At 69.5% G+C, this 57,671-nt stretch carries 46 protein-coding genes and 1 riboswitch (2 of these 47 cut by a window edge); of the genes, 24 read left to right on the top strand and 22 right to left on the bottom strand.

The genetic code is table 11. The annotated features are described in order from the left end of the window. On the bottom strand, nucleotides 1-25 hold the beginning of the coding sequence (locus tag OCU_RS49500) for a CGNR zinc finger domain-containing protein (protein WP_009954463.1). 521 nt of this gene lie to the left of the window's left edge; 25 of the gene's 546 nt are visible here — the first part of the coding sequence; the start codon lies at nucleotides 23-25; its stop codon lies off the left edge, out of view. A 148-nt stretch (nucleotides 26-173) separates the two neighbouring features. On the opposite strand from OCU_RS49500, the gene OCU_RS49495 reads away from it, so the two are divergent. Further along, complete coding sequence (locus tag OCU_RS49495; RefSeq protein ID WP_009954462.1) at nucleotides 174-869, top strand: SDR family oxidoreductase; 696 nt, start codon at nucleotides 174-176, stop codon at nucleotides 867-869. Between the two features lie 58 nt (nucleotides 870-927). Continuing rightward, on the top strand, nucleotides 928-1,380 hold the full coding sequence (locus OCU_RS49490) for an SRPBCC family protein (RefSeq protein ID WP_009954461.1): 453 nt from the start codon (nucleotides 928-930) through the stop codon (nucleotides 1,378-1,380). A 17-nt stretch (nucleotides 1,381-1,397) separates the two neighbouring features. Here the strand turns inward: OCU_RS49490 and OCU_RS49485 are convergent, their stop codons facing one another. The 3 genes from OCU_RS49485 to OCU_RS49475 form a co-directional block, all read right to left on the bottom strand. Further along, nucleotides 1,398-2,144 (bottom strand): methyltransferase domain-containing protein, encoded by a 747-nt coding sequence (locus OCU_RS49485; protein WP_008262302.1) that lies wholly within the window; start codon nucleotides 2,142-2,144, stop codon nucleotides 1,398-1,400. Nucleotides 2,145-2,241: 97 nt separating this feature from the next. After that, entirely contained in the window at nucleotides 2,242-3,627 is a 1,386-nt protein-coding gene (locus tag OCU_RS49480) for an adenylate/guanylate cyclase domain-containing protein (protein WP_009954459.1), read from the bottom strand. 40 nt (nucleotides 3,628-3,667) lie between these two features. After that, complete coding sequence (locus OCU_RS49475) at nucleotides 3,668-4,273, bottom strand: TetR/AcrR family transcriptional regulator (RefSeq protein ID WP_008262290.1); 606 nt, start codon at nucleotides 4,271-4,273, stop codon at nucleotides 3,668-3,670. 185 nt (nucleotides 4,274-4,458) lie between these two features. Here OCU_RS49475 and OCU_RS49470 point away from each other — a divergent pair, with 185 nt between their 5' ends. Both OCU_RS49470 and OCU_RS49465 read left to right on the top strand, forming a co-directional pair. Then, nucleotides 4,459-5,433, top strand: coding sequence for an oxygenase MpaB family protein (locus tag OCU_RS49470; RefSeq protein ID WP_044059251.1), 975 nt, complete (start codon nucleotides 4,459-4,461; stop codon nucleotides 5,431-5,433). 146 nt (nucleotides 5,434-5,579) lie between these two features. Continuing rightward, on the top strand, nucleotides 5,580-6,344 hold the full coding sequence (locus OCU_RS49465) for an SDR family oxidoreductase (protein ID WP_008262286.1): 765 nt from the start codon (nucleotides 5,580-5,582) through the stop codon (nucleotides 6,342-6,344). Between the two features lie 75 nt (nucleotides 6,345-6,419). Here OCU_RS49465 and OCU_RS49460 read toward each other — a convergent pair whose 3' ends face one another. Then, on the bottom strand, nucleotides 6,420-7,163 hold the full coding sequence (locus OCU_RS49460) for a cutinase family protein (protein WP_036429697.1): 744 nt from the start codon (nucleotides 7,161-7,163) through the stop codon (nucleotides 6,420-6,422). A 300-nt stretch (nucleotides 7,164-7,463) separates the two neighbouring features. On the opposite strand from OCU_RS49460, the gene OCU_RS49455 reads away from it, so the two are divergent. Both OCU_RS49455 and OCU_RS49450 read left to right on the top strand, forming a co-directional pair. Next, nucleotides 7,464-8,369 carry an SDR family NAD(P)-dependent oxidoreductase gene (locus OCU_RS49455; protein ID WP_009957299.1) on the top strand — a complete coding sequence of 302 codons (906 nt, stop codon included), beginning with the start codon at nucleotides 7,464-7,466 and terminating at the stop codon, nucleotides 8,367-8,369. Further along, on the top strand, nucleotides 8,359-9,930 hold the full coding sequence (locus OCU_RS49450; RefSeq protein ID WP_014381518.1) for an AMP-binding protein: 1,572 nt from the start codon (nucleotides 8,359-8,361) through the stop codon (nucleotides 9,928-9,930). The genes OCU_RS49455 and OCU_RS49450 overlap by 11 nt, the downstream gene beginning before the upstream one ends. Nucleotides 9,931-9,993: 63 nt before the next feature. Here the strand turns inward: OCU_RS49450 and OCU_RS49445 are convergent, their stop codons facing one another. Both OCU_RS49445 and OCU_RS49440 read right to left on the bottom strand, forming a co-directional pair. Further along, nucleotides 9,994-14,826 carry a cation-translocating P-type ATPase gene (locus OCU_RS49445; RefSeq protein ID WP_014381517.1) on the bottom strand — a complete coding sequence of 1,611 codons (4,833 nt, stop codon included), beginning with the start codon at nucleotides 14,824-14,826 and terminating at the stop codon, nucleotides 9,994-9,996. A 171-nt stretch (nucleotides 14,827-14,997) separates the two neighbouring features. After that, nucleotides 14,998-15,951: a sigma-70 family RNA polymerase sigma factor gene (locus tag OCU_RS49440; protein WP_009957141.1), complete on the bottom strand. Its 954-nt coding sequence runs from the start codon at nucleotides 15,949-15,951 to the stop codon at nucleotides 14,998-15,000. Between the two features lie 156 nt (nucleotides 15,952-16,107). Here OCU_RS49440 and OCU_RS49435 point away from each other — a divergent pair, with 156 nt between their 5' ends. Next, nucleotides 16,108-16,875, top strand: coding sequence for an SDR family oxidoreductase (locus OCU_RS49435; protein WP_014381516.1), 768 nt, complete (start codon nucleotides 16,108-16,110; stop codon nucleotides 16,873-16,875). Between the two features lie 29 nt (nucleotides 16,876-16,904). After that, a complete protein-coding gene (locus OCU_RS49430; RefSeq protein ID WP_014381515.1) occupies nucleotides 16,905-17,639 on the top strand; it encodes a DUF899 domain-containing protein in 735 nt (244 codons plus the stop codon). A 93-nt stretch (nucleotides 17,640-17,732) separates the two neighbouring features. Here OCU_RS49430 and OCU_RS49425 read toward each other — a convergent pair whose 3' ends face one another. Beyond that, complete coding sequence (locus OCU_RS49425; protein WP_009957137.1) at nucleotides 17,733-17,954, bottom strand: hypothetical protein; 222 nt, start codon at nucleotides 17,952-17,954, stop codon at nucleotides 17,733-17,735. Between the two features lie 43 nt (nucleotides 17,955-17,997). After that, nucleotides 17,998-18,378: a nuclear transport factor 2 family protein gene (locus tag OCU_RS49420; RefSeq protein WP_009957136.1), complete on the bottom strand. Its 381-nt coding sequence runs from the start codon at nucleotides 18,376-18,378 to the stop codon at nucleotides 17,998-18,000. A gap of 74 nt (nucleotides 18,379-18,452) precedes the next feature. Here OCU_RS49420 and OCU_RS49415 point away from each other — a divergent pair, with 74 nt between their 5' ends. Next, entirely contained in the window at nucleotides 18,453-18,950 is a 498-nt protein-coding gene (locus tag OCU_RS49415) for an SRPBCC family protein (RefSeq protein ID WP_014381513.1), read from the top strand. Here the strand turns inward: OCU_RS49415 and OCU_RS49410 are convergent. From OCU_RS49410 to OCU_RS49385, 6 genes are read right to left on the bottom strand one after another with little or no spacing between them, the layout of a single operon-like run. Next, a complete protein-coding gene (locus OCU_RS49410; protein ID WP_014381512.1) occupies nucleotides 18,928-20,070 on the bottom strand; it encodes an NDMA-dependent alcohol dehydrogenase in 1,143 nt (380 codons plus the stop codon). The two genes, OCU_RS49415 and OCU_RS49410, sit on opposite strands and share 23 nt — an antisense overlap. Nucleotides 20,071-20,084: 14 nt before the next feature. Then, a complete protein-coding gene (locus OCU_RS49405) occupies nucleotides 20,085-21,614 on the bottom strand; it encodes an AMP-binding protein (RefSeq protein WP_014381511.1) in 1,530 nt (509 codons plus the stop codon). Continuing rightward, entirely contained in the window at nucleotides 21,599-22,381 is a 783-nt protein-coding gene (locus tag OCU_RS49400; protein ID WP_009957131.1) for an SDR family NAD(P)-dependent oxidoreductase, read from the bottom strand. The genes OCU_RS49405 and OCU_RS49400 overlap by 16 nt, the downstream gene beginning before the upstream one ends. Next, nucleotides 22,374-23,996, bottom strand: a complete 1,623-nt coding sequence (locus OCU_RS49395; RefSeq protein WP_014381510.1) for an AMP-binding protein — start codon at nucleotides 23,994-23,996, stop codon at nucleotides 22,374-22,376. The genes OCU_RS49400 and OCU_RS49395 overlap by 8 nt, the downstream gene beginning before the upstream one ends. A gap of 1 nt (nucleotide 23,997) precedes the next feature. Then, nucleotides 23,998-24,747 (bottom strand): GntR family transcriptional regulator, encoded by a 750-nt coding sequence (locus OCU_RS49390; RefSeq protein ID WP_009957129.1) that lies wholly within the window; start codon nucleotides 24,745-24,747, stop codon nucleotides 23,998-24,000. Further along, nucleotides 24,747-26,363: an SMP-30/gluconolactonase/LRE family protein gene (locus OCU_RS49385; protein WP_036459932.1), complete on the bottom strand. Its 1,617-nt coding sequence runs from the start codon at nucleotides 26,361-26,363 to the stop codon at nucleotides 24,747-24,749. Before OCU_RS49385 ends, OCU_RS49390 begins: the two co-directional genes overlap by 1 nt. A gap of 220 nt (nucleotides 26,364-26,583) precedes the next feature. Between OCU_RS49385 and OCU_RS49380 the strand changes: the two genes are divergently transcribed. The 8 genes from OCU_RS49380 to OCU_RS49345 all read left to right on the top strand — a co-directional run bounded on the left by OCU_RS49380 (nucleotide 26,584) and on the right by OCU_RS49345 (nucleotide 38,256). Further along, nucleotides 26,584-27,438, top strand: coding sequence for an SDR family NAD(P)-dependent oxidoreductase (locus OCU_RS49380; RefSeq protein ID WP_026071111.1), 855 nt, complete (start codon nucleotides 26,584-26,586; stop codon nucleotides 27,436-27,438). Then, complete coding sequence (locus tag OCU_RS49375; protein ID WP_026071112.1) at nucleotides 27,438-28,838, top strand: aromatic ring-hydroxylating oxygenase subunit alpha; 1,401 nt, start codon at nucleotides 27,438-27,440, stop codon at nucleotides 28,836-28,838. Before OCU_RS49380 ends, OCU_RS49375 begins: the two co-directional genes overlap by 1 nt. Beyond that, nucleotides 28,835-30,682: a flavin-containing monooxygenase gene (locus OCU_RS49370; RefSeq protein WP_014381506.1), complete on the top strand. Its 1,848-nt coding sequence runs from the start codon at nucleotides 28,835-28,837 to the stop codon at nucleotides 30,680-30,682. Before OCU_RS49375 ends, OCU_RS49370 begins: the two co-directional genes overlap by 4 nt. Next, on the top strand, nucleotides 30,679-31,647 hold the full coding sequence (locus tag OCU_RS49365) for an SDR family NAD(P)-dependent oxidoreductase (RefSeq protein ID WP_014381505.1): 969 nt from the start codon (nucleotides 30,679-30,681) through the stop codon (nucleotides 31,645-31,647). Before OCU_RS49370 ends, OCU_RS49365 begins: the two co-directional genes overlap by 4 nt. A 13-nt stretch (nucleotides 31,648-31,660) precedes the next feature. Beyond that, the gene (locus tag OCU_RS49360) at nucleotides 31,661-32,860 is read left to right on the top strand and encodes a CaiB/BaiF CoA transferase family protein (RefSeq protein WP_009957121.1); all 1,200 of its coding nucleotides are present in this window, start codon (nucleotides 31,661-31,663) and stop codon (nucleotides 32,858-32,860) included. Continuing rightward, entirely contained in the window at nucleotides 32,857-34,569 is a 1,713-nt protein-coding gene (locus OCU_RS49355; protein ID WP_009957120.1) for a thiamine pyrophosphate-binding protein, read from the top strand. The genes OCU_RS49360 and OCU_RS49355 overlap by 4 nt, the downstream gene beginning before the upstream one ends. A gap of 28 nt (nucleotides 34,570-34,597) precedes the next feature. Further along, nucleotides 34,598-36,028 (top strand): aldehyde dehydrogenase family protein, encoded by a 1,431-nt coding sequence (locus tag OCU_RS49350; protein ID WP_009957119.1) that lies wholly within the window; start codon nucleotides 34,598-34,600, stop codon nucleotides 36,026-36,028. 233 nt (nucleotides 36,029-36,261) lie between these two features. Beyond that, nucleotides 36,262-38,256: an acyltransferase family protein gene (locus tag OCU_RS49345; RefSeq protein WP_009957116.1), complete on the top strand. Its 1,995-nt coding sequence runs from the start codon at nucleotides 36,262-36,264 to the stop codon at nucleotides 38,254-38,256. A gap of 3 nt (nucleotides 38,257-38,259) precedes the next feature. Here OCU_RS49345 and OCU_RS49340 read toward each other — a convergent pair whose 3' ends face one another. Further along, nucleotides 38,260-38,919, bottom strand: coding sequence for an O-methyltransferase (locus OCU_RS49340; protein WP_009957115.1), 660 nt, complete (start codon nucleotides 38,917-38,919; stop codon nucleotides 38,260-38,262). Nucleotides 38,920-39,144: 225 nt separating this feature from the next. Beyond that, nucleotides 39,145-39,317, top strand: a riboswitch (M-box (ykoK) riboswitch). A 249-nt stretch (nucleotides 39,318-39,566) separates the two neighbouring features. On the opposite strand from OCU_RS49340, the gene OCU_RS51245 reads away from it, so the two are divergent. Further along, nucleotides 39,567-39,782, top strand: a complete 216-nt coding sequence (locus OCU_RS51245) for a hypothetical protein (protein WP_131810750.1) — start codon at nucleotides 39,567-39,569, stop codon at nucleotides 39,780-39,782. 71 nt (nucleotides 39,783-39,853) lie between these two features. Then, nucleotides 39,854-41,647, top strand: a complete 1,794-nt coding sequence (locus OCU_RS49335) for an NRAMP family divalent metal transporter (protein WP_225331958.1) — start codon at nucleotides 39,854-39,856, stop codon at nucleotides 41,645-41,647. Here the strand turns inward: OCU_RS49335 and OCU_RS49330 are convergent. Further along, complete coding sequence (locus tag OCU_RS49330; protein ID WP_008262161.1) at nucleotides 41,639-42,583, bottom strand: NADP-dependent oxidoreductase; 945 nt, start codon at nucleotides 42,581-42,583, stop codon at nucleotides 41,639-41,641. The genes OCU_RS49335 and OCU_RS49330 overlap by 9 nt on opposite strands. Before the next feature lie 129 nt (nucleotides 42,584-42,712). Between OCU_RS49330 and OCU_RS49325 the strand changes: the two genes are divergently transcribed. Next, the gene (locus OCU_RS49325; RefSeq protein WP_008262159.1) at nucleotides 42,713-43,345 is read left to right on the top strand and encodes a hypothetical protein; all 633 of its coding nucleotides are present in this window, start codon (nucleotides 42,713-42,715) and stop codon (nucleotides 43,343-43,345) included. A gap of 12 nt (nucleotides 43,346-43,357) precedes the next feature. Here the strand turns inward: OCU_RS49325 and car are convergent, their stop codons facing one another. Beyond that, a complete protein-coding gene (car, locus tag OCU_RS49320; RefSeq protein ID WP_020188392.1) occupies nucleotides 43,358-46,924 on the bottom strand; it encodes a carboxylic acid reductase in 3,567 nt (1,188 codons plus the stop codon). Between the two features lie 110 nt (nucleotides 46,925-47,034). Next, entirely contained in the window at nucleotides 47,035-47,790 is a 756-nt protein-coding gene (locus OCU_RS49315; protein ID WP_009957109.1) for a L,D-transpeptidase, read from the bottom strand. Nucleotides 47,791-48,118: 328 nt separating this feature from the next. On the opposite strand from OCU_RS49315, the gene OCU_RS49310 reads away from it, so the two are divergent. Further along, entirely contained in the window at nucleotides 48,119-49,048 is a 930-nt protein-coding gene (locus OCU_RS49310) for a LysR family transcriptional regulator (RefSeq protein ID WP_009957108.1), read from the top strand. Here OCU_RS49310 and oxc read toward each other — a convergent pair. Then, entirely contained in the window at nucleotides 49,032-50,768 is a 1,737-nt protein-coding gene (gene oxc, locus OCU_RS49305; protein WP_009957107.1) for an oxalyl-CoA decarboxylase, read from the bottom strand. The two genes, OCU_RS49310 and oxc, sit on opposite strands and share 17 nt — an antisense overlap. Before the next feature lie 251 nt (nucleotides 50,769-51,019). Here oxc and OCU_RS49300 point away from each other — a divergent pair, with 251 nt between their 5' ends. Further along, entirely contained in the window at nucleotides 51,020-52,612 is a 1,593-nt protein-coding gene (locus OCU_RS49300) for a FadD7 family fatty acid--CoA ligase (protein ID WP_014381499.1), read from the top strand. A 4-nt stretch (nucleotides 52,613-52,616) separates the two neighbouring features. Here OCU_RS49300 and OCU_RS49295 read toward each other — a convergent pair whose 3' ends face one another. Beyond that, nucleotides 52,617-54,776, bottom strand: a complete 2,160-nt coding sequence (locus OCU_RS49295; RefSeq protein ID WP_009956683.1) for an elongation factor G-like protein EF-G2 — start codon at nucleotides 54,774-54,776, stop codon at nucleotides 52,617-52,619. Nucleotides 54,777-54,894: 118 nt separating this feature from the next. Beyond that, entirely contained in the window at nucleotides 54,895-55,317 is a 423-nt protein-coding gene (locus tag OCU_RS49290; RefSeq protein ID WP_008262148.1) for a TIGR03668 family PPOX class F420-dependent oxidoreductase, read from the bottom strand. Between the two features lie 163 nt (nucleotides 55,318-55,480). Here OCU_RS49290 and OCU_RS49285 point away from each other — a divergent pair, with 163 nt between their 5' ends. After that, nucleotides 55,481-56,527 carry a S1C family serine protease gene (locus tag OCU_RS49285; protein WP_009956681.1) on the top strand — a complete coding sequence of 349 codons (1,047 nt, stop codon included), beginning with the start codon at nucleotides 55,481-55,483 and terminating at the stop codon, nucleotides 56,525-56,527. A 121-nt stretch (nucleotides 56,528-56,648) separates the two neighbouring features. Beyond that, a protein-coding gene (gene treS / locus OCU_RS49280) for a maltose alpha-D-glucosyltransferase (RefSeq protein ID WP_008262145.1) crosses the window boundary here: on the top strand, nucleotides 56,649-57,671 show its 5' portion. It continues 750 nt past the right edge of the window; 1,023 of the gene's 1,773 nt are visible here — the first part of the coding sequence; it begins with the start codon at nucleotides 56,649-56,651; its stop codon lies off the right edge, out of view.

Here is a 57,671-nt window from a genome sequence, read left to right as displayed (position 1 = left end):
TCGTGTTGAGGAAGTCCTGGACCAAGCCCAGGCCTCCAGGCGCCGCGGCGCAGCCGTATCGCTGTGACGCAATCCACGATGAAGACATAGGCAAATACTACTTGACTGCGTCGCTAGCGACAACTAGCTTGACGTAAGCAAAGCAATTTTGCCTCAGTCAAAGGAGCAGGATCATGGTCAACGTCAACGGAGCGGCCGTGGTGGTCACCGGCGGGCAGCGCGGTCTCGGCAAGGCCATCGTGGCCGAGTTGTTGGACAGGGGCGCGGCGAAGATCTACGCGACGGCGCGGGTGCCGAAGCCCAGTGAGGACCCCCGCGTGATCGCCGTCGAATTGGACGTCACCCGGCCGGACTCGGTGGCCGCGCTGGCGACGACGGCGGCCGACGCGGACATCGTCATCAACAATGCCGGCGTTCTCGGCGCCCGGACCCTGCTCGACAGCGACATCGAACAGGTGCGAGCGGTCTTCGAGACGAACTACTTCGGCGCGCTGCGCGTCGCCAAGGCATTCGCACCCGTCCTGGCCGACAACGGCGGTGGTGCCCTCGTCGACATCGCCTCGATCCTGTCCTGGATGCCCGGATCCGGTGGGTACGGCGACTCCAAGGCCGCCCTGTGGTCGATGACGAATTCCCTGCGTGCCGAACTGGAGAAGCAGGGCACCCTGGTCATTGCCGCGCATCTCAGCTTCACCGACACCGACATGACCTCCGGCTTCGACGCGCCCAAGAACGACCCGCGCCAGGTGGCACGCGCGATCGTCGACGGCATCGAGGCGGACGACAAGGAGGTGCTGGCCGACGACGACACCCGCTACGTGAAGGCGGCGCTGGCCGGACCGGTCGAGGCGCTGCCCCGGATGCCGTGAACCGCCCGGCTCGACGTGGCCCGGCGCGGCGGGCGGCGCTCCGTGTTTGGATAGCGGTATGTCCGATACCGAACGCATCGTGACCGCCACCCGGGTCATGTCGGCCAACGTCGCGCGGATCTTCGAACTGATCGCCGACCCGTCGCGCCAGCCGAGCTGGGACGGCAACGGCAATCTGGCGTCATCGGCGCCCGGTCAGCGCGTGCGCGCAGTGGGTGACGTGTTCAAGACCACGCTGACCAACGGCGCGGTGCGGGAGAACCATGTCACCGAGTTCGTCGAGGGCAGCAAAATCGCTTGGCGCCCAGCCGAACCCGGCAAGCAGCCGCCCGGTCACCTGTGGCGCTGGGAGCTCAGCCCGGTCAACGCCGAGCTGACCACGGTGACCCACACGTACGACTGGACGGAGCTGACCGACGCCACCCGCCTCGAGCGCGCCCGCGCGACGACGACGGACATGCTGCGCGAGTCGATGGATCGGCTCGCCGCGCTGGCGCAGAGCGCCGAATAACAAGCCGCCCCGAAAAGTCAGCCCAGCTTGGCGCGCACCCACTGGAAGGTGCCGACGTTCTTGACCCGAACGCTGCTAAATCCGTTGTCTTCCAAGGTGTCGCCGATCTCGTCGTCGTCGAACGCGTGCGCCCCGACGTTGGGCAGCAGCTGCCAATAGCGGGCCAGCCGCCCGGCCGTCGGGACCATGATCGCCACCCTGCCCCCGGGCCGCAGCACCCGCGCGATCTCGGCGAGCGCGGCCTTCGGGTCCGGAACCAGTTGCAGCACGGCGGTCGACACCGCCGCGTCGAAGGTGTTGTCGCGCAGCGGAAGTCGCTGCGCATCGGCCTTGATGAAGCCGACCTGGGGCCCCGCCTCATTGCGGACGGCGCGGGCGAGCATCGGCTCGGAGATGTCGACGCCGAGGGCCAGCCCGTCGGGTCCGGCGGCCCGCGCCAGCGACGCGGTGACGTTGCCCGGTCCCGAGCCGACGTCCAGCGCGATACCGCCGGGCGGGATTTGCAACCACTCGAGCGGCAGCTGCCAGGCGCTGATCCACTGGCGAGCGAAGGCCTGGGCGTTGTCGTAGAGCATCGACCCGACTCGTGACGCCCACGCGGCCTGGATCGGGCCGGTGTTCTTCCCCACGCCGTCGTCGCCGGCCGAACCGGAGCCGAGCAGGTCGAGATAGCCGTGACTGACGTCGGGATCGGCCGGCGGATCGATGAGCAGGTCCAGCGCCCGCCGCAGCGCGGGAGGCAGCGTGATGTCCACGTCGGTCATGCGTAACTCCTTCGGGCGGCAGCCCCGAGCTGGACGCCAAATCGCACAGTGGGCTGGCGAAGATTCCCCCGTTGGGCAGCCTACGCCGCGCGCGGGGTTACCGGCGGACGGCGGCGTGCTCGCGGACGAGGGCGTAGAGGCGCCAGTAGCCCGGCACGCCCTTGAGGGCGGACTCGCCCCGGTCGCCGAAGCGGTGCCGCGATCCGGTGACGATGTCGCGCAGCGTCGAGGACACCAAGACCTCGCTCGGCCCGGCGAGGGCCGCCACCCGCGCGCCGATGTGCACGGCCATGCCGGCGATATCGTCCTTGCCGGCGCCGCGCACCTCGACTTCGCCGGCGTGGATGCCGACCCGCACCTCGATGCCCAGCACTTGCACCGCGTCCACGAGAGCGTCGGCGCAGGCGAGCGCGGCGCTCGGGCTGCTGAACGTCGCGACGAATCCGTCCCCGGCGGTGTTGACCTCGCGGCCGCCGAAGCGCTGCAGTTCGTGCCGCACGATCCTGTCGTGGTTGTCCAGCAGGTCGCGCCAGCGGTAATCGCCGAGCTCGGCGGCGCGCTCGGTCGACCCGACGATGTCGGTGAACACGATGGTCGTGAGCAGCCGCTCGGCGTCAGAGGCGCCGCGGATCCCGGTGATGAACTCCTCGATCTCGTCCAGCATCGGCCCGGTGTCGCCCACCCAGTACAGGACGTCTTCGCCGGGGAGCTCGACCAGGCGCGACCCGGGGATGCGCTCGGCGAGGTAGCGCGCGTGCCCGACGGGGCTGAACCGCGGGTTGTCCCGGTGCAGGATCAGCGTCGGCACGCCGACCCGGTCCAGCCGGTCGCGCACGTCGCCCTCGCGGATCTTGCCGATGAACGCGCGCGCCATGCTGGGCGACGCCGCCCGGTTGCCGGCCATGTCCCACCACGACCGGAACGCGTCGTCGTGCGCGACGCTGGGGGCGATGATGCCGAGGATGTCGAAGCCCCGCTCGACGGCGTCCGGCTCGATGGCGACGGTGGTGTAGGGGTCGGCCTCGGCGAGATCGGAGCCGAACGGGTAGTCGGGGGCGCGCAGCGTGCGCGCCTGGCCGTTCACGATCACCAGGCTGTTCACCCGCTCGGGGAAATCGGCGGCGAGAACCACCCCGGCCAGCGACGTGAAGCTCGGAGCCAAGATCGTCGCGCGCTCGCATCCGACCGCGTTCATGACCGCGATCGCGTCGTTGGCCCAGGATTCCGCGCCGATCATGTCCAGCGACGGGACCCGGGAGGACAGCCCGATCCCGCGTTGGTCGAAGCGGATCACCCGGCAGAAGGACGCCAGGCGCCGATGAAAGCGGTACATCGACGGCTCGCTGTCGACGCAGTCGATGGGGATGAACGGGCCCGGCAGCACGAGCAGGTCGATCGGGCCATCGCCGAAGACCTGATAGGCGATGTCGATCTCGCCGCAACTGGCATACCGGGTCCGTGGAGCCGCAGAACTCCCAGCCACGGGTCGAGCGTAGTTCAGGGCACCGACACCGCAACGGCCTTCAGGGGCCGATGATCGGAACCAGATAGCGGGCGGCGTACTCGCGCACCGCCGCCGGGTCCGAGGTGTCGAGCCGATCGGTGGGAAAGACGATTATGCCGAGCGCGACGCGCAGCAGGATGTCGGCGACGTTGTCCAGGTCGGTCCCGGACATCTCGGCGCCGCACCGCCGCAGGGTATGGGCGATCCCGTCGGCGAACTGGCGGATCGGGAACACGTGCGACCGGGAGAACATCCCGAACAGCTCCGGCTCGCTTTCGGCGATCCGCGAATACAGCGGCGAGTCCTGCACCAGGCGCACCCCGAGCGCGAACGCCTCGACCACGGCCTCCCGCGGATCACACCCCGCCGTGGCCTGATCGAGCGTGCTGAAGAACAGCTCGGCCTCGCGCCGCACCACCTGCCCGAACAGCTTCTCCTTGGTCGGAAAGCGGCGATAGATGGTGCTGCGGCTGACACCGGCCCGGGTGGCGACGTCGTCGATGTTGGCCCGACGCACGCCGTAGGTCTCGAACACGCCGCGCGCGGTGTCCAGGATGGTGCGATCGAGATCGGTCAGCGCCTCGGCGGAAGCGGAGTGAGAGGCCGAGCCCGGTTCGGACTGCATGATTGGCGGCATCGTATCAACTCCCCGGCACGGTTCACCGGCGCTTTTCGGCGCGAGGAAGCGGCGCGGCCCAGCGGCGATGTGCGGGGCCGCGGGACGGCTGCTAGGCTCTGAAACAAAGATACGACTTTGTGTCACTGGTTCACAACGCGTGGCCGGCTCAGCGCGTGCATGAGGAGGTGGGCATGACCGCCCAGAACGACGAACTCGCCGCCCCGAGCGCGGGATCGCGTTTCGACAGCGGCGTGCGCGAGGCCGTGCCCATGCCCACCGACGGCCCCGACTGGTCGGCCACCGACGACACGTCACCGCGCCTGGGACCCGATTCGTTGATCTGGAAGTTCTACGGAGACAACCGAACCCAGCTGTTCGGATTCCAGCGCACCGCCGGGGTCGAGAACTGCATCGAGCAGCTCGCGCAGGGCGTGCTGGACCACTCCGTGATCTTCAGCGACACGCTGGGCCGGGCCAAGCGGACCGCGCCTCCGCTGATGAACACGGTCTACTCCGAGGATCCCCGCGAGTGGGGGCGAAAGGTGCGGGACTTCCACAAGACCATCAAGGGCACGATCAGCGACGGCTCGCGGTATCACGCGTTGAACCCGGAGCTGTTCTACTGGGCCCACGCCAGCTTCGTCGACCAGGTCATCTACAACACCGACACCTTCATCCGGCGGCTGTCGCGCGCCGAGAAGGAGCAGATCTTCAACGAGGGCAAGATCTGGTACAGCCTCTACGGCGTCAGCGACCGCGGCCAGCCGCAGACCTACGACGACTTCGTGGCCTACTGGGACGAGATGCTGGACCGGTTCGTCCCGCACAAGACCGTGCTGTACGGCACCGGCTACATCCGCAAGGGCATCCCGGGCCCGCGCTGGATGCCCAAGCCGATCTGGAACGTGGTGTCGGCTCCGCTGAACGCCTATACCCGGCTGGTCGTCGTCGGAACGCTGCCGCCGCAGATGCGCGAGGTGTGCCAGCTGCACTGGGATGCCAAGAAGGAGAAGCGATTCCAGCGCTTCGCCGCGGTCATCCGGGCGCTCAACCCGCTGATCAACCGGCTCCCCGTCAAGGCGCTCTACACCCCTTGGGCGGCCCGGGCGTGGGCCCGCGCCGGCGTCGACCCGCGGAAGTTGCACAACCGGGCCGCCGCGGCATAATCCCGCCTCCGGCGGCCCGCCCTCCCAGGGTGCCGACCGTGACATCGCGCGGGTGGATAGGGCATCGTGGTTAGCCGGCTTCACAACGGGGCATTCCGCTGCGTCGGTCGGGTATGCCGGTCGAGCGAATCCGAAGGAGAACCGCGATGCAAATGACGGGCAATACGGTTCTGGTCACCGGCGGTGGTAGCGGAATCGGCCGCGGTCTGGCCGAATCTTTTCACCGGCTGGGCAACCAGGTGATCATCGCCGCCCGACGCAGCGACCAGCTACGGGCCGTCGCAGAGGCCAACCCGGGCATCCAAACCCTGTCGCTCGATCAGGGCGACGCCGCCGACATCCGGCGGTTCGCCACCGAGGTGACCGACCACTACCCGGACCTCAATGTGCTGATCAACAACGCCGGCATCCAGCGGGTCGAGGACCTCACCAGCGGCAATGTCGGCCTGGCCGAGCAGTCCGTCGCCATCAATCTGCTGGGCCCCATGCGGCTGACCGCGTCGTTGCTACCGGCGCTGCTGCGCAAGTCGCACGCCACCATCCTCAACGTCACGTCGGGCCTGGCGTTCATGCCCAGCGCGCTCACCCCCACCTACTGCGCCTCCAAGGCCGCGCTGCACTCCTACACCGAATCGCTGCGCTTCCAGCTGCGCGACACCTCGGTCCAGGTGATCGAGATCATCCCCCCGCACGTGCGCACCGCCCTGCAGGGCGAGCGGGGATTCGATCCCCGGGCGATGCCGCTCGACGAGTACATCACCGAGACGATGACGCTGCTGCAGACGCAGCCACAGGCCAACGAGATCGTGGTGGAGCGCGTCAAGATGTTCCGCTACGCCGAGCGTGACGGCACCTACGACGACATCTATCCGCGGTTCAACGAGACGATCACCGCCATGTTCGGCAGCTAGCGCCGCCGCCCGCGGGGCGCGGGCCGAGATCCCGTGTGACACAGGGCGATAAAACCCCGCCAGCGGGTTAGCCGCTCACTCTCCAAAACCGCCGTGCGGCGACGCGACCGACATCGCGCCGGGGCTACCCATGCCGAGGTGGCTGGAGGCGAAGGCGACGCCTTTGTCGATGATGGAGCCGTCGTCGGCGTAGGTGTTGTGGGCGGCGAAGTTCATGCCGTCGGAGCAGACGGGGTCTTCGGTGGCGCAGACTTTGAGGGTTTTGTCTTGGTAGGCGGGTCCGATGACGACGGGGGGTTCGCCGAGGAAGTTCATGGCGCGCACGTTGGGCATGCCGAAGAGCACGACTGAGGAGACGTGGTTGGCGACGTCGGGGGACAGGGGTTTGGGGACGGTGGCGGGGTCGATGCCTTCGGGGACGGCGGCGGAGGTGACAAAGCCCATGACGGCGGCGCCTTGGGAGTAGCCGCCGAGGACCATTTTGGTGTTGGGGCAGTCATGGGCCATGGAGACGACGTGGGCGCCGGCGTCGCGGATGCCGTCGATGCCGGTGTCCCATTGGTCGGTGGCGGGGTAGTTGACGGGGTAGACGTCGAAGGAGCGGTCGCCGACGCGTTGGTGCAGGGCGTCGACGAAGGCTTGGCCGGTGGGGCCGACGCCGGGTTCTTCGCCGGTGCCGCGGGCGAAGACCACTTGCACGTCGGGACATTGGGCGGCGGCGGTGGGGATGAGGGAACCGGAGACGGCCGAGGCGGCCATGCCCGATGCGGCGATAACTACTGCTGGACCAACGGAACGAACCATGTGACGCGCAAACATGCCGCCATTGTGCCCATTCGACACGCGGCCTAAACAATGGAAACGCCGAAATTACCGTGTTCTCATAAAAGAACCGCCGCTGCTGCGGTCGGAGCGAGATCGGTTGTGCGCGGCGCTCATCCGGCGTGAGCGCCCCGGCACCTTGCGTCCCGCCCCTCATTGCGAGTGCCACCGGCTCGTCTCGGCCGGGCCGAAGCGCGGACCCGGGCCGCAATGTGGTCTGCTACTTGTAGTTACGGGTCGGGACACGGTTGAGCAGCAGCCACGTCCCGGCCAGCGGCTCGAATGAATGCGGCAGCGATGTTGAACGCAGTAGCCCAGGCCCTCAACGCGGTCCTCACCGCGGCGGGCGACCACGTGGCAAATCCAGCGCGGGTGTCGGATCCCGACAAGCTGCGCGCCGCCACCTCCGGCAAGACCGCGTTGGTGACCGGCGCCTCCTACGGCATCGGCGAGGCGACCGCGCGCAGGCTCGCGGCCGCCGGCGCGACCGTGCTGGCGGTCGCCCGGTCCGAGGGAAGGCTCGGAGACCTGACGGCGTCGATCAACGCCGGCGGCGGGCACGCGGTCGCCTACCCGACCGACCTCACCGACGAATCCGCGGTGAGCGGCCTGGCCAAGCAGATCACCGAGGAGCACGGCCCGCTCGACATCGTGGTGAGCAACGCCGGCAAGTCGCTGCGCCGCTCGCTGCACCACCAGTACGACCGCCCGCACGACTTCCAGCGCACCATCGACATCAACTACCTGGGGCCCGTGCGGCTGCTGCTGGGACTCGTGCCCGCGATGCGCGACAACGGCAGCGGGCACATCGTGAACGTGTCCAGCGTCGGCGTGCGGGTGGCGCCGGGCCCGCAGTGGGGCGCCTATCAGGCATCGAAGGGGGCGTTCGACCGCTGGCTGCGCAGCGTGGCTCCGGAACTGCACGCCGACGGCGTCGACGTCACGACCATCTACTTCGCGCTGGTCCGCACCCGCATGATCGCGCCCACGCCCCTGCTCGGCCGGTTCCCCGGCCTGTCACCGGATGACGCCGCCGACGTCATCGCGAAAGCGGTCATCGAGCGGCCCCGCACCCTGGAGCCGCCCTGGGTGCTGCCGGCCGAGTTTGCCTCGGTGCTGTTGGCCGGGCCGGCCGACCACGCCGCCCGGCTATGGCACCGCCGATTCCTCACCGATTCCGACGGGGGCGACCGTGACCACTGACCGCGTCGCCACCACCGCCGCCCGCGCCCTGGTGCACTCCGGCCTGCTCACCCCGCCGTCGCCCACGGCGGGCGTGCGGCTGCTTCGCGAGGCGCGCCGGGGCGGCACGAACCCCTACACGCTGCTGGCGGTCACGGCGGCCCGGTGGCCCGACCGCACGGCGATCGTCGACGACGACGGCGCCCTGAGCTACCGCGAGCTGCAACGCGAAACCGAGTCCCTGGCGCGACGGTTGGCCGCGGACGGGGTCGCGCCCGGCCGGGCGGTCGGGGTCATGTGCCGCAACGGGCGCGGCTTCGTCGCCGGTGTCTTCGCCGCCGCGGTGCTGGGCGCCGACGTCGTCCCGGTCAGTACGGAGTTCCGCAGCGACGCGCTGGCGGCCGCCGTGCAAGCCCACCGCATCTCAACGATGGTCGCCGACAACGAATTCGCCGAGCGGATAAGGGCCGCCGACGAATCGGTCGTCACGGTCGACCCGGCCACGGTCACCGCCGAGGAGGGCGCCCGGCGGCCGCGGGTGGCCGCGCCCGGACGTATCGTGCTGCTGACGTCGGGCACCACCGGCAAACCCAAAGGGGTGCCGCGCGCACCGCAGCTGCGCTCCGCCGTGGGGGTCTGGGTAACCATCCTCGACCGCACCCGGTTGCGTACCGGTTCGCGAATCTCGGTGGCAATGCCGATGTTTCACGGCCTGGGGCTCGGCATGCTGATGCTGACGATCGCCCTCGGCGGCACCGTGCTCACGCATCGCCAGTTCGACGCCGAGGCCGCGCTCGCCCAGGCGTCGCTGCACCGCGCCGACGCCTTCACCGCGGTGCCCGTCGTCCTCGCGCGCATCCTCGAGCTGCCCGAGCGGGTGCGGGCGCGCAACCCGGTGCCGCACCTGCGCGTGGTGATGTCCAGCGGCGACCGCCTGGATCCCACGCTGGGGCAGCGATTCATGGACACCTACGGGGAGATCCTCTACAACGGCTACGGCTCCACCGAGGTCGGCATCGGATCCCTGGCGACGCCCGCGGACCTGCGCGAGGCCCCCGAAACCGTCGGGCGGCCGGTGGCGGGCTGCCCGGTGCGGATCCTCAACAAGAGCGACCGACCGGTGGGGCCGCGGGTGACCGGACGCATCTTCGTCGGCGGCGACCTGGCCGGCAAGGGCTACACCGAAGGCGCCGGGGAAGCCAAGGCCGTCGTCGACGGCATGACGAGCACCGGCGACATGGGCTACCTCGACAACGCCGGCCGCCTGTTCATCGTCGGCCGCGAAGACGACATGATCATCTCGGGCGGCGAGAACGTCTATCCGCGCGCGGTCGAAAACGCGCTCGCCCGCCACCCCGCCGTCGCCGACAACGTGGTGATCGGCGTCCCCGACGAGCGGTTCGGCCAACGGTTGGTGGCGTTCGTGGTGGCGCGGCCGGGCACCGACATCGACGTGCCGGAGCTCCGGGAGTACTTGAAGAGCCGCGTCTCGCGCTTCGAACAACCCCGCGACATCAACGTCGTAGACCGCATCCCGCGCAATCCGACCGGCAAGGTGCTGCGCAGGGAGCTGTCCGGCTGAACAGGATCGTCCGGCTCCTTACTCGCGCCGCTCCACGGCGCTCGCCGTCGCCGGACCGCGCGATCACTCCTCGGCGGGCTCCAACGCGGCGACCTGCTTGGCCAGCCAGTTGGGCGCCAGCGCCGAGATCACGGTGGCGCCCGCGGTGGAACCCAGCACCCCCGACCAGGCGACCGGACCCAGGGGCGTGCAGCCGAAGAACTGGCTGAGCACCGGGGTCTGCACGATGCCGACCAGCACACCGGCGCTGCCCAGCGCGGTCGCGATCACCAGCGGGCTGTGCCGGCGGGTCAGCAGCGTCTGCGCCAGCTGCGTCGTCACCAGGGCGGTCAAACCCATTGTCGCCGTGCGGCGTTCGGTGCCCGGCGTCCAGCGCCCGATGGCCCAGGCCGCCGTCGCCCCGGCCGCGGTCACCGCGCCGCGGGTGACGATCTGGCGCATCAGCGGCGCGTCGAGGGAGGGCGTGGGCCCGGTCAGCACCGCGCGCCGGTGCTGCCGGCGCGCCTCCTCGGCCTCCTCGGGCGACGCGTACTCGGCTTCGTCGGGTTCGACGTATTGCGACGTGACCGCCACCGCGAGCGCGGGGAACATGTCGGTGAGCAGGTTGACCAGCAGCAGCTGGCGGGTGCCCACCGGTGCGCGGCCGGCGCCGAAGGCGGTGCCGATGATGGTGAACAGCACTTCACCGACGTTGCCGCCGACCAGAATCGTCACGGCGTCCCGGACGCCCGCCCACATGCTGCGGCCCTCGACCAGGGCGTCCATCAGCACGCCCAGATCCTCATCGGTCAAGACGATGTCCGCGGCGCCGCGGGCGGCCGACGAACCCCGCCCGCTCACCCCGATCCCCACGTCGGCCATCCGGATCGCCGCGGCGTCGTTGGCGCCGTCGCCGACCATCGCGGTCACCCGCCCGCAGCGTTGCAGCGCGGCCACGATCTGCACCTTCTGCTCCGGGCTGACGCGCGCGAAGACCTGCACGTCGGCGACCATCTTGGAGCACGCGTCCTCGTCGAGCCCGGCGAGTTCGGCGCCGGTGATCACGCGCGCGTCCGCGGGCAGGCCCAGCTGCCGGGCGATCGCCCGCGCGGTGATGGGGTGGTCGCCGGTGATCAGCACGACGTCGCGGTCGGCGTCGGTGAGCGCCTCGATCAACGGGCGCGCCGACGCCCGGGCGGTGTCCGCCAAGCCCACGTAGCCGAGCAGCTCGAGGTCCTCGGCCGCGGCGTCCACGGCGTCGGCGTCGGTGTCGTCGTCGTCGGTCTCGTGCTTCCAACCGCGCTGCGCCACCGCGAGCACCCGCAGGCCCTGTTCGGCGAGACCGCGGACGACGCCCTCGGCCCGTTCCTGGTCGGCCTGCGGGTCGGCGAACCGGCAGCGCGGCAGGATGACCTCGGGCGCGCCCTTGAGGATCAGCACCGGCGCGTCGGCGGGATGCCCGTTGGAGCTACCCAGCGCGCCGATCGCGGCGGCGAAGCCGCGACTGGACTCGAAGGGCACCTCCGCGATCATCGTCCAGTCCGAATCGCCATGGCCGTTCAGCGAATTCGCGGCGGTGAGGATAGCCTCGTCGGTGGCGTGGGCATGGCCCTGGCCGTCCTGCGGCTGGGCGGACGCCCGCGCGGCGGCCCGCAGCAGCCCCGCCGATTGCGGATCGGTCAGTTGGGGCAGCGGGTCGTGCGGGTCGACCCCGACCGGCACGGCGCACACCACGCGTAGCCGGTTCTCGGTGAGCGTGCCGGTCTTGTCGAAACAGATGGTGTCGACGCGGCCCAGCGCTTCGATGGTGCGCGGCGCGCGGACCAGCGCGCCGCGGGCCGTCAGCCGCTGGGCGGCAGAGAGCTGGGACAGGGTGGCCACCAGGGGCAGCCCCTCCGGCACGGCGGCCACCGCGATCGCGACGCCGTCGGCCACCGCCTGGCGCAGCGGGGCGCGGCGCAGCAGCGCCAACGCCGACACCGTCGCACCTCCGGCCAGCGTCAGCGGCAGCACCTTGCTGGTGAGTTCCCGCAGCCGCGCCTGGATTCCGGCCGCCGTCTCGACGTCGGCGACCGCCGAAATCGCGCGGTGCGCGGCGGTCCCGACGCCGGTGGCCACCACGATCGCCCGGGCGTGGCCGGCCACGATGGTGCTCCCCTCGAAGAGCATGCTGGCCCGGTCGGGGTCGTTGACGGCGACGGGGTCCACCTGCTTGTCCACCGGCAGCGACTCGCCGGTGAGCAGGGACTCGTCGACCTCGAGGTCCTCGGCCACCAACAGGCGGGCGTCGGCCGGCACCACCTCGGGGGCGGCCAGATCGATGACGTCGCCGGGCCGCAGCGACTTCGCGGACACCGTCGCCGTGCGGGTGGCGTGCTTGGCGGCCTCGAGCCGGCGGCGCGTCGTCGCGACCGCGGGGACGACCACCCGGCGCACCATCTGGTCCTGCTCGGCGAACAGCTCGGCGGCCGCGGATTCGGCCCGCAGCCGTTGCGCCCCACCGGTTATCGCGTTGACGGTCATGACTCCCGCGACCAGCAGCGCGTCGATGTTGCTGCCGACGATCGCCGACGCGGCCGCCCCGACGGCCAGGATCGGGGTCAGCGGATCGGCGAGCTCGGTCCGGGTCGCCGACGCCAGCCGGGCCATGTTGTGCAGCGGCTTGCGCAGGGGCGCCAGGCCCGGGCTGTAGGACAGGTCGTCGAGACGGCGCCGCCACGAGGGTTCGGTCTCGACGGCCAGCGGCCGCGCGCCGCCGGCGAGCCGCGAATAGACGATCTCGGGATCCAGTGCGTGCCAGGCGGTCAGCGGTTGGGGGGTCGGGTCGGGCAGCCGCAGCACCCGGGTGGCCGAGAACGTTCCGGCCACCAGGGCCGTGGCCGCCGCGGCGTTGACCGGGTTGAGCCAGCGCCGAAAGCTCACCGGGTTGGTGGTCTTCTCCTGCTCACCGGTGACCAGCAGCAGCCCGGCCAACGTGGTGCCGCCCTGGGCCAGGTGCACCGCCGACTCGCTGGCCGATCGGGCCACCGGGATCGCCGAGAGGATCCGCACCGCGTCGGCCAGGTCGGTACCGGTGATGATGTCCGCGGTCCACGCCGTGGCGGCGCGCGGATCATCAAGCGCCACACCGACATCGGCGATCGCGAGCGCGGCCAGGGTGTCGGTCGACGCGAAGTCGCGGTGCAGCGCGGTGATCAGCAGCACCGGCCCGCGATCGGCCCGCAGCTCGCGGACCACGTTCAACAGCGGGGTGCCGGGCGGGTGCGTCGCGCCGACGCTGGCGGTCAGGTCTTCGGTCCCCGCGACGTGGCGGAGCACCACCCGCGCTCCGGTGCGGTGCGCGGTCTGGAACAGCGGGATCGCGTACGGGTCGACCTCCCAGCCCACGTCGACGCTGCCGACGCATTCGCCGTCGACGATCAGGTCGGCGCTTTCCAGGCCCTGCGCGGGCGTGGCCGAAGGCCCTTGATTGCGAACCCATTTCAGTCGTGCGCCGGTCGCCGGCAACTCGTCCGGGTCGGGCTCGGGCGCCTGTTCGCCGTGCAGCAGGGCGTCGGCGACCTCGTAGACCCGGTCGTCGTCCCAGCCGGGCGCGTCGCCGCGGACCCGCAGGACCGCGCGATGGTCGCCGCGCAGGGCGGCGCCGTCGATGACGACCACCTTCACCCGATCCAGGCGGCGCAGCGCGCCCGGGTCGAGAACCAGCTGCCCGGAATTGGCGAGCCCGCGGCCCAAAATCGCCGCGAACGCCTGCCGGCCCATGTGCGCGGCCCGCGGCACCCCGGCTTCGATGGCCGCGGCCGCGTCGTCGGTGCCGCCGCCGGCCACCAGCGCGCTGACCGCGGCGATCAGCGAGCCGTTCGCCGCGGAATCGACGTAGCTCTCCACCGGCCCGGCCATCGAGCCCTTCGCCTTGTCCATCGCCGCGTCGATGGTTCCCCCGACCACGACGTGCGAAGCCTCGCCGGCCGCCGCGGCCGCCCAGCTGTGCCGGGGCACCTCCGACTTGGCGGACGAGATGACCGGGACCACCGGGGCCTGTGGCCGTTGCGGCGAGGCCAGGTGGGGTTCCCGGTCCCGCCACACTCGGCGGTGCGCCGCCGCCTCGGAGACCTGCAGGGTGCGCTGGGTCAGGTCGAGCATCGGCGTGCCGAACGACTGCGTCAGGCCGTGGGCGGCGGCCGTCGTGGCGGCCAGTGCGATGTCGGTGCCCACCCGGCCCAGCCGCTCCTCGAGGATCGAGACCATGCGCGGTTGATGGTTGATGAGCGCGGCCGCGGCCCGGGTGGTCTGCGGCGCCGCGGGCAGCCGGGTCACCCATCCGGTCACCGCGGCGCCCATCGCGATCAGATCCAGTGCCGCCGCGGTGAGAGGCACCAGAATCGCCAGGGGGTTGCCCGGGTCGGCGAAGGGCGCGGACGGCGTCGCCGCCTCCGACTTCGACCAGGTGATGTCGGCGGCGATGGATGCGACGGTCGAGCGCACCTCGTCCAAGACGGCGTCGTGGTCCGTGCCGTCGGACAGTTCAACCACCAACCGGCCCAACGCACCCTCGACGTGCGCCTCGGCCACGCCCGGGATTCGGCGCACCGGCTCCTCGACGGCGGGCGCGTACTCGCCCCAGCGGGGGAACGGCAGCAACGGGTCCAGGTCCAGGTGCACGCGTTGCCCGCTGTGCCAGCGCACCGGCGGCGTGATCGGGGCGGCGGCGTTGTCGGTGGACGTGTCCGCACCGATTGCCCGGCCCGTGGTTTGAACCACCGATTGCAGGACGGGGCCCGCGAGCTCGGCGACCGGGCCGGCCAACGTCTGCAGCGCGCCAGCGGCCCCCGCCGCAGTCGACACGCCTGCCCGCACCACCTGCGCGGCTCCGCCGGCCACACCGGCGACGACGTCGGAAACGCCGGGAATCTTCACTCGTCACCCTTCAACTACGTCTCCCGCGCCTAATGATCCTGGCGTGTGAAGGACCTGTCCACACGTGGGGCGGGAAGGTAAACCGTCCGACGACATCGATGACGATGCGGGTCGATGCAGGTCGGGCTTCCCAAGATGGCAAGGGCTGCGATCACGTCCCTGGGACAAACATTACCGGGTTGAAGACAAACCAAACGCGCTGAACAAGTCGGGGTCGAGAAAGACGGTGATGCCGGCGATCCCGTCGCGACCGGGGGTCAAGACGTGGATCGAATGGGCCCGCAACACGTGATCGGCGGCGCGGCGGTACTCGGCGACGGCGGGTTGCGCGTTCGCGGCGGTCGGAACCATCGCGATATCGCCGGGCTGCGCCACGGCACGCTCGGCAAGGAACTTCAGCACCGTGTCCCGGCCGGCGAACCACACTGGGAGGGGCGGCATTTCGAGTTTGACGTCCGCCTGCAGCAGCGCGGTCAGCGCCGCCATGTCCGCGTTTTCGAATGCCGCGCAATACCGGTCGAGCAGTTCGCGCCGCCGGGCGTCGCCCGGCTCGGCCATCTGTTCCTCGCTGGGGGACAGCTCGGCGAGGTGGGCCCGGGCGCGCTGTAGCGAACTGTTGACCGCGGCCGGCGTGGTCTCCAGAAGCTCGGCGACCTCGGCGGCGCTGAACTGCACGACGTCGCGCAGGATCAGCACCGCGCGCTGGCGCGCCGGAAGCTCCTGAAGGGCGGTCATCACGGCCAGCCGCACGCTCTGCTTCGCGGTGAAGTCCTCCTCGGGGCTCTTGAACATCATGTCGTCCGGGATGGGTTCGAGCCACGCGTGCGCGCCCGCCGCACCGAGGTCGGCGTCCGGGTCCATCGAGCCCTCGCCCAGCCCGGCCGGCAGCACGCGGCGGGCGCGGTTTTCCAGCGCGCGCAGACAGGCCGTCGTCGCGATCCGGTACAGCCAGGTCTTCAACGCCGCGCGTTCCTCGAAGGCCTGATAGCCCCGCCAGCCCCGCAGATACGTCTCCTGCACGAGGTCTTCGGCGTCGTGCACCGAGCCCAGCATGCGGTAGCAATGCGCGATCAGCTCGGCACGAAACGGCGCCGCCCGCTCGACGAACTCCTCCTGCGCCGGCAATGCCCTCTCCTCTCGGCCGCGTGGTGAACCTACTCCTGTAGAGACATCCGGCCGCCGAAATTCATCGGCCGGCAGCGATGAATTCGGCCGCCCCGCCGTATCTCAATTAGTGAAGTCGCGGCACGGCCGCAGTCCACGCGAGGAAGCGAGCACGACATGAACCAGACCCCAAACCCCGGCGCCGACGGGTTCGCCGGCAGCACCGCGATCGTGACCGGGGCCGGCCGCGGCTTCGGCCGCGCGATCGCCACCGCGTTGGCGACCGCCGGCGCCGAGGTCGTCGGCGTCGCGCGCACCCGATCGCAGCTCGAGGAGGTGCGCGCCCAACTAGGCGACACCTTCACCCCGGTGGTGGCCGACGCCGCCGATCCGGCGACTCCCGGCCGGCTCATCGACCGGCACCGGCCGCGCACCCTGGTGCTGTGCGCCGGGGCGGCGCCGCGGATGGCGCCGCTGCAGGATCAGACCTGGGAGTCGTTCAGCGACAACTGGAACTCCGACGTCGCGCAGGCGTTTCACTGGGTTCGTGACGCGCTGCGGCGCCCGCTGGCGCCGGGCAGCTCGGTGATCGTGATGTCCAGCGGTGCCGCCCTGGCCGGATCACCGCTGTCCGGTGGCTACGCGGGCGCCAAGGCGACCGTACGGTTCCTCGCCGGCTATGCCGCCCTCGAATCGCAACGCGCCGGGCTCGGGATCGGCTTCACCGCCGTGCTGCCGCGGTTGACCCCGGCCACCGGCCTGGGCGCGGCCGCCGTCGCCGCCTACGCCGAGCGCCAAGGCGTCGACGTCGACACCTTCTTACAGGCCGCCGGGCCCGCGCTCACCGCCGAACAGGTGGGCAAGTCGGTGCTCGAGATCGCCACCGCCGGCCCGGACCACGACGCCTACCTGCTCACCTCCGCCGGCCTGTCGCCGCTGACCTGAAAACACCCGAGTTCGAAAGGCGCACAACGATGAACACACCCCCGATCGTGACGGCCCAGGAGTGGGCGAGCGCGCATCGAGAGCTGCTGGAAGAGGAGAAGAAGCTCACCCGGGCCCGTGACGCGCTCGCGGCCCGGCGGCGCCGGATGCCCTGGACGGAGGTGGACTCCGACTACCGGTTCGAGGGACCCGAGGGCACGGTCAACCTGGCGGGCCTGTTCGGCGGCAGGCGCCAACTCATCGTCTACCGCGCGTTCTACGGGCCCGACATCGACGGCTGGCCCGAGCGCGGTTGCCGGGGCTGCTCGATGATGGCCGACCACGTCGGCAACCTGGCCCACCTGAACGCCCGCGACACCACGCTGGTGTTCGCCTCACGCGCGCCGCAGGCCGACATCGCGCGCCTGAAGAAGCGGATGGACTGGAAGATGCCCTGGTACACGATCACCGACGGCTTCGACGCGGATTTCGGCGTGGACGAATGGCACGGCACCAACGCCTTCATCCGTGACGGCGATCGGGTGTTTCGCACCTACTTCATCAACAACCGCGGCGACGAGGCGCTGGGGACCACCTGGAGCTTCCTGGACATGACCGCGCTCGGACGCCAGGAAACCTGGGAGGATTCGCCGGAGGGCTATCCGCAGACCGCTCCCTACGAGTGGTGGGACTGGCACGACGCGTACGGCGAGCACGAGCCCTCACGCTGGTTCGGTGACCCCGACCCGAACAACCCCAACGACATCCGGCCACCGAAGAGCTAAGTGGCACAGGCTGTTTGGCGCGGCCCAAAAACACGAATGCGCGGTAGCCGTCGAACGGCTACTCGCGCATTTGTTCCGCCGAGAATTCGTCGGCTATAAAATTCGGTGGTTCGCCCTGCCGACCTGGTAGCCGGTGGGGAACGATTTCTCGATGACCTGCAGTTGGTGATCCACCCGGGATTCGAGCTCGAGGACCACGCAGTCGCTGAGCGCCTTCGATTCGAGAACTATGTACCGCTGACCACAATCGGTGATCGGGTCGCCCGAGTGCAATTTCTCGACCGGCACCGACTCCGGAGTTCCATCTGCCTCCATCCATGACACGTTAGGTCAATTCCGCAAGCGAGGGAATAGACCGCTACGTGGCGGCGCCGGCCTGGCGCTGCTTGAAGAACACGCTGACGTGAACGATCAATCCGTCGTCGTCCCGCTCGAAGAGGATGCATTCGGGCCACGTGGTCGCGACGCCATCGATCTCGAACGTCTCGGACAGCTCGGCGTAGGAGGTTCGGGCGTCGACGTGCGAGATCCGCCGCACCTGCAACCGGTGGCCCTGCAGAGCGGTGCATACCTTGCGCAGGTAGGCGACGTAGTGCGCCTTGCCCTCGACGACGTCGCAGAACGGACCCTCCCGGGTCAGGCCGTCCTCGGCGAGGGTGCCGGCCAGTCCGTCCCAGTCGTGATCGGTCAGGCATTGCAGGTAACGCTCGACCGCTTGACCTTCCGCCGCGTCGCCCATCACGCCTCCGCTCCCGCGCTCCTGGCATTGCGCCGAGCGTAACGCTGCGGCGGAAAAACCGGCAGAATGTCGCCGTGGCGTTACATGCGCGGGCCCGGTCGCTGCTTTTCGTGCACGCCGACCGGACGCTGTCCGAGCGCGTGCCCGCGCCGCCCGATGCGGTGCGCGGCTTCTACGTGGACCTGGACAACATCAGGCTCGTGCACCCGCTGATCGTGTCAGTGGAAACGTTGTCCCGCGGCGAAACCCCGGAGGGCTACCAGCAGAGCTATCGGGTGGTCGATCGAATCCCCTTGGGGCCGTTCACCATCCGTACCGTCTATCGCGCCCGGCTGCGAGTGCCGGCCGCCGGTGACGTGCTGACGGAGGCCGCCCAGTCACCCGGGGTGCGGTTACGCGGCACGGTGAGTTTCGTGCCCGACGACGGCGGCACCCGGGTCACCGAGCGCATCCGGATCTCCGCGCCGCGGCTCCTGGCCGGGGTGACCGTCCGCGAGGCGGTCAAGGCGCACGCCGAGATGCTGGCCGGCATCCGCAGGCACTTCGAAGTCACGCACCCGCGAAATCGATGACACCGCGAATGTTGCGGCCCTCGCGCAGATCCACGAACGCCTCGTTGATCTGGTCGAGCCGGTAGTGGCGGGTGACCAACTCGTCGAGTTTCACCGCGCCCGCCTGATACAACGACAGCAGCATCGGCACGCTGGTGCGCGGATTCATGCCGCCGTAGAGCGCGCCCCTGAGCTGTTTGGCCGACAGCGTCATCTCCTGCAGGACCAACGGGACCGGGGGTTCGGTGAACGGGGTGATGCCGGTGAGCACGCAGATCCCGCCTTTGCGAAGCAGCGCCATCGCCAACGGAAGCAGGTCCACGCGCACCACGCCGGGGCAGACGACGACGCGGTCGGCCATCAGGCCGGCGGTGATCTCCCTGACCAGAGGTATCGCGTCCTCGGCGGAGGCGGCGGTGTGCGTGGCGCCGAAGACCTTGGCCGAATCGCGCTTGGACTCAACAGGATCCACCGCGACGACGTATTTGGCGCCCACGGCGCGCGCGCCCTGCAGGGCGTTCATCCCGACGCCGCCCGCGCCGATGACGACGACGGTGTCGCCGGGTTCGGTGCCCGCCGAGATCGTCGCGGACCCCCAGCCGGTGCTCACCCCGCACGACACCAGCGAGGCGGCATGGAACGGGATCGCGTCGTCGATCTTGATGACGGAGCGTTCCGATAGCACCGCGTATTCGGCGAACGTGCCGAGTTGCCCGTAGGCCAACAGGTTTTCGTCACCGAGGTGGCGCCGGCAGGTGCCGTCGGTGGGCATCTCCCGCACGAACAGGCTCGCACCGATGTCGCAGATGTAGCTCTGGCCGTTGACACAGAACCGGCAGCTGCCGCACGCGGGGATGAAGGAGAGCGCCACGTGGTCTCCCGGACGCACCGAGGTCACGCCTGGCCCGATTTCTTCAACGACGCCGGCTCCCTCGTGACCGCCGAGCAGCGGGAACCAGTCCGGCGCCGGCTGGCCGCTCGCGGCCAGCGCCTCGGGGGTCGGCACCACATCGCCGGTGAACAGATGATCGTCGGAGTGGCAGATCCCGGCAACGGCCATGCGCACCAGGACTTCACCGCCGCGGGGCGGATCCAGCTCGATCTCGCGGATCTCCCAGTCCTGGCCGACCCCGCGGATCACAGCGGCGCGACACTTCATTGCGACCTCCCTGATGTCTCATGACATTCCCGCAGCGGCGCCAGGCGGGCCCGCAGTTCCCGCTTGAGCACCTTGCCGTAGCTGTTTTTTGGTAGCTCGTCGACGAATTCGTAGCGCTTGGGACGTTTGAACCGGGCGATGCGCGTCAGCAGGTGCGCGTCGAGCGCCGCGGCGTCGACGGGATCGCCTGTGCCGACGACGAATGCGACCACCACCTCGCCCCACTCGGCGTCGGGGGTGCCGACCACGCACGCCTCCGCGACCGCGGGGTGCTCGAGCAGGACCTCCTCGACCTCGCGCGGGTAGATGTTGCTGCCGCCGCTGATGACGACGTCCTTCGACCGATCGCGCAGCGTGAGGAAACCGCGCGCGTCGAACGAGCCCATGTCGCCGGTGTACAGCCAGCCCTCTTTGAGCGTGGCGCGGGTGGCATCGGGGTTGCGCCAGTAGCCGGACATGACCGCGTCGCCGCGGCAGACGATCTCGCCGATCTCATCGACGGGCGCCGGGTCGCCGCCGGCGCGCAGCACCCCGACGTCCATCCCGGACCGCGCATAGCCGACCGATCCCAGGATTGCGTCGTCGCCGGATTCGTGGTCGGCGCGGCGCAGCCCGGTGATGGTCATCGGTGACTCGCCCTGCCCGTAGATCTGGGCGAAGATCGGGCCGAACGCCGCAATCGCCTTGCGCAGGCTTTCGACATACATCGGGCCGCCGCCGTAGACGATCGACTTCAGGTTGGCCGGGCGGGCGCGGCCCGTGCCCACCAGGCGCTGCACCATCGTCGGGGCGAGAAACGCGCTGCCGCCGGGGTGATGCTCGCACAGATCGAGGAACTCGTCGGGGTCGAATGCGCCCGAGGCGGGCACCACCTGGCGGGCGGCGCGCAGCACGTACGGCAGGACGTAGAGCCCCGAGCCGTGCGACATGGGCGCCGCGTGCAGGAGGCTGCACCGTTCGTCCGGGTCGTCGATGTCGGCGAGGTGGGCCACGGTCATCGCGGTCAGGTTGCGGTGCGACAGCATCGCGCCCTTCGATCGGCCGGTGGTCCCGCTGGTGTAGAACAGCCAGGCGAGCGCCGACGGATCGGTGCGCGGCTTCGCCGACGGGGCGACGGTGACCCGCCGCGAGTAGTCCTGCGACTCAAAGGTTTCCATCGGTGTCGTGGTGATCGGCGCCAGTTCGCCGGCAATCGCCGTGGAGGCGAACACCCGCGCCGCGCCCGCGTCGTCGAGGATCTCGGCCATCTCGCGCGGATGCAGCTTGTAGTTGATGGGGACGACGACGCACTCGGCGGCCCAGATCGCGAACATCAACTCGATGATCTCGGGACGGTTGTGGGTCGCGATCGCGAGGCGGGCGCCGGCGGCGTGCTGTTTTCGGATCGACGCGGCCAGGCGTAAGGCCCTGTCGCGCAGCTCGATCCAGGTGTACAGGCGCCGGGTGCCGTGATACATCGCGCCGCGGTGGGGGTGTCGGCTCGCGGCCTGATCGAGCATCGCGAACAGGTTCACCGCTCCGTCCACCGCGAGGACAAGGCGAACTCCGACAGATACTTCGTCGAACTCCATCCGCCGTCGACCACGATCGTCTGGCCGTTGATGAAACTTCCGCCCGGCGAGCACAAGAACGCGACCGTGCTGGCGATGTCGTCGACGCGGCCCAACCGCGGGTGCGGCGTCATCTCGGTGTTGATCTTGCGGAATCGCTCGTCCTGCAAGCGCTTCTCGACCATCGGTGTGACCGTGACGCCCGGCGCGACGGCGTTGCAACGGATGCCGGACGCGCCGTACTGGCAGGCGATGTGGGTGGTCAGCGCGGTCAGCCCGCCCTTGGCCGCGGAGTAGGCCCCGCCCCGCAGGCCGCCGACGACCGCGAACGTCGATGTCACGTTGATGATCGCCGAGCCGGGTCCCATGTGGGGCAGCACGTCACGCGCGAGCCGAAACGGTGCCCGTAGCATCAAACCCAGGAAGTAGTCCAGGGTTTCGTCGTCGGTTTCGTGCAGCGGCTTGGGGCTGCCGACTCCGGCGTTGTTGATCAGGAAGTCGATGTGGCCCCATCGCTGCACGGCGAGGTCCACGATGCGTCGCGGCGCGTCGTCGTCGGTCAGGTCGACGGCAAGTGTGGCAACGCGATCCGGATCGCCGATGGCCGTGTGCAGTTCGGCCAGCCGGTCCTGGTCGCGGCCCGTGCCCAGGACCGCCATGCCCATCTCGGCGAGTTTCGTGGCGCAGCCCAGGCCGATGCCGCTGCTTGCGCCCGTGACGATTGCGACCTGCATCTCACCCATCCTTAGTCTCCACCCGCGTGAGCGCCGCCCGGACCCGATGCTTGAGCACCTTGCCAGCGTCGTTCTTCGGCAGGGCATCCCAGATCACGACCTGTTCGGGCGCCTTGAATTTGGCGACGCCCTTGCTCACCAGCAGCGCAAGCAAACTCGCGACGTCCGGGCGCTGCGCGCCCGCGGGGACGATCACCGCGCAGGCCCGCTCCCCGGTGCGCTCGTCGGGCAGCCCGACCACAGCGATCTCGGCGATGCCGGGATGGTCGGCGAGCAGGTCCTCGACCTCCTTGGCCGAGATGTTCTCGCCGCTGCGGATGATGACGTCCTTGGCCCGTCCCGTCACGACGAGGTACCGGTCTCCGGAACCGGTCGAGACCCAGCGCCCGAGATCCCCGGTGCGGAAAAACCCATCGGCATCGAAGGAATCGTCTTCGGGATGGCGGTAGCCCAGTAGCATCTGCGGCCCGCGCAGGTAGATTTCTCCGTCACCCGCGGGTGCGGCACCGTGGGGGACGAGCTTGATCTCGGCGATGCCGGCCCTGCCGTCGGTATCCGCGGCGCTGTCGGCTTCGTCGGGCCGGGGCGCGCCGACGGTCGCGACGGGAACCTCGGTGCAGCCGTACACCCGGGTGACCACCGCGCGGTCGAAATAGTCTGCGGCGCTCCGGATCAGCGACGGCGATACCGACGCGCCGCCGCAGATGAACACCTTCAGGTCGGGCAGGCGGGTGCCGAGGCCTTCGGCGGCGGACAGCAGCTGCTGCAGAAACGGCGTGGCCCCCGCCATGTGGGTGCACCGTTCGGCGTTCATCAGCGCGACCGCCTGCGCCGGATCCCACCGGTCCATCAGCACCGCGGTGGTGCCCAGCAGCAGCGGGCATTCGAAGGCATAGATCGAGCCGCCGATATGGGCGACCGGCGACGGGACCAGGAACGTGTCGCCGGGCTCGATGCTCCAGTGCTCGCGGAGCTGGCGGATCAGGGCGTGCAGCGAATTGTGGGTGTGCAGGACGCCTTTCGGGCGGCTGGTGGTCCCCGAGGTGTACAGGATCATCCGCGCGGCGTCGGGATCGAGCGCCGGAAGCGTCGCGGGGTCCGGCGCATGGTCGAGCAGGTCCGGATAGGGGGTGTGCGGACCGGCGTGCCCGGTTTCGCGCAACACCACGACCTCGGGCGCGTTGCCCATCGCGGCCGTCACCCGTTCGAGCATCGCCGCGTAGTCGTGGCCGCCGAATCGGTGCGGGGCGAATAGCATTGCGGTGCCGGCGTCTTCGAGAATGAAGCGCAGGTCGTGGTCGCGCAGCGACGGAAGGATCGGGTTCACCACCATGCCGGCGAGCGTCGCGGCCAGATAGATGACGGCGGTCTCATGCCAGTTCGGCAGCATGAAGGACACGACGCTGTTGGTGGGCATGCGCGCCAGCATCGCCGCGGCCAGCGCGCCGGCCTGCGCGTGCAGTGTGGCGCAGTCCAGCCGAACATCCTTGTCCACCAACACTGTTCGGTGCGGCGACGTCTGCGCGGCCGCGCGCAGGGAATCGGCGAGCGTGGTGTGCACCCACAGTCCGCGCCGGTAGGCCTCTGACGCATGCGCCGCGTCGTGGCGGGCCCGGGCGAGCAACTCAGCCGGCCTGACCGGTGACGCGACGCATGGTCATCGCATACCGAAACCTCGACGACAGGTGGGTGTTGATCGTCACCTGGGCCACCTCGCCGTCGGAGGTCGTGTAGGTGCGCCGCATCTGCAGTGCGGCCGTTCCCGCTTCCACGCCGAGGCCGTCGGCCAGTTCCGGGGAGAGCAGGACGGCCGCGATCTCCTGGTGCAACTGGGCGACGCTCACGCCGAAAAGATCCTCGATCAACGGGAAGATCGGGCCGGCATGGCGTTGCAGCAGCCTGCCCACCGCGGCGAAACTGCGGCTGATGTAGTACTCCGTCCGGCACATCGGCACCGACGCGCCGTCGGCCTGCCGGTAGCCACGCACCGAGAGCCACTGGGTGCCGGGCTCGAGTCCGGTCCGGGCGGCGAGGTCGTCGTCGATCGTCACCATCGCGTTGGATTCGATGGTCAGCTGGGCGCCGGCGGCGAACGCGAGCAGGTCGTCGATCGACATCGCGTCCTGGGCATAGGAACTCGACGCCGGGCGGGGTACCACCCGGGTGCCCGCCCGCGGCCGGGAGGCGACCAGGTTGTCCTCGCGGAGCCGGCGCAACGCTTCGCGAACGGTGTAGCGGCTCACCGCGAAGCGCTCACACAGTTGGTGCTCGGTCGGCAGCTGCGACCCCACCGGGTAGACCCCGTCGACGATCTCCTTGCGCAGCGTGCGGGCGATCTGCAGGTAGCGGTGGTCGCCCGCGATGGCCTGGGACATCAGTGGCCCGTGGGGCGCAGGGCGAGCACGCTGCCCTCGCCGTCGGCCGAGATGTACAGCGTCCCATCGGCCGCGGCCGTGATGCCGGCGAACGGACCCTGTGGCCCCGAAAACGGCGGCATGCCGCGCAGTGGCTTGGCAGTCACGCCCGGCGGGGGACCGACCGGCAGCCCGGACGCGATCGTCCGGCGACCGTGGCCGGCGAGGTCGAAGGCGATCAGTTCCTTGGCGCCGGCATCGACCACGTAGAGCACACCGTCGCGGACCAGAATGCCCTGCGGCCGTTGCAGATCGGCCACGACGGTGTCGGCCCGCGACCCGGCCGGCCGGACCACCCTGCCCGCGCCCGCCTCCGCCACCAGCGGGGCTCCGTCGGCGTCGATCGCGACCCCGACAGGCTCGCGCAGATCGGTCGCCAGCACGTCGACACCTCCGGACCGCAGCGACAACACCCGCCCGGTCCCCAACTCCGCAACCACCACACCGCCTGGGGTCACCGCGACACCGTAGAGCTGGTCGAAACCGTCGGCCAGCACCTCGGTTTCGCCGGCTTCGGGCCGGTAGCGGGCGACCTGGCCGCCAGAGGTGGTGACGACGAACTCGCCGGGCGCGCCTGCGGCGAGGCCGCGCAGGAACCCGGGATAGCCGGGGCTGAACAACATTCCCGCGGTCTGCAGGGACCCGTCGGGCAGGGCGACATAGAAGTACGTGCCGTCGGCAATGTAGAGCTGCCCGTCCTGGCCCACGGCCAGGTCCAGCGGCCAGTTGAGTCCGCCCGGCAACACCGATGTCGTTGCGCCGTCGGGCGAGATCTCGGTGATCTCGCCACTGAAGTTGGAGACGAACAGCCGGTCGCCGACGAAGGTGCAGTTGTCCAGCCCCGGATTCAGCTGGGCGAGCAGGCGACGTTCGCCGCTGCGGGGATCGATGCGCAGCACCTGCCCGCTGGCCACCTGGGTGGAGACGAGGTAGCCCCGGGCGTCGAACTTCACCGAGTCGGGCACGCCGAGATCTTTTGCGACACAGTGTGGCTCGCCGCCGTCGGGGTCGACGCGCCAGATCTCGTTGGCGCCCATCACCGGGAAGTACAGCAGGCCGTCGGGACCGACCTCCATCGCGTTCGGCGAGGGCACGTTCTCCAAGAGCACCCGTGGCGGGCCGCCCGACAGGTCGAATTCCAGCAGCCGCCCACCCTCCCGGCATTCACCGATGAACAACCGGCCGTCATGGAACGTGATGCCGTTGGCCGACGGCACGTCGTCGCGCAGCACCCGCGTCCGGCCGTTGGTCTCGCGCACGCTGACCCGGCCGTCCATCACCTCGGTCGCGTACAGGTTGCCGCGGGGATCGAACGCGACGTCGTCGGGTGCCACGATGTCGCCGCCCTTGGGGCTGGCGGTCACCAGTTCCCCGGTGCGGTGGTCCAGCGCGCTGATCTGACTGCCGGTCACCTGCGCGATGTAGATGCGGCCGTCGGGGCCGGTGCGCAGCCCGTTGGCCCCGAACAGCCGGCTCGGCGCGGTCAACCGGTCGAGTTCCCAGCCCGGAGCGACGTCGATCGCGTCCGGGACTGCGTACCGCGAGGGCTGCGTTGAGAGGGCCCTTGAAATGGACATGCTCGCCGAGGTCCTTCCGTCAGCCGGTTGGGCTGGACGTTATCAATTCCTCCTAGTCCAGACAATAGCCACGACGGTGTCTCGGCTCGATCTTGACAGCGAAGTCCGCCGGTCGGAATAGTGTTCTCCCAAGGACAGAACGCCATATTTTGTCCGGACAAACTGGTAGCGAATGTCGCGGCCGGCGCGGGACGGCGCCGTCGGCGGCCGAAAGCAGGTCATGGACGATCAATTCGGGCACCTCAGGCTTGATGGTCGCGTCGTGGTGGTCTCCGGCGCCGGCGGAGGCGGCATCGGCACCACCGTCACAGCCGTGACCGCCCGGGCCGGGGCCACCGTGATCGCGGTGAGCCGATCGAAGGAAAACCTCGACGAGCACATCGCCCCGCTGGCCGCCCACGGCCTGGCCGTGGTGCCCGTCGCGGCCGACGCGTCCACCGACGAGGGCATCGCCGCGGTGATCGACCACGCGCGCCGCGCCGACGGAAGCTTGTACGGGCTGGTCAATGTCGCCGGCGGCGCCGAGCCGTCGACGTGGATGCCGTCGACGCGCGTGACCCGCGGCGACTGGCGCAAGATCTTCGCCGACAACCTCGAGACGGCGTTCTTCATGAGCCAGGCCGTGGCGGCCGAGCTCGTCGCGCAAAGACTGCCGGGGTCCATCGTGTCGATCTCGTCGATCAGCGGCATGAACACCGCGCCGTTTCACATCGCCTACGGGACCGCCAAGGCCGCGATCACCGCGATGACCCGCACGATGGCCCTCGAGTTGGCGCAGGCCGGAGTCCGGGTCAACGCCGTCGCGCCCGGCGTCACCGAGACGGCGGCCTCGCGCACCTACGTCGACGAGGACCCCGAACGGGATCGGCAGGCGATCGCCATGGGACGGCGGGGCCGGCCCGAGGAGCAGGCCGGCGCCATCCTGTTTCTGCTCTCGGAGATGTCGAGCTATATCACCGGCCAGACGCTGTTGGTCGACGGCGGCCTGGACCTCAAATGGAGCCATCTCGGCGCCGACAACACGTCGCTCTTCTTGCGTGACGAATCCTTCCGCGCGGCCATTAGGAGGATGTGATGACCGATCTCGCCAAGGGCACGAATTCCGCTGGGGCCGAGGAACTCTCGTCCCCGATGACGATCGGCGTCGAGGCATACATCTCCGAGGACTACGCCCGCGCCGAGCGCGACAGGCTGTGGCGGCGGGTCTGGCAGCAGGTCGGCCGCGTCGAGGAATTACCCGAGGTGGGCAGCTATTTGACCTACGACATCCTCGACGACTCGATCATCGTGGTGCGCACCGGCCACAACGAATTTCACGCGCACCACAACGTGTGCATGCACCGCGGCCGCCGGCTGATCGACACCCCCGAGGGCGCCAAGAACGCCTGTGCCCGCACCCGAAAGTCGTTCGTCTGCGGCTTTCACGGTTGGACCTATGGCTTGGACGGGGCGTGCACGCACATCCGCGAGCAACAGGACTGGCAGGGAGCGCTCACCCCGGACAACACCCACCTTCGACCGGTTCGGGTCGACACCTGGGGCGGCTGGTTGTGGATCAACATGGACCCCGACTGCGAGCCGCTGGCCGATTACCTGTTCCCCGCCGCGAAGATCCTCGACCCGTTCGGGTGTGAGAACATGCGCTACAAGTGGCGCAAATGGCTTGAATTTGACTGCAACTGGAAGGTCGCGCTGGAAGCGTTCAACGAGACCTACCACGTCTACACCACGCACCCCGAGTTCAACAAGTTCGGCGAGTTCAAGGGGTGGGCGAAAGCCCAAGGCAGACACAGCAACATCGGCTACGACGCCCCAGAGGACATGGAGGCCACCAAGTCCAAGATCCGCCTCGGCATCGGCGCCGACCCGCGGGTGTCCACCGCGGAGATGCAGGTGTACACGATGGAGGAGACCAACGCCACCACCACCCAGACGCTGGTGAACGCGGCCAAGCGACTCGTCGACGAGTTGCCCGAGGGGACGCCGGCCGACAAGGTCCTCGAGCACTGGCTGGCATCGGCGCGCCGCGACGACGAGGCCCGTGGCGTCGTCTGGCCGACGATCCCCGCCGACATCCTCGGGCAGGCCGGCACCGCGTGGCAGATCTTTCCGAACTTCCAGATCGGACAGGGCCTGACCAGCGCGCTGTGTTACGGCGCGCGACCGCACCCCAGCTACAACCCCGACAAGTGCATCTTCGAGGTGTCGGTGTTCGAGCTGTACCCGAAAGGCCAAGAGCCCCAGACCGAGTGGGAGTACACCCCGGTCGGGGATCCCCGTTGGCGGTCGGTCCTACCGCAGGACTTCTCCAACATGGCGGCCGTGCAGCAGGGGATGAAGTCACTCGGCTTCGCCGGCACCAAGCCCAACCCGTACCGCGAACGCAGCACCGTCAACCTGCACTACCAATTGTCGAGATACATGGGTACCGGTGAGCCCCAGGAACTGTCACGCAAGGAGTCACCATCGGCATGACCATGCACCAGGACAGCTGCGGGCCCACCCAGACGCCCGACGACGTCGACATCGCCGCGCTGCGCGAGAAGTACCGGCTGGAACGCGAAAAGCGGCTGCGCAAGGAAGGTTCCAAGCAGTACATCGAACTGGAGGACGACTTCGCCGGGTACTACGAGGTCGATCCCTACACCCCGGCCGCGCCACGCGACCCGATTTCGGAGGACATCGACGTCGCGGTCCTCGGTGGCGGCTTCGGTGGATTGCTGTCGGCAGCGCACCTGAAGAAGGCGGGCGTCGACGACGTACGCGTGATCGAACTCGGCGGCGACTTCGGCGGTGTCTGGTACTGGAACCGGTACCCGGGCATCCAGTGCGACAACGAATCCTACTGCTACATCCCGCTTCTCGAAGAGCTCGATTTCATGCCGTCGAAGAAGTTCGCCGACGGCGCCGAGATTTACCAGCACTGTCGCAACATCGGCAAGCATTTCGGCCTCTACGATTCGGCGATCTTCTCCACCCAGGTGCGCGACCTGCGTTGGGACGAGGAGATCAGGCGCTGGCGAATCGGCACCAACCGCGGCGACGACATCCGCGCCCGGTTCGTGGTGCTGGCGTCGGGCCCCTTCCACCGGCCCAAACTGCCCGGCATTCCTGGGATCAAGGACTTCAAGGGCCACGCGTTCCACTCGTCGCGGTGGGACTACGACTACACCGGCGGGGACAGCGGCGGCAACCTGCACAAGCTCGCCGACAAGAGGGTCGCCGTCATCGGCACCGGCGCCACCGCGATCCAGATCGTCCCGTTCCTGGCCCGAGACGCCCAGCACCTCTACGTCTTTCAGCGCACCCCTTCGACCGTCGACGAACGCAACAACGCGCCGACCGACCCGGAGTGGGTGAAATCGTTGCGGCCGGGCTGGCAGCGGGAACGGCAACGCAACTTCCACTCCTGGACCTTCGAGGGCATGGCGCTGGGTCAGCCGGACCTGGTGTGCGACTTCTGGACCGAACTCGGGCGCAACACCGCGGCCCGGGTGCTCGCGCTGGACGACCCCGCGTCGCTGACGCCCGAGCAGTTCATGGCGATCCGCGAGGAAGAGGATTACAAGCTGATGGAGCGGCTGCGCCGCCGCATCGACGTGATCGTCGAGGACGCGCAGACCGCCGAGGCACTCAAGCCCTACTACCGGTTCCTGTGCAAGCGGCCACTGTCCAACGACGAGTACCTGCCGATGTTCAACCGGCCCAACGTCACCCTCGTCGACGTCTCCGATTCCAAAGGGGTTGAACGGATCACCGAAAAGGGGCTGGTGGCGGGCGGCGTCGAGTACGAGGTCGACTGCATCATCTATGCCAGCGGCTTCGAGATCACCACCGAGATCAGCCGCCGCTATTCCATGGAGACGATCGAGGGCCGCGACGGGCTGTCGCTGTTCGACCACTGGCGCGACGGCTACAAGACGCTGCACGGGATGACCAGCCGCGGCTTCCCGAACCAGTTCTATACCGGTTTTACCCAGGTCGGCATCTCCGCCAACATCGCCGCCAACTACGAGCTGCAGGGCGAGCACATCGCCTACATCATCGCCGAGGCGTTGAAGCGGGGCGCGACCACCGTGGAGCCCAGCGCGGCGGCCCAGGAGCAGTGGTGCGCGACGATCCGGGAAACCGCCGTCGACAACTCGGCGTTCGACGCCCAGTGCACACCCGGCTACTACAACAACGAAGGCGGCGGCGGGGGAGAGGGCATCCGGTCACACCTGGGCGAACCGTACGGCCCCGGCTTTTACGCGTTCGAGGACTTGCTGCGCGTGTGGCGTGACAAGGGCGACTTGGACGGGTTGGTGCTCGGCACTTGAGCGAAACCCCTGCAGAGCAACTACGATTCGACGGCCGCGTCGCCGTGGTGACCGGGGGCGGCCGCGGGTTGGGTCGCGCCTACGCGCAGCTGCTGGCCGCGCGTGGGGCGAAGGTGGTCGTCAACGACGTCGGCGGCGGCCTCGACGGCGAAGGGGTCGACGCCGGTCCGGCGGAGCGGGTCGTCGCCGAGATCACCGCGGCCGGCGGACAGGCCGTCGCGTGCAGCGCTTCGGTCGCGACCGCAGCGGGCGGCGACGCGATCATCGCGACCGCGCTCGAGCACTATGGCCGCGTCGACATCCTGGTGCACAACGCCGGCAACGTCCGCCGCGGCTCGCTGAAGGAGATGAGCTACGGGGACTTCGACGCCGTGCTCGATGTGCACCTGCGCGGCGCGTTCAACGTCGTGCGCCCGGCGTTCCCGCTCATGTGCGGGGCGGGCTACGGCCGCATCGTGCTGACGTCGTCGATCGGCGGCCTGTACGGAAACCGCGACGTGGCCAACTACGCGGCCGCCAAGGCGGGCGTCATCGGGTTGTCCAATGTCGCCGCGCTCGAGGGCGCCGCCGAGGGCGTCCGCTGCAACGTGATCGTGCCGGCGGCGGTGACGCGCATGGCGGACGGCATCGACACCTCCGCCTACCCGCCGATGGGACCGGAACTCGTTGCGCCCGTGGTGGGTTGGCTCGCGCACGAATCCTGCTCGGTGACCGGGGAAATATACATCGCGCTGGCGGGCCGCGTGGCCCGGGCGGTCGTCGCGGAGAGCCCCGGCGTGTGCCGGTCGTCGTGGACGATCGAGGACGTCGGCAGCCATCTGGACGCGATCCGCTACGCGGAGGCGCCGCTGATCTTCCCGGTCGTCCCGGATGGCCATGACGAGCACATCCGCTACAGCTTCGAGCTGGCGCAGAGGTCAAGCGAACTCCATGGCTCGCCCGATCAAGGAGCGCTCAATGGCTAGCCCCGCGGGCCCGATGGCCGGTGTGCGCGTGATCGATCTCACCGCGATGGTGATGGGGCCCTACTGCACCCAGATCATGGCCGACATGGGCGCCGATGTGATCAAAGTCGAACCGCCCCAAGGCGATAACACCCGCTACATCTCGGTCGGCCCGGCGCCGGGCATGAGCGGGGTGTTCGTCAACGTCAACCGCGGCAAGCGCAGCGTCGTGCTCGACCTGCAGACCGATGCCGGAAAGCGGGCGCTACGCGCTTTGGTCGAGACCGCCGACGTGTTCATCCACTCGATGCGCGCCAAGGCGATCGCCAAGCTCGGCTTCGGCTACGACGACGTCGCCGCGATCAATCCCAAAGTCGTCTACACCAATTGCTACGGGTACGGGCGACGCGGACCCGATCGCGACCGCCCGGCCTACGACGACACGATCCAGGCCGAATGCGGCCTGCCGGCGGTGCAGCAGCAGTTGACCGGCGAGGCCGACTACGTCGGCACCATCATGGCCGACAAGATCGCCGGGCTGACGGCGCTGTACGCAACGACGATGGCGTTGTTCCACCGCGAGCGCACCGGGCAGGGCCAAGAGGTCGAGGTCGCCATGTTCGAAACCATGGCGTCGTTCATGCTCGTCGAGCATGCCAACGGCGCCCTGTTCGATCCCCCGCTGGGGCCCGCGGTGTATCCGCGCACCGTGGCGCCCAACCGCCGTCCGTACCACACCAGCGACGGCCACATCGCCGCACTGATCTACAACGACAAGCACTGGAACGCGTTCATGAACGCCGTGCGGCCGCCGTGGGCCAGCGAGCTGTACGCGACGCTGGAACAGCGCGCCCGCGAAATCGACACCATCTACGGGCTGGTGGCAGAGACCATGAAAGAGCGATCCACCGCCGAGTGGTTGGAGCTGCTGCGCGAACTCGAGATCCCGGCCGCGCCGCTCAACACGCCCGGCGCGCTGTTCGACGATCCGCATCTCAAGGCCGTCGGCATGTTCGAGACCGTGGACACCCCGCATGGGCCGGTGCGCTTCCCCGGCGTGCCCACCTGGTTCTCCCAGACACCGGGCCGCGTCGCGGGGCCGGCGCCCGAACTCGGCGCCCACACCGAGGACGTGCTCGCCGAAATCGGCGCGAGCAGTCCCGGACTCGCACGAAACACACCGCCTGAACACGATTTTGCGTCTGCTCGCCAGGGAGAGGAACTTCAACAATGACCGTGCCGGTGTACAAGCGCATTCTCGACCTGTTCGAGGCCGAGGGGGTGAACACCCTGTTCGGGATCCCGGACCCGAACTTCGTGCACATGTTCGCCGAGGCCGACGCGCGCGGGTGGTCGGTGGTCGCGCCGCATCACGAGTTGAGCGCGGGTTTCATGGCCGAGGCGGCGTCACGGATGACCGGCAAGCCCGGGCTGTGCATCGGGACGCTCGGCCCGGGCATGGCCAACATGGCCGGAGCGATCCAGTGCGCGCTCGTGGAGAACTCGCCGGTGATCTTCCTCGGCGGCCAGCGCGCCCGCATCACCGAGCGCCGGGTGCGGCGCGGGCGCATCCAATTCGTCCGCCAGGAGCCCCTTTTCGCCCCGTCCGTCAAGTACAGCGCGTCCATCGAGTACGCCGACCAGACCGACGAGATCATCCATGAGGCCATCCGCCGGGCCATGTCCGGCACCCCCGGCCCGGCCTACGTCGAATACCCGTCGCACGTCATCCTCGAAGAGCTCGACGTGGCCGATCCGCTGCCGCCGCATCGGTATCGCCTCGTCAACCAGGGGGCGGGCGCCCCAGAGATCGCCAAGGCCGCCAAGCTGATTCGCGAAGCGAAGAGCCCGATCCTGTTGGTGGGCCACGGCGTGCACACGTCGCGCACCGGCCCCGCGGTGAAGGAGCTCGCCGACCTGATGGCCTGCCCGGTCATCCAGACCTCCGGGGGTACTTCGTACATCCCGGGCCTGCAGGAGCGGACCTTCCCCTACCTGTTCTCCCCGGCCGCCAACGAGGCGGTCGAGCAATCCGACCTGTGCGTCGCGTTGGGAACCGAACTCGGTGAGCCCATGCACTACGGCCGGACCCAGCATTGGGCGGGCAACGACGCGAATCGCAAATGGGTGTACGTCGAGCAGGACCCGGCCGCCATCGGCGTCAACCGACAGTTCGACGTGCCGCTGGTCGGCGATCTGCGCGGCGTCGTGCCGCAGCTGGTCGAGGCGCTCCGGGACACCCCGCGCACCCCATCCCCCGGCCTCGAGAAGTTGGTCAAGGCCGACGCCGAGGAGCTCGCACAGCTCGCCGAGACCGCGCCGTCGGGTCGTTCGCCGATCCACCCGGCGCGCTATGTCGTCGAGGCCACCAAGGCGTTCAACGAACTCGACGACGCCATCATGGTCCGCGATGGCGGCGCGACCGTCATCTTTCAGTGGACCTACTCGCAGGCCAAACCGCGCGATGTCATCTGGAACCAGAACTTCGGCCACCTCGGCACCGGCCTGCCCTACGCGGTCGGGGCATCCGTCGCCGAGGGCGGCAAGCGCCCCGTCATGCTGCTGACCAGCGACTCGGCCTTCCTCTTCCACATCGCGGAACTGGAAACGGCTGCGCGGCAGAACCTTCCGCTGGTGTGCGTGGTGGGCGTCGACCACCAGTGGGGCCTGGAGGTCGGCGTCTACAAGCGCACGTTCGCCCAGCCGTCACCGCAGCCCGGCGTGCACTGGAGCAAGGACGTCCGGATGGACAAGATCGCGGAGGGCTTCGGGTGCCACGGCGAGTTCGTCGAGAAGGAATCCGAGATCGGGCCGGCCATCGCACGCGCCTACGCCAGCGGCAAAGTCGGTGTGGTGCACGTGTGCATCGACCCGAAGGCCAACTCCGAGGAGATGCCCAAGTACGACCGATTCCGTACCTGGTATGCAGAAGGCACCCAGTGAGCGCCGCAACTAAGGAAGAGTGCTAGCTATGCGCGAATACCTGAAGTTCTACATCGACGGACGATGGGTCGACCCGGTGCGGCCCAACCCCTTCGAGGTGGAAAACCCGGCGACCGAGCAGGTTTCGGGAAAGATCTCGCTGGGGTCGGCGGCCGACGTCGACGTGGCGGTTCAGGCCGCCCGGCGCGCCTTCGCGGGCTGGTCGCTGAGCACCCGCGAACAGCGCCTGGACCTGTTGCAGTCCATCCTCGCCGAATACCAGAAGCGGGCCGACGATCTCGCCGAGGCGGTCACCGAGGAGATCGGCGCGCCGCCCTCACTGGCCGCGGGCCCGCAGGTCTTCCTCGGCATCGGCCACCTCACGACGGCCATCGACGTGCTGAAGAACTTCCCGTTCTCCGAACACAAAGGGGAGACCCTGATCGCCAAGGAGCCGATCGGTGTCTGCGGCTTGATCACGCCGTGGAACTGGCCGATCAACCAGGTCGCCGTCAAGGTGTATCCGGCGCTGGCCACCGGCTGCACCGTCGTCCTGAAACCCTCTGAGGTCGCGCCGTATTCGCCGTACATCTTCGCCGAGATCCTGGCCGCCGCGGGCGTGCCGGCCGGGGTGTTCAATCTGGTCAACGGTGACGGCGCGGGCGTGGGCGCGGCGCTGGCGAGCCATCCCGACATCGACATGGTGTCGTTCACCGGGTCCACCCGCGCCGGCATCGAGGTCGCCAAGAACGCCGCCCCGACGGTGAAGCGAGTGACCCAGGAACTCGGCGGCAAGAGCCCCAACATCGTCCTCGACGATGGCGGCTTCGCCGACGGCGTCCGCGCGGGCGTGGCCAACATGATGCCCAACTCCGGGCAGAGCTGTAACGCGCCGTCGCGCATGCTGGTGCCGAATTCACGGATGGCCGAGGCCATTACGATCGCGCGCGAGGTGGCCGAACAGGTCAAGGTGGGCAGCGCCGACGACGCGACGGCGATCGGGCCGGTGGCGTCGAGGACGCAGTTCGAGAAGGTGCAGCGGCTGATCCAGCAGGGCATCGACGAGGGCGCGACCGTGGTCGCGGGCGGCCCGGGCCGACCGGCGGGGCTGGACACGGGGTACTACGTCAAGCCGACAGTCTTCGCGCATGTCACCAACGACATGACGATCGCGCGCGAGGAGATCTTCGGGCCGGTGCTGTGCATCCTCGGCTACGACGACATCGACCAGGCCGTCGAGATCGCCAACGACACCGAGTACGGCCTCGCCGGCTATGTCTCCGGGGCCGACCTCGACACGGCGCGCGAGGTTGCCCGCCGGATCCGCGCGGGATGGGTGACGATCAATCACGCGTTCGACATGAACGCGCCGTTCGGCGGCTACAAGCGCAGCGGCAACGGCCGCGAATGGAGCGAATTCGGCTTCCACGAGTACCTGGAGGTCAAGAGCACCCTGGGCTACGCGCCCGGCAAGGCCTGACGCCCGACCCCGAAATCCGAACGCAGCGCAGCGGAAAACCGTTGCGTGTCCTCCCCGCGATCCCGCGCGTCCGCCCTTAAGCTGGCTCCGTTCACGAGGAGGGGCAGCGACGTATCGGCATCAACCATGGCGCCGGGCGGGATGGTAGTCACGGCGCGCTGACAGCGAGCATCGAGCCGGGCGGGTCTCACCCCGCACCGGCTCGTCGTTCTCGGCCCCGATGGGTCGCCCCCGTGCGCCGGGTCGGCCGGCTGGGGGTCTGGGACGGGCCGGAGGGGCGCAGCGGAATCCCGGCGCTCGACGGCCTGCGCGCGATCGCCGTTGCGCTGGTGCTCATCGGGCACGGCGGCATCCCCGGCGTCAGCGGCGGATTCATCGGCGTCGACGTCTTCTTCGTCCTGAGCGGATTCCTCATCACCTCGCTGCTGCTCGACGAGCTGGGACGCACCGGTCGCATCGACCTCACCGGCTTCTGGATCCGGCGCGCGCGGCGACTCCTGCCGGCGCTGGTGTTGATGGTGCTCACCGTGGCCGCGGCCCGGCAGCTGCTGCCCGAGCGGTCGCTCACCGGCCTGCGCGACGACGCCATCGCGGCGTTCATGTGGCTGGCGAACTGGCGGTTCGTCGCCCAGAAGACCGATTACTTCACCCAGGGCGCACCGCCGTCGCCGCTGCAGCACACCTGGTCGCTCGGCGTGGAGGAGCAGTACTACTTCGTCTGGCCGCTGCTGCTGGTCGCGGTCACGCTGGCGCTGGCGGCGCGCGCGAGGCGCCGTTTCACCCGGGCCACCGTCGGCGGCGTGCGCTTCGCGACGTTCGTCATCGCCACCGTGGGGGCCCTGGCGTCCGCGGCGCTTGCCATCGTCATGGTGTCCGACGGCACCCGCGACCGGATCTATTTCGGCACCGACACCCGCGCGCAGGCGCTCCTGGTCGGCGCGTCGGCAGCGGCCCTGCTGGTGCGGGATTGGCCGTCGATGAACCGCGGCTGGTGCATGATCCGCACGCGGTGGGGGCGGCGCGCCGCCCGGATTCTGCCGCTGCTGGGTTTGGCGGGTCTGGCGGCCGCGACCCATTACGCGACCGGCGCCAGCGGCGAATTCCGCCACGGCTTGCTGATCGGCGTCGCGATCGCGGCCGTGTTCGTCATCGCCCCGGTCGCCCTGGAGCAGCGCGGCGTCATCGCGCGCTTGCTCGCGTTGCCGCCGCTGGTGTGGCTCGGCACCATCTCCTACGGCGTGTACCTGTGGCACTGGCCGATCTTCTTGGCGCTCAACGGCGAACGCACCGGGTGGTCCGGGCTGCCGCTGTTCGCCGCGCGGTGCGCCGCCACGGTGGTGTTGGCCGCGGCGTCGTACTGGGTGCTCGAGCAGCCCATCCGGCGCTGGCGGCCGGCGCGGGTGCCGCTGCTACCGCTGGCGGCGGCGACCGTCGCCAGCGCCGCGGCGGTTACGCTGTTGGTGGTTCCGGTGGGAGCCGGGCCGGGGCTGCGCGAACCGGGCTTGCCGCCCGGAGTCTCCGCGGTCGCGGCCGTCTCGCCGTCACCGCCCGGCGAAAGCCGGCCGCGGGATCCCAACCGGCCGTTCACCGTATCGGTGTTCGGGGACTCGATCGGGTGGACGTGGATGCACTACCTCCCGCCGACGCCGGGATTCGCGTTCCTCGACCACACCGTCATCGGATGCAGCCTGGTGCGCGGCACCCCGTACCGGTATGTGGGCCAAACCCTCGAGCAGCGATCCGAGTGCGACGGCTGGCCGATCCGATGGGCCAGGCAGGTCGCCCAGGACCAACCCGACGTCGCGCTGCTGATCATCGGCCGCTGGGAAACCGTGGACCGCGTCAACGAGGGCCAGTGGACCCACATCGGCGACCCGACCTTCGACGCCTACCTCAACGGCGAGCTGGAGCGGGCGCTGACCATCGCCGGCTCCACCGGTGTGCGGGTGGTGGTGGCGACCGTGCCCTACAGCCGCGGCGGTGAAAAGCCGGACGGCCGGCTGTATCCGGAGGACCAGCCGGACCGGGTCAACCTGTGGAACACCATGCTGCGCAAGACCGTCAGCCACCACCCGAACGTCGCGATCCTCGACCTGAACAAGAAGCTGTGCCCCGACGGCGTCTATACCGCCAAGGTCGACGGCATCAAGGTGCGCAGCGACGGCGTGCACCTGACCCCGGAAGGGGTGAAGTGGCTGACGCCGTGGCTCGAGGAGTCGCTGCGCTAGCCGCTAAGTGCCTGTGCGGCAGCTGATCTCCATGCTGTCGCTGTCGCGGACCTGGAAGTTGAAGCTGACGTAGCCGTTGGCCTGGTCGCGCACGCGGTCGAGATACGGGGCCATATCGGCCGAGCTGGCGTTGTCGGCGATGACCAACGCACCCATGGACAGCCGGGGCTCCAGCAGCTCGATCACGGGCAGGTACAAATCTTTCCAACCGTCGAGCAGCAGAAAATCGACCGCCCCGTCCACGCTTTTCAACGTGCTCAGCGCATCGCCCTCCAGGATCGTGATCACATCGTCCAAGCCCGTCTCGGCGAACGTCTTCTTCGCGGCCGCGATCTTGGCGGCGCTGAGCTCGGTGGTCACGACGCGGCCGCTCCCGTTGTCACGCACCGCGGCGGCCAGGTGAACGGCGGAAATGCCGAACGACATCCCGAATTCGACGACCGTCGCCGGGCGGGTGGCGCGGACCAACGAATACAGCAGCCGGCCGGCTTCGGGCGTCACCGGGATGTAGAACTCGCTCATCGCGTCGGCCCGCTCCTGGGCGGACATCGGCTGATCGAAGGTGCCACGCCGCTCGCGCAACAGCGACATCTGGTTCTTCGACTCGGCGTACATGCGGTCGAGCGTCGATGCGACCCGGGGATCCTGCAGCGTTGTGGTCATCTCGCCGAGCGTAGCCCGGCGACGGTGAGCGCCGGAACGGCGCGAGTGAGGAGCCGGGCAATCGAGCCTAGCCCGGCGACGGTGAGCGCCGGAACGGCGCGAGTGAGGAGGCGGGCAATCGAACCCGGCGTGCGGCCTGGGTGGGCGCTTAGAGCCCGCCGACGGCGCCACGCTCAGCGCAAATGAGTTTGACGAGCCCGGGCCGCGGTGCCACTATGGACTCCGCAAGCACCTCGGTAGGTGAGGCGTCTGCATGGATACAGGCCACTGACCCCGAACGTCGAGAGACGCCCCGGGTCAGGACAGCTCTTCCCGGACCCAAGGGTTGAGCCCAAGTGGCTTCTGGAACGTTCCGGATACGCCGTGCAGTGCCGAAGCTCCGACGAGAGGGGTGCGACCGGCGGCTTTGGTGCCGTCGGTCATTCCTGCCTCTCTCGTTCAGGTGAATGTGACGACACCCGCGTGTGTCCCGGCCGTGAGGAGGTGAGGGCGAGATGAGTCCCGGCGATAGTCCGCATCCGAAATTCGTTTTGTCCCGATCCGGCTCCGGCATTCCTTCCGCCGCCTGACCTTGCGTTTGGTCCTGCGCGGCTGACACGTCCCACGGACAGTGCCGATGCCGATCGGACCCCTGGCAGGAGAAGATCATGGCTTTTGTTGTTACGCACCGTTTTTCCGCTGTTCCGCGGGGACGCCGGCGGTCGATGCTGCGCGCGGGCCGGTTGCTGGCCGACAAGCTGCACCTGCGGACCAACCTGACCCCGCAGGAGCGCGCCAACCTGTACGTCTCGCGGATGCCGATCGCTGTGGTCACCGCCTCGCTGGGCGGGCACGCGTCGGGACGCCCCGACAACCACTGGTGATTCGTCCCGCGCATCGAGTGCATCCGCATGCCCTCACCCGTGGTGAGAGCGATTCGTACAGCGAGGACCAGATGACGTCGATCCACACCGGCGGCGGCCGTGGCCTGGGTTCGGGCCGCACGGCCGCCGCCGCGGAGAACCCGAGCGCCGAGGCGCCGACGTCGACGGTGCTCGACACCGCGCACGTCGGCGACATCGTCGGCGCGTTCGGTCGCATCGGGCGCACCGACGGGACCGTGACCGGCCGCTGGCGGCGGCTGAAGACACTGGCGGTCATCACCGGTCCCGGTCTGATCGTGATGGTCGGCGACAACGACGCCGGTGGCGTCGCGACCTACGCCCAGGCCGGCCAGGACTACGGGATGGGCCTGCTGTGGACGCTGGTGCTGATGATCCCGGTGCTCTACGTGAACCAGGAAATGGTGCTGCGGCTGGGCGCGGTCGCCCGGGTGGGTCACGCGCGCTTGATCTTCGAACGGTTCGGCAAGTTCTGGGGCGCCTTCAGCGTCGGCGACCTGCTGATCTTGAACGCGTTGACGATCGTCACCGAATTCATCGGTGTGTCAATGGCTCTCGGGTTCTTGGGTTGTCCGAAGTTCGTCGCCGTCCCAGCGGCCGCGGTGCTGTTGTTCGCCGTCGTGGCCGGGGGTTCGTTTCGCCGCTGGGAGCGGTTGATGTTCCTGTTGATCGCGGTGAACGTGCTGATCATCCCGATGGTGCTGCTGGCGCATCCGGCCCCGAAAGCGACTGCGGCCGGGCTGATCCCGCAGTTCCCCGGCGGGCTGAACTCGACCGTGCTGCTGCTGGTGGTCGCGATCGTGGGGACGACGGTCGCGCCGTGGCAGCTGTTCTTCCAGCAGTCCAACGTGGTGGACAAGCGCATCACCGCGCGCTGGATCCCTTACGGCCGGGCCGATTTGGTGATCGGGATCGTCGTGGTCATGGTCGGGGCGACGGCGCTGATGGCGGTGACGGCCTTCGGGATGGCGGGCACCGCCGACGCCGGGCACTTCACCGACGCCGGAGCGGTCGCCGCGGGGTTGTCGCGGCATCTGGGCGGCACGGTGGGGGCGCTGTTCGCGATCATCCTGCTGGACGCGTCGCTGATCGGCGCCAACGCCGTCGGCCTGGCGACCACCTATGCCGTCGGCGACGCCCTGGGCAAGCGGCACTCGTTGCACTGGAAGATCGGCGAGGCGCCGGTGTTCTACGGCGGCTACGCGGTGCTGCTTGCGGTGTCGGCCGCGGTGTCCTTCAGCCCCGACCACGTCCTGGGCCTGGTGACCCAGGGCGTGCAGGCGCTCGCCGGCGTGCTGCTTCCCTCGGCCACCGTGTTTCTGGTGTTGCTGTGCAACGACCGCGCGGTGTTGGGACCGTGGGTGAACACGGTGCGGCAGAACATCGTTGCGTGGAGCATCGTGTGGTGTCTGGTGCTGTTGTCCCTGGCGTTAACGGCGACGACCTTCTTCCCGGACCTGTCCACCGCCACCATAGAGACCGGGCTCGCCGCCGGCGCCGCGGTCGGCATCGCCGGCGGCGCGGTGATGGTCGTCGTCGGCCGCAGGCATCGCAGCCTGGCCGAGGCGGAAGCCATCGTGCGCACGCTCGGAGGCGGGCTGGACCCGGAGCAGGTCGACGAACTCGACGACGCCGCATCGCTCACCCGTGCCGAACGGCGGGCCGTGCGCCGCCAGGACCGGGCCGGCTGGGTCACCCCGAACCTGGCCCTGCTCGACCGGCCCGCGATGTCGCCGATGCGCCGGGCGGGGTTGTTCACCCTGCGCGGCTACCTCGTGGTCGCCGTCGCGTTCGTCATCATCAAAATCGTGCAGGCAGGGGTCGTCGGGCCGGTCTCGTCATTGTGAGTCGGTAGGCAGCAGAACGATTTTCCCGTGGGTGTGCCGTCGCTCGAGTTCGGCGAAGGCGTCGGCGACCCGGTCCAGCGGATAGGTCGCGGCGATGTCGAAGTCGACGGCGCCGGAGGCGATCAGGCCGGCCATCTCGGCGAGCACCTCGGGTGTCGAGGCGTCCATGCTGCCCTCGGTCTTGGCGCCCACCTCGCCGGCCTTCTGGAAGGCGATGATGGTGTTGATCCGCTCCGGCGCGACGCCGAGGTCCACCGCGAGCTGGACGTAGTCCGGGCCGAACAAGTCGATGAACGCGTCGATGCCGTCGGGCGCCGCGTCGCGCAATCGCCCGGCGAGCCCGTCACCGTAGGCGATCGGGACGACGCCATGCGCGCGCAGCCAGTCGGCGTTGCCGGGGCCCGCGATGCCCAGCACGCGCGCCCCGCGCAGCGCCAGAAGTTGCACCACCAGGCTGCCCACCCCGCCCGCGGCTGCCGACACGGCGACCGTCTCACCGGCCTGCGGCGCCACCGCGCGCACGGCCGCGTACGCGGTCACGCCGGCCACGTAAAGCGAACCCGCCGTCTCCCAACCGAGTTGGGCGGGCTTACGAATCAGTTGACCCACCGGCACGGCGGCGTGGGTCGCGTGGCTGGACCGGCGCAGGCTGAATCCCAAAACCTCGTCGCCGACCGCAAATTCGGTGACCCCGGGCGCCACCGCGGTCACGACACCGGCGAGGTCGCTGCCCTCCCCGGAGGGAAAGGTGGCCGGGAACCTCTCGTGCATCGCCCCGACCCGGATGCCGGCCTCGCCGGGATTGATTCCGGCCGCGCGGACCTCGACGACAACCTCGCCCGGTCCGGGCGTGGGCATGTCGATGTCCGCCACGTACAACACCTCACGCCCCCCGTACCGGTCGAACCGTACGGCGCGCGCCGCTGCAGCGGTCATGCCGATCTCCTCACCGCGACGATGCCCCCACCCACGCCAGCATAGGCACGCAAAGAGCTACCCACCGGCGGCCCGTTGGGCATATGTTCGTAGCAACTCGGGCACGGATGACGCGTGGAAGGAACATGCGTGGGGGCTCCTCGAATCGGTATCGCCGGCCGGGTCGTGTGGCACGCGGCCGCGATCGTCGCGGTCGGCGCCGCGAGCACGGGCTGCGGCGGCTCCGACAAGCCCCCACCGCCGTCGGCGGCGGAGTCGGGCCCGTCCGCATCCCCGACCGACTCGGGCGCGGTCACCGGGCCGCCGCCGGGGCAACCCACCGATTACGGCTACCTGCTGATCAAGCCGGGCGACGTGGGCGGGGGTCTCACGGCACCCCAGTCGCCGATGCTCAACCCCAACAACGCGCCGGGGGTCGCGCAGCTGTTCGCCAACGCCGACAGCGGCCGCCGGCTGTGGGACACCATCGTGGTGACCGCCGACCCGTCGGCGGCCGCGGCCGAACTCGCCGGCAGCAGAGCCGAATACGCGGGCAAGGTGGTCGGCGACTGGCGGCCGCTCGCCGTGGGCGCCAACGGGTCGGCGATTTCGGGTGCCTCGCCCGACAACTCCCAAGCCATGACGGTCCTGCTGTTCACCGAAGGCAAGGCGCTCGTCACCCTGGAATTCGACAGCGCACCCGACGATCCGTTCGACCCGGCCGTGACCGTCGACATCGCGCGCAAGCAAGACGATGCGATCAAGCGGGGACTGCCCGGTTAGCACCGCACGGGGCTACACCAAGCCCAGCAGGCGTAGGTCGGCGACGTACTTGTCGATCAACCCCGCCGACAGGTGCGGAATGTCCTCGTCCGCACCGATTTTGGCCGTCCGCACCGCGTGGCGGAAGACGTCGGTGGGGGCCGGCGCTCCCCGCAGTGGCGTCGCGGGTTCCCGGTAGGCGTCCAGCAGCGGCAACACCGAATGCTGGCGCTGCTTGTCCGGTAACGCGCGAAGCGCCGTGGTGAAGCGGCCCAGCCATTCGTCATAGTCCTCGATGCGCCGGATGTCGTGTCCGGCGGCGATCAGCCAGTCGACGAACACGTCCAGGGAGACGCCGTCGTCGTGCGGGTTCATCACGTCATAGGAGCGGTACTCGCCGGATTCCTCGGCCGCCATCTGTTCGCCGAGCGTGGTGACCGCTTCGGCCACGAAGTCGGCGGGCAGCCCGTCGTAGTGGGCCACGGCTCGGTTTCCGTGTTCGTCGGTCCGGTAGAACGTGGTCGGCGCGATGCCGGTGGTCAGCAGGCTGAACATCAAGCGGGTGAAGGCATCTGGCACGTTCAGCTGCCCGGCATACCGGCTGTGCGCGAGGATCATGTCGGAGCGGAAGACGGCGACCGGCAACCCGCACAGGTCGTGCGCCTCACGCAGCAACACCTCACCGGCCCACTTGCTGTTCGCGTACCCGTTCGCGTAGCTGTCGTCGATCGGGCGTACCGCGCTGACCGCGCGGATGTCGCCGTCTTCGGCGAACTCGCCGGGATCGACCGTCATCGCCACGGCGACGGTCGACAGATAGGTGACGGGCTTGATGCGCGTCGTGATCGCCAGGCGGATCAACTCGGCGGTGCCGACGACGTTCGGACCGAACAGTTGGTCGTACGGCAGCACGTGGTTGACCAACGCGGCCGGGTGGACGATCAGATCCACGCTCTGGGCCAGGCGCTGCCAAGTCGCTTGGTCCAGGCCGAGATTGGGCTCACCGATGTCGCCGACGATGACTTCCAGGTGCTCGGCGGCCAGCGTCCGGAACCGCTCCAGCAACTGCGGATCCCCGCTGTCGAAAACGGCCTCCAGCCGTTTGACGGCCGCCGCGGTGTCCGTCGCGCGGACGATGGAGACGAGCTTCCCGCCGGTCTCGGCGAGGCGCTCGAGCCATTCGAGGGCCAGGAAGCGGCCGAGGTAGCCGTTGGCGCCGGTCAGCAGGACCGTGTGGGGTGTGCCGGTCGCGCGCGGCAGGTTCGGTGCGGCGGCCAAGGTCGTCGCGTCGATGAACTTGTCGAGGGTGAGCTCCGCGGCGCGGACCTCGGCGGCGCCGCGTCCGTGCACCGTCGCGAATGTGGGCCGGCGTGATCCCGATTTGCGTTCGGATTCAACGTATTCCGCGAGCTGGCCCAGGTCGGTCGCGGGCCCGGTGATCATTCCCACCGGCACGTCGACGTCGAAGATGTCGCGCAGCAGGTTGGAGAAGGTCAGCGCCGACAGGGAATCGCCGCCGAGTTCGATGAACAGTGCGTCGGGGGCGGGCGGGCCGCCGGCCACACCCAGTAGCGCCTCGGCGGCCCGGGTGAGGGTGAAGACGACGGGGTGTTTGTCCGCCCCCTCGCGCAGCGCACGCAACTCGGTCACGCGGTTTTCGGCCAGCTCGGCGTAGAGCTGTTCGAGCCGGTCGGCGTAGCGCTCCTTGAGCTTCGGCCGCAGCAGCTTGCCCACGCCCGAGAGCAGGCCGTTGTCCTCGCTGAACGGCTCGGTCTCGACGACGAAGTCGACGGGCACCTCGTAGGACTGCAGTTCGGCGAGTTGCGCCGACTGGCGCAGGGATTCGGCGACGGCGGCCTTGAGGCCCTCGGGATCTCCGGTGAATCGCTCCGCGGCGTCGGCCGTCGGCACGACGACGGCCAGCAGATAGGGGCGTTCGCTGTTGCCGTATACGAAGATCTGGCGGATCAGCGGCGCGCTGGCGAAGACGGCCTCCAGGCGGGCGACGGCGACGAACTCGCCCTGCGCCAACTTCAACACGTTGTTGCGGCGGTCGACGTAGGCCAGCCGGTCCGGCTCGAGCTCGGCCATCACATCGCCGGTCCGGTAGTAGCCGTCGGGATCGAACGCGTTGGCGGTGACGTCCGGTCGTTTGAAGTAGCCCGGCGTCGCGGTCAGCGACTTCACCAGCAATTCGCCACGCGGATAAGGCTTGTCGGTGTGGAAATAGCCGAGTTCGGGAACGTCGATGAGCTTGTAGTCGAGCACCGGGGGACGGGTCATGCGCCCGTCCTTGGTCACCATGCCGACCTCGGTCAGCCCGTAGCCGTCGAGAACGTGGACGTCCAAACAGGTTTCGACGAAGGCCCGCATCTCCGCGGCCAGCGGCGCCGTCCCGCAGAAGGCGGTCACGATGCGCCCGCCGAGGACATGCTCACGCAGCTCGGCCCGCGCCCGGGCCTCGGCGGAGCCGGCGTCGGCGCCCGAAGCCACGAGTCGGTCGACGGCGCTCTGGTAGCGCTGGTAGAGCATTTCCGCCACCCGGGGTACCAGGCCCATCTCGGTGGGGCGCACCAGGTTCCAGTCGTCGAACAACGTGGACAGGTCGCTTTCCGGCACGAAATAGCTGGTGCCGCCGGCCTGGAACGCGGTCGACAGCGGTATCCGGCCACCGAGGTGATTCAGCGGCATGAAGTTGACGTTGAACACGGGTGTGTCCGCGAAGTCGGGCATCAGCTCGTTGGTCCACACCTTGGCCAGCATCTGCTCGGTGTACATGGCGCCCTTGGGTAACCCGGTGCTGCCCGAGGTGTACATGATCATCGCCAGCCGCTGATCGGTATCACCGGTGTACATGGGCTCGGGCGGCAGGGCGCGTCCGCGTTCGATGATTTCGTCGAGGGTCTCGATGGTCACCGCCGCGCCGGCGGCCGCCAGCGTCGCCTGGGCGCGCTGCAGCGCCTCGCGTTGCTCGTCGACCTCGGGCTGGTAATCGAAGACCACGAGCCGCCGCAACGACGAGCTGCCCGACGCCGCCTCGACCGCGAGGTCGAGATAACCGACGCCGGCGGCCAGTATCGACGGCTCGACCTCGTCGACGATCGGTCGCAGCCGTGAGGGGGTCGTATTGTGTTGCAGCGGAACGGCAACCAGCCCGAGGTAGCCGCAGACCAGGTCGAGGGTCAGATATTCGGCGCTGGCGAAACCGACCGTCGCGACGAAGTCCCCGGGCGACACGGGGTTCGCGGCGTCGTGCCGCCACGCGGCGGCGATCGCGCGCACATCGGCCCACAGCTCGCGGTAGGTCATGGTGTCGAAGCGGGGGAGCAGTCGCGTGGTGGTACGCCCGGTCGCGGGGTCGGTGCTCAGTGTCCTGGCCCGCCAGCCCACCGCGGGCCGATCGGCGTAGCCCTCGACGAACAGCTCCAGAATCTGGGGCAGGCGCAGGCCCGGTTGGCGCGCCGCCTGCTGCAGCGACAGATCGGGTTGGGCGTTGCGGAACTGTTCGTCGGTCGCGGCCAACTCGCGGATGCGGGCGGCTACCCGCTCGCGCGCCGGGCCTCTAGAGCTAACTTTCGTGCGCTTCGCATCGCCGGTCATGGCCCGCCTCTCGTTCAACTGCCTCGCTCCAACGAGAACTCACCGCCGCGGGCCGGTCTTCCTGTCGGCGCGTGTGACGACGGTCACACGCCGGGGACTGCGGGTGACGCTCAGGCCACGACCTGGATGGGGTCGCCGACGTTGACCTGGTTGAAGTACCAGGCGGCGTTGTCGGGGCTGAGGTTGATACACCCGTGGCTGACGTTGGCGTAGCCCTGGGAATCGACCGACCACGGGGCCGAGTGGACGTACACGCCGCTCCAGGTGACCCGGACGGCGTACTGCGCGGTGATCTTGTAGCCCTCGGGGGAGCTGAGCGGGATGCCGATCGTGCGCGAGTCCATCACCACGGTGCGCTGCTTCTCCAGCGCGGTGAAGCTGCCCATCGGCGTGGGCCTGCTGGGCTTGCCCATCGACGCGGGCATGGTGCGCAGCACCTCTCCGTCCCTGCTGACGGTGAAGGTGTGCTTGGAGATGCTGGCGACACCGAGCAGCGCATCGCCGGTGTCGAAGCCGGTCGTCAGCGCCTGCACACCCACCGAAACGTGCGTGTGGGGGGCCCAGTACTGGTCGGGGACCCACTGCACCACCGAGTTGTGAACCCACTCGAAGTGCCCCGGCGTGCCGCCCGGCGACGTCACACGAATCGACCGCTCGACGGCGGCCCGATCGGCCACCGGTGCGGTGAACGTCACCACGACGGGGTGCGCCACGCCGACCACGGCGCCGTCGGCGGGCAAAATCGAGGCGACCTCGGGTGCGGCGTGCGGCGTGGGCACGGCGGCGCTGCCACGGGCCGCCGATCCCACCAGGCCCATGACCGTGATCGCGACCATAACAAATAGATAACGAACACCTCGACGCATAGCGTCCACCCTTCGAGATGGTGCGATCAACACACGGTCATTCTACGGGTTACCCACGAATCACCGGTTTCAGCAAACAATGACAGCCCACTGGACCCGCTGCGGTCACGATTCGACTGCCGATTGGGTTCGATTGGGTCAGCGGCGCGCAGCCCGGGTGGCACGCGCTTCGAAAACGGCACCGATACACCGATTTTCGCGGCCGCAGCCCCCAAATCGTGCCCGGGCGTGGTCGAAGGTGCCGCCGCGGGCTTGGCGCACCCGTCGGGCGCGCGTTAGCCTCAGCGAGATCGGCGCCCAAGCCCGAGCCCGGAACCCGAGGAGTGCGGTGCTCTTCCGCCAGCTGGAGTACTTCGTTGCGGTCGCCTCCGAGCGCCACTTCGCCCGGGCCGCCGAGAAGTGCTTCGTCTCCCAGCCGGCGCTGTCTGCCGCGATCGCCAAGCTGGAGCGGGAGCTGAACGTCACGCTGATCAACCGTGGCCACAGCTTCGAGGGCCTCACTCCCGAAGGCGAGCGGTTGGTGGTGTGGGCCAGGCGGATTCTCGCCGAGCACGACGCCTTCAAGGCCGAGGTCGACGCCGTCCGTTCCGGCATCACGGGGACGCTGCGGCTGGGCACCGTGCCGACCGCATCGACGACCGCGTCGTTGGTGCTCTCGGCGTTCTGCTCGGCGCACCCACTGGTGAAGGTGCAGATCCTGTCCCGGCTGGCGGCGACCGAACTGTACCGACGCCTGCGCGAGTTCGAGCTCGACGCCGCGATCGTGCACGCGGCACCCGACGAGGCGGACGTGAACCTGGTCCCGCTATACCAGGAGCGCTACGTGCTGCTGTCGCCCGCGGAGATGTTGGGATCCGGGGCGGCGACGATGACCTGGGCCCAGGCCGCGCAATTGCCGCTGGCGTTGCTCACCCCGGACATGCGCGACCGTCAGATCATCGACAAGGCGTTCGACGATCATGGCATCACCGTCAGTCCGCAGGTCGAAACCGACTCCGTCGCTTCGCTATTCGCTCAGGCGTCCGCCGGAAAGTGGGCTTCCATCGTGCCGCACACGTGGCTGTGGACCTCCCCGCTGGGCCCGGAGGTCCGGGCGGTGGAGATGGTCGATCCGGTGCTCAAGGCCGACGTCGTGTTGGCGACCAACGCGAGCGGACCCGGTTCGCCGATCGCGCGTGCGCTGGCGGCGTCGGCCGCGGGCCTGGCGCTGAACGAGTTTTTCGACGCCCAACTCCTGGGCGTCACCCGCCGCCGCTGACCGCCGCCGCGCGAGCCGGGTTCAGGCCGGCCAGATGACCGCTTTCCACCCCGGCGGCCGGATCGAGCTCGCAGTCGATGACCGAGGGCGCCCCGGAGCCGATCGCCTCGGTCAGCGCCGCGCGCAGCTCATCGGGTGTGGCGACGTGATAACCCTTGCCGCCGAACGCCTCTGCGATCAGCTCGTGGCGCGCCCGGGCGTTCAGCACGGTGGGGGCCGGGTCCGACGGGTGTGCCGCGGTCTCGTCCCCCCGATAGACGCCGCCGTTGTTGAGGATGACGACGGTCACCGGCAGCCGGTAGCGGCAGATGGTCTCGATCTCCATCCCGCTGAAGCCGAACGCGCTGTCACCCTCGATCGCGACGACCGGCCCGCCGGTCTCGACGGCGGCCGCGATCGCGTAGCCCATGCCGATCCCCATGACGCCCCAGGTTCCGGTGTCGAGCCGGTGCCGCGGCAACTCCATGTCGATGACGTTGCGCGCCAGGTCGAGCGCGTTGGCGCCCTCGTTGACGACGTACACGTCCCGGTTGTCCTGCAGCACAGCGCGAATCGCGCCGAGGGCGTTGTAGAACCGCATGGGGTGCGGGTCGTCGGCGAGGCGCTCGCGCATCTTGGCGTCATTGCGCGCCTTGCGGTCGGCCAGCTCGGTCGCCCATTCCGTTGGCGCGGCGAACGGGCGGGCGGTCACGGCGTCACACAGCGCGGACATCGCCGAGCCGATGTCGCCGGCCAACGGCGCGGCGATCGGCTGGTTGCTGTCGAATTCGCTCGCCGCGATGTCGACCTGCACGAATTGGGTGTCGGCGGACCATTGCGGCGACTCCCCATGGCCCAGAAGCCAATTCAGCCGCGCGCCGATCAGCAGGACGGCGTCGGCCCGTGAGATCGCCAGCGACCGTGCGGTGGCCGCGGACTGCGGGTGCGAATCGGGGAGCAGCCCCTTGGCCATCGACATCGGCAGGAATGGGATGCCGGTGGCTTCGACGAATCGTCGAATCTCGTTGTCCGCCTGGGCGTACGCCGCGCCCTTGCCGAGCACGATCAGCGGCCGCCGCGCCCGGGCCAGGACTTCCAGCGCGCGGTCGACCGCGTCGGGAGCGGGCAGTTGACGGGGAGCGGGGTCGACGACCCGCCATATCGTGCCGGCGGCGGCCGAGGCCTCCAGGGCCTGGCCCAGGACGTCGCCGGGGATGTCGAGGTAGACGCCGCCGGGACGCCCGGAGACCGCGGTGCGAATCGCGCGCGCGACGCCGCGACCGATGTCCTCGATCCGGTTGACCCGAAAGGCCGCCTTCGCGAACGGCCGTGCGGCGTTGAGCTGGTCGAGGTCCTGGTAGTCACCGCGTTGCAGGTCGACCAGCGCCCGATTGCTCGAGCCGGAGATCTGGATCATCGGGAAGCAGTTCGTCGTGGCGTTCGCCAGCGCGGGCAGAGCGTTGAGGAAACCGGGCCCGGATGTCGTGAGACACACGCCGGGGCGGCGGGTGAGGAATCCGGCGGCCGCCGCGGCGTTGCCGGCCGAGGCTTCCTGCCGAAAGCCGATGTAGCGGATGCCCGCCGCCTGCGCGGTCCGGGCGAGGTCGGTTATCGGGATGCCGACGAGGCCGTAGATGGTTTCGACGTCGTTGGCCATGAGCGCGTCCACCACGAGGTGGAAGCCGTCGATCACGCGGGTCGACCCCCGCGCGTCGCTTCCCGACGCCGAAACGGTGGACATGGGCGACTCCTCGGTGCGCGGGCGGTAATGACTAGCCATCACTGTGACCCCGGCCCCCGGCGCGTGTCCAAGTCGAAGCCGCTATCCGATGATCGACGGCGTCTATCGCCACAGCTCAGAGGGGCGGCGTTGCGCTTCGATAGCCGACGGTTATCGGTCGTGAGCGGATCGGTATTGGACGCGCCGCGAGCCCGCCCGGCAGGGTGGCATCGACGGCACAAGGACGGCAACAGAGGGGAAGGAGCGCGGTGATGGGATCCGATTCGACAACCGGCGGCGAGGTCACGGCGTCCACCGGCCCGCGCATCGCCGACCTGGTCGAGGCGGCGGCGCGGCGGGCGCCGCAGGCGTGCGCGCTGGTCGTCACCGCCGAACGCGTCCCGGTCAGCTACCACGACTTGACCCGACTGGTCGACGATCTGGCCGCACAACTGGCGGCCGGCGGCCTGGTCCCGGGCGACCGGGTCGCGCTGCGCGCCGGCAGCAACGCCGAATTCGTCGTCGGGCTGCTCGCCGCGTCCCGGGCGGATCTCGTTGCGGTTCCGCTCGATCCGGCGCTGCCGGGCACCGAGCAGCGCGCCCGCAGCGAGGCGGTGGGCGCGCGGGCGGTGCTCGTCGACCGGCTCGGCGATGACGAGACCGCCGGGGCGACACCGCCGGCCTGGCCCATCGCGGTGAGCGCCGGACCCGACGGCGCCGCCCCGGCCGTCACCCTGACGGTCAGCGCCGCACCGCAGCGCGACGTGTCGACGCCGCAGGGCCTGCGCGACGACGACGCCATGATCATGTTCACCGGCGGCACCACCGGCATGCCCAAAATGGTGCCCTGGACGCGCCACAACATCGCCGGCTCGGTCGCGGCCATCGTCGCCGGATACGCCCTGGGGGAACGGGATTCGACCGTCGCGGTGATGCCGCTCTACCACGGGCACGGCCTGCTCGCCGCCCTGCTGGCGACCCTGGCGTCCGGGGGAACGGTGTTACTGCCCGCGGGTGGGCGATTCTCGGCGCACACCTTCTGGGACGACATCGAGGCGGTCCGGGCCACCTGGTACACGGCCGTCCCGACGATCCATCAGATCCTGTTGGAACGCGCCCGAACCGAGCGGCCCGCCGGGGCCGGCGCCCTGCGGTTCATCCGCAGCTGCAGCGCGCCGCTGACCGCCGAGACGGCGCAGGCCCTGCAGGACACGTTCTCGGCCCCGGTGGTGTGCGCATTCGGGATGACCGAGGCGACCCACCAGGTGGCCACCACCGCAGTCGAAGGCGCCGGGCACAGCGAAAACCCGGGCGCCACACCGGGTCTCGTCGGCCGCTCGACCGGACCGCAGATCCGGATCGTCGGATCCGACGGTCGGTCGCTGCCCGCCGAGAGCGTCGGCGAGGTCTGGCTGCACGGCCCCACCGTGGTGCGGGGCTACCTCGGCGACCCGTCGATCACCGACGCCAACTTCACCCAGGGGTGGCTGCACACCGGCGATCTGGGCACCCTGTCGCCGGCCGGCGACCTCGTGATCCGCGGCCGCATCAAGGAACTCATCAACCGCGGCGGGGAGAAGATCTCGCCGGAGCGGGTCGAGGCGGTGCTGGCCAGCCACCCCGGCGTGCTGGAGGTGGCCGTGTTCGGCAAGCCGGACACGCTGTACGGCGAGACCGTGGCCGCGGTGATCGTCGCGCGCGGATCCGCCGCGCCGACGGCCGACGAGCTGGCGTCGTTCTGCCGTGACCGGTTGGCCCCCTTCGAGGTGCCGACCGACTTCCAGCAGGCGGCGGAGTTGCCGCACACCGCCAAAGGCTCGCTGGACCGGCGCGCCGTCGCCGAACGGTTCGCTCGCGGGGCCTGAACGCTCAGACGCCGGCGTTGACCCGCGCCGCGGCCGATTCCGGCATCGGCTCGTAGCGGGCGAACGACCGGGTGAACGAGGCGGCGCCGTGCGCCAGTGACCGCAGGTCGATGGCGTAGCGGGTCAGCTCCACCTGGGGCACCTCGGCCTTGACCACGGTGCGTTCGTTGCCCGCGGTGTCGGACCCGAGGACTCGGCCGCGCCGGCTGGACAAATCGCCCATCACCGCGCCGACGAAATCGTCGGGCACCAGCACCGAGATCTCGTCGATCGGCTCGAGCAGCGCCACCTTCGTCGCGGCCGCGGCCTCCCGCAGCGCCAGCGAGCCGGCCATCTGGAACGCGAAGTCCGACGAGTCGACGCTGTGCGCCTTGCCGTCGAGCAGGGTGACGCGGATGTCGACCACCGGGTAGCCCGCGTGCACGCCCTTCTCCATCTGGGCGCGCACACCCTTCTCGACGCTCGGAATGAACTGACGCGGCACCGCCCCGCCGACCACCTTGTCCACGAACTCGAAGCCCGAGCCCTCCGGCAGCGGCTCCACCTCGATGTCGCACACCGCGTACTGGCCGTGACCGCCGGACTGCTTGACGTGACGGCCATGGCCTTTCGCCTTGCCGCTGAAGGTTTCTCGCAGCGGGACGCGCAGCTCCACGGTGTCCACGGTGACGCCGTACCGGTTGGCCAGCGCGTCGAGCACCACCCCGGCGTGGGACTCACCCATGCACCACAGCACGACCTGGTGGGTTTCCTGGTTCTGCTCGATCCGCAGCGTCGGGTCCTCGGCGGCCAACCGGCCCAGCCCCACCGACAGCTTGTCCTCGTCGGTCTTGGCGTGGGCAGCGATCGCGACCGGCAGCAGGGGTTCGGGCATGGTCCAGGGCTTCAGCACCAGCGGCTCCGACTTGTCCGAGAGGGTGTCGCCGGTCTCGGCGCGGCTCAGCTTGCCGATCGCGCAGATGTCACCGGCCACCACGGCCGCGGCCGGGCGCTGCTGCTTGCCCAGCGGGAAGGACAGGACGCCGACGCGCTCGTCCTCGTCGTGATCGGGGTGCGCATGCCCGTTTCCATTAGACGTGCCGAAGAACGACGCAAAATGGCCCGACACGTGAATCGTGGTGTCGGGCCTGATGGTCCCGGAGAACACCCGGACCAGGCTGACCCTGCCGACGTAGGGGTCCGACGTCGTCTTCACCACCTCCGCGAGCAACGGCGCGTCGGTGTCGCACGTCAGGCCGGCGCGCGGCGCCCCGACTTGCGTGAAGACCTCCGGCAGCGGGTGTTCCATCGGCGACGGGAACCCGCGGGTGGCGACCTCCAGCAACTCGTAGGTGCCCACGCCCGTGGTGCTGCACACCGGGATCACCGGGAAGAACGACCCCCGGGCGACGGCCCGCTCCAGGTCGGCGATGAGGACGGCTTCGTCGATGGACTCACCGCCCAGATACCGCTCCATCAGCGACTCGTCCTCGGACTCCTCGATGATCCCTTCGATCAGGGCCCCGCGCGCTTCCTCGATCTGCGCGGCGTCCGACGGGTCCGGCGCCTGCACGCTGCGCTTGCCGTCGGCGTACTCGTAGCGCGCCTGTGACAGCAGACCGATCAGCCCGCGGCAGGAGGGCAGCCCGGTCGGCAGGTACAACGGTAAAACCTTGTCGCCGAACGCATTCTGCGCCGCGGCCAGCGCCTCGGAATAATTCGCGCGGGTGTGGTCGAGCTTGGTGATCACCACGGCCCGGGGCATGCCGACCTGGTTGCACTCCTGCCACAGCGATTTGGTGGGCTCGTCGACGCCTTCGTTGGCCGCGATCACGAACAGCGCGCAATCGGCGGCCCGCAGCCCGGCCCGCAGCTCCCCGACGAAGTCGGCGTAGCCGGGCGTGTCGATCAGGTTGACCTTGACGCCGTCGTGCGACAGGGAGGCCACCGCGAGGCCCACCGATCGTTGTTGACGGATCTCGGCCTCGTCGTAGTCGCAGACCGTGCTGCCGTCCGCCACCGAGCCGCTTCGCGTCAGCACGCCGGCGGCGACCAACAGCGCTTCGACGAGCGTGGTCTTGCCGCCGCCGGACGGTCCCACCAGAACCACGTTGCGAATCTCGCCCGGACCGTTGGCGGTAGGAGCGTTTCCCGCGCCTTGGGAAGTAGTTGTCCTGTCTGCCATGACTTCCTCCAGGTTGCCGGGGCGCGCGGTCGCTGACCTAGCTAGCCCCTATCTAGCTACCATTCACCCAACTCCCGTCGACCACAAGACCGTCGGGCCAGATCGAACGGCCGGCCGATCAGGGATGCCAGCTCGACCAGCGGTGCACGGCGACGGCGATGACCGGACCGTCCAGCGAAACCGATTGATACTGAGGGTATTTCGCGCGCAGCAGCCGGCGGCCCGATTCCAGTGCCCGGCCGTCGTCGTGGATGGTGGCGACACCGTCGGCCCGCACCCACCACAGCCGCGCCCAGTCATCGGAGTAGTGGTCCACCAGCAGGCTCACCCGCGGGTCGGCCTCGATGTTGGCCAGCCGGCGCAGCCGCCGCGTCGTCTTCGGTTTCGCGTCGACGGCCGTGTACACCACGTCCCGGCCGCCCGGGTCGGCGGCGACCGCGAACACCACCGGCACCAGGTGCGGCGCTCCGCCCGGGGTAACGGTGGCCAACCGCGCGACCGGCGACTCGATGAATCGGGCCCGGGGGTCGAATTCGCCCACCGCGTCAGCTTAGGGGCGCGCCGTGCGTGACAGCAGGGCCGGCGCGAGCCTGGGACATGCCGTGCACAGCTACCTGCATTACGGTTATGTACACGAATTGTGCCGCCCAGAGCCTGAGGCCGGGACAGTTTGTTGGTTACGGCGAAGCAGGAGGGTGACACCGATGAGCAAATCGCACCACCGCTCGGTCTGGTCCAGGGTGGTCAGCGTGGTGGCCGTGGTCGCACTCGGCCTCGGTCTGGACGCTGGTATCGGCCTCGGAATGGCCACCGCGTCACCGCCCGCCCTGCCGCTGGACCCGTCGGCGATGGTCGGTCAGGTGGGGCCGCAGGTGGTCAACATCGACACCAAGTTCGGCTACAACAACGCCGTCGGTGCCGGCACCGGCATCGTGATCGACCCGAACGGTGTCGTGCTGACCAACAACCACGTGATCTCGGGGGCCACCGACATCAGCGCCTTCGCCGTCGGCAACGGGCAGACCTACGCCGTGGACGTGGTCGGCTACGACCGCACACAAGACATCGCGGTGCTGCAGCTGCGCGGTGCCGCCGGGCTTCCCACCGCCGCGATCGGTGGTGAGGCCAGGGTGGGCGAGCCGATCGTCGCGCTGGGGAACGCCGGCGGTCAGGGCGGAACCCCCAGCGCGGTCACGGGCAAGGTCCTCGCGCTCAACCAGAGCGTCTCGGCGACCGACACCCTGACCGGCGCGCAGGAGAATCTGGGCGGCCTCATCCAGGCCGACGCGCCGATCAGGCCGGGCGACTCCGGTGGGCCCATGGTGAACAGCGCCGGGCAGGTGATCGGTGTGGACACCGCCGCCACCGACAGCTACAAGATGTCCGGCGGGCAGGGCTTCGCGATTCCGATCGGCCGCGCGATGGGTGTCGCCAACCAGATCAGGTCCGGCGCCGGCTCCAACACCGTGCACATCGGCCCCACCGCGTTCCTCGGCCTGGGCGTGATGGACAACAACGGCAACGGCGCGCGGGTCCAGCGGGTGGTCAACGGCGGGCCCGCCGGGGCGGCCGGGATCGCCGCGGGCGACGTCATCACCGGGGTCGACAACGTCGCGATCACCGGGGCGACGTCCATGACCGAGGTGCTCGTCCCGCACCACCCCGGGGACACGATCGCCGTGCATTACCGCTCCACCGACGGCGGCGACCGCACCGCGAACATCACGCTGGCGGAGGGGCCGCCGGCCTGACACACCCGGCGACGACATCCGGCCGGAGGCCAATTCGTTTGCCCCCGGCCGTGATTCGTCGCCCAGGAGTGGGCGTGATTCCGAATGTCGCGCCTCGGGTACCCGTGGCATCGTGGATTTGATGAACGACGCAAAAGAAGCTGTCGAGCACCATCCCGAAGGGGGCAGTCACGTCCAGGACGGCGTCGTCGAGCACCCCGACGCCGAGGACTTCAACAACGCCGCCGCGCTACCCACCGACCCGACCTGGTTCAAGCACGCCGTGTTCTACGAGGTGCTGGTGCGGGCGTTCTTCGACGCCAACGCCGACGGCGCCGGTGACCTGCGCGGACTGCTGGGGCAGCTGGACTACCTGCAATGGCTGGGCATCGACTGCATCTGGCTGCCCCCGTTCTACGACTCGCCCCTGCGCGACGGCGGTTATGACATCCGGGACTTCTACAAGGTGCTGCCCGAGTTCGGGACGGTCGAGGATTTCGTCGCGCTGCTCAACGCCGCGCACGAGCGGGGCATCCGCGTGATCACCGACCTGGTGATGAACCACACATCGGATTCGCATCCCTGGTTCCAGGAGTCGCGCCACGACCCCGACGGCCCGTACGGCGACTACTACGTGTGGAGCGACACGAGCGAGCGCTACACCGACGCCCGGATCATCTTCATCGACACCGAGGAGTCCAACTGGACCTTCGACCCGGTGCGCAAGCAGTTCTACTGGCACCGTTTCTTTTCGCACCAGCCGGACCTGAACTACGAAAACCCGGCCGTGCAGGAAGCCATGATCGACGTGCTGCGGTTCTGGCTCGGCCTGGGCATCGACGGGTTCCGGCTGGACGCGGTGCCCTACCTGTTCGAACGGGAGGGCACCAACTGCGAGAACCTGCCGGAGACGCACGCCTTCCTCAAACGCGTCCGCAAGGTCGTCGACGACGAATTCCCGGGGCGGGTGCTGTTGGCCGAGGCCAACCAGTGGCCGGCCGACGTCGTCGAGTACTTCGGCGACCCCAGCACCGGCGGCGACGAATGCCACATGGCGTTCCACTTCCCGCTGATGCCGCGCATCTTCATGGCGGTGCGCCGGGAATCCCGGTTCCCGATCTCGGAGATCCTGGCCCAGACGCCCGAGATCCCCGACATGGCGCAG

This window comes from Mycobacterium intracellulare ATCC 13950 (genome assembly GCF_000277125.1).
In the GTDB taxonomy this organism is placed as follows: Bacteria; Actinomycetota; Actinomycetes; order Mycobacteriales; family Mycobacteriaceae; genus Mycobacterium; species Mycobacterium intracellulare.
The sequence above is the reverse complement of the archived record's forward strand: the minus strand, read 5'-3'. Positions and strand labels throughout refer to the sequence as shown.

Bases quoted from the DNA above. Each gene is read 5' to 3' on its own strand.
- OCU_RS49495 (WP_009954462.1), top strand. From the start codon at position 174: ATGGTCAACGTCAACGGAGCGGCCGTGGTGGTCACCGGCGGGCAGCGC.
- OCU_RS49490 (WP_009954461.1), top strand. From the start codon at position 928: ATGTCCGATACCGAACGCATCGTGACCGCCACCCGGGTCATGTCGGCC.
- OCU_RS49485 (WP_008262302.1), bottom strand. From the start codon at position 2,144: ATGACCGACGTGGACATCACGCTGCCTCCCGCGCTGCGGCGGGCGCTG.
- OCU_RS49475 (WP_008262290.1), bottom strand. From the start codon at position 4,273: ATGCAGTCCGAACCGGGCTCGGCCTCTCACTCCGCTTCCGCCGAGGCG.
- OCU_RS49470 (WP_044059251.1), top strand. From the start codon at position 4,459: ATGACCGCCCAGAACGACGAACTCGCCGCCCCGAGCGCGGGATCGCGT.
- OCU_RS49465 (WP_008262286.1), top strand. From the start codon at position 5,580: ATGCAAATGACGGGCAATACGGTTCTGGTCACCGGCGGTGGTAGCGGA.
- OCU_RS49460 (WP_036429697.1), bottom strand. From the start codon at position 7,163: ATGTTTGCGCGTCACATGGTTCGTTCCGTTGGTCCAGCAGTAGTTATC.
- OCU_RS49455 (WP_009957299.1), top strand. From the start codon at position 7,464: ATGTTGAACGCAGTAGCCCAGGCCCTCAACGCGGTCCTCACCGCGGCG.
- OCU_RS49435 (WP_014381516.1), top strand. From the start codon at position 16,108: ATGAACCAGACCCCAAACCCCGGCGCCGACGGGTTCGCCGGCAGCACC.
- OCU_RS49430 (WP_014381515.1), top strand. From the start codon at position 16,905: ATGAACACACCCCCGATCGTGACGGCCCAGGAGTGGGCGAGCGCGCAT.
- OCU_RS49425 (WP_009957137.1), bottom strand. From the start codon at position 17,954: ATGGAGGCAGATGGAACTCCGGAGTCGGTGCCGGTCGAGAAATTGCAC.
- OCU_RS49420 (WP_009957136.1), bottom strand. From the start codon at position 18,378: ATGGGCGACGCGGCGGAAGGTCAAGCGGTCGAGCGTTACCTGCAATGC.
- OCU_RS49400 (WP_009957131.1), bottom strand. From the start codon at position 22,381: ATGGGTGAGATGCAGGTCGCAATCGTCACGGGCGCAAGCAGCGGCATC.
- OCU_RS49390 (WP_009957129.1), bottom strand. From the start codon at position 24,747: ATGTCCCAGGCCATCGCGGGCGACCACCGCTACCTGCAGATCGCCCGC.
- OCU_RS49385 (WP_036459932.1), bottom strand. From the start codon at position 26,363: ATGTCCATTTCAAGGGCCCTCTCAACGCAGCCCTCGCGGTACGCAGTC.
- OCU_RS49380 (WP_026071111.1), top strand. From the start codon at position 26,584: ATGGACGATCAATTCGGGCACCTCAGGCTTGATGGTCGCGTCGTGGTG.
- OCU_RS49375 (WP_026071112.1), top strand. From the start codon at position 27,438: ATGACCGATCTCGCCAAGGGCACGAATTCCGCTGGGGCCGAGGAACTC.
- OCU_RS49370 (WP_014381506.1), top strand. From the start codon at position 28,835: ATGACCATGCACCAGGACAGCTGCGGGCCCACCCAGACGCCCGACGAC.
- OCU_RS49360 (WP_009957121.1), top strand. From the start codon at position 31,661: ATGGCCGGTGTGCGCGTGATCGATCTCACCGCGATGGTGATGGGGCCC.
- OCU_RS49355 (WP_009957120.1), top strand. From the start codon at position 32,857: ATGACCGTGCCGGTGTACAAGCGCATTCTCGACCTGTTCGAGGCCGAG.
- OCU_RS49350 (WP_009957119.1), top strand. From the start codon at position 34,598: ATGCGCGAATACCTGAAGTTCTACATCGACGGACGATGGGTCGACCCG.
- OCU_RS49340 (WP_009957115.1), bottom strand. From the start codon at position 38,919: ATGACCACAACGCTGCAGGATCCCCGGGTCGCATCGACGCTCGACCGC.
- OCU_RS51245 (WP_131810750.1), top strand. From the start codon at position 39,567: ATGGCTTTTGTTGTTACGCACCGTTTTTCCGCTGTTCCGCGGGGACGC.
- OCU_RS49335 (WP_225331958.1), top strand. From the start codon at position 39,854: ATGACGTCGATCCACACCGGCGGCGGCCGTGGCCTGGGTTCGGGCCGC.
- OCU_RS49330 (WP_008262161.1), bottom strand. From the start codon at position 42,583: ATGACCGCTGCAGCGGCGCGCGCCGTACGGTTCGACCGGTACGGGGGG.
- car (WP_020188392.1), bottom strand. From the start codon at position 46,924: ATGACCGGCGATGCGAAGCGCACGAAAGTTAGCTCTAGAGGCCCGGCG.
- OCU_RS49315 (WP_009957109.1), bottom strand. From the start codon at position 47,790: ATGCGTCGAGGTGTTCGTTATCTATTTGTTATGGTCGCGATCACGGTC.
- oxc (WP_009957107.1), bottom strand. From the start codon at position 50,768: ATGTCCACCGTTTCGGCGTCGGGAAGCGACGCGCGGGGGTCGACCCGC.
- OCU_RS49300 (WP_014381499.1), top strand. From the start codon at position 51,020: ATGGGATCCGATTCGACAACCGGCGGCGAGGTCACGGCGTCCACCGGC.
- OCU_RS49295 (WP_009956683.1), bottom strand. From the start codon at position 54,776: ATGGCAGACAGGACAACTACTTCCCAAGGCGCGGGAAACGCTCCTACC.
- OCU_RS49285 (WP_009956681.1), top strand. From the start codon at position 55,481: ATGAGCAAATCGCACCACCGCTCGGTCTGGTCCAGGGTGGTCAGCGTG.